General features: G+C 36.2%; 36 protein-coding genes and 1 pseudogene. 21 read left to right on the forward strand and 16 right to left on the reverse strand.

Annotated elements, in window-relative coordinates:
* Positions 1–55 precede the first annotated feature (55 nt).
* The 3 genes from hemG to pepT all read left to right on the forward strand — a co-directional run bounded on the left by hemG (position 56) and on the right by pepT (position 3,271).
* Positions 56–583 carry a menaquinone-dependent protoporphyrinogen IX dehydrogenase gene (gene hemG, locus B2145_RS09185; RefSeq protein WP_291101319.1) on the forward strand — a complete coding sequence of 176 codons (528 nt, stop codon included), beginning with the start codon at positions 56–58 and terminating at the stop codon, positions 581–583.
* Between the two features lie 118 nt (positions 584–701).
* Positions 702–1,796, forward strand: a complete 1,095-nt coding sequence (locus B2145_RS09190; RefSeq protein ID WP_291101322.1) for a PAS domain-containing sensor histidine kinase — start codon at positions 702–704, stop codon at positions 1,794–1,796.
* A 206-nt stretch (positions 1,797–2,002) separates the two neighbouring features.
* Positions 2,003–3,271 (forward strand): peptidase T, encoded by a 1,269-nt coding sequence (gene pepT / locus B2145_RS09195; protein ID WP_291101325.1) that lies wholly within the window; start codon positions 2,003–2,005, stop codon positions 3,269–3,271.
* 245 nt (positions 3,272–3,516) lie between these two features.
* Here the strand turns inward: pepT and yajC are convergent, their stop codons facing one another.
* Positions 3,517–3,789, reverse strand: a complete 273-nt coding sequence (gene yajC, locus B2145_RS09200; RefSeq protein ID WP_291101328.1) for a preprotein translocase subunit YajC — start codon at positions 3,787–3,789, stop codon at positions 3,517–3,519.
* A 32-nt stretch (positions 3,790–3,821) separates the two neighbouring features.
* Positions 3,822–4,733: a transcription antitermination factor NusB gene (nusB, locus tag B2145_RS09205; protein ID WP_291101417.1), complete on the reverse strand. Its 912-nt coding sequence runs from the start codon at positions 4,731–4,733 to the stop codon at positions 3,822–3,824.
* A gap of 268 nt (positions 4,734–5,001) precedes the next feature.
* Here nusB and B2145_RS09210 point away from each other — a divergent pair, with 268 nt between their 5' ends.
* The 4 genes from B2145_RS09210 to B2145_RS09225 all read left to right on the forward strand — a co-directional run bounded on the left by B2145_RS09210 (position 5,002) and on the right by B2145_RS09225 (position 11,528).
* Positions 5,002–6,762 (forward strand): ABC transporter ATP-binding protein, encoded by a 1,761-nt coding sequence (locus B2145_RS09210; RefSeq protein ID WP_291101331.1) that lies wholly within the window; start codon positions 5,002–5,004, stop codon positions 6,760–6,762.
* Positions 6,763–6,832: 70 nt separating this feature from the next.
* Entirely contained in the window at positions 6,833–7,210 is a 378-nt protein-coding gene (locus B2145_RS09215; RefSeq protein WP_291101333.1) for a PUR family DNA/RNA-binding protein, read from the forward strand.
* 272 nt (positions 7,211–7,482) lie between these two features.
* Positions 7,483–9,732: a beta-glucosidase BglX gene (bglX, locus tag B2145_RS09220; protein WP_291101336.1), complete on the forward strand. Its 2,250-nt coding sequence runs from the start codon at positions 7,483–7,485 to the stop codon at positions 9,730–9,732.
* Between the two features lie 392 nt (positions 9,733–10,124).
* Entirely contained in the window at positions 10,125–11,528 is a 1,404-nt protein-coding gene (locus B2145_RS09225) for an amidohydrolase family protein (protein WP_291101339.1), read from the forward strand.
* A gap of 72 nt (positions 11,529–11,600) precedes the next feature.
* Here the strand turns inward: B2145_RS09225 and B2145_RS09230 are convergent, their stop codons facing one another.
* From B2145_RS09230 to B2145_RS09245, 4 genes are all read right to left on the reverse strand, one after another.
* The gene (locus B2145_RS09230) at positions 11,601–12,059 is read right to left on the reverse strand and encodes a YbhB/YbcL family Raf kinase inhibitor-like protein (RefSeq protein WP_291101342.1); all 459 of its coding nucleotides are present in this window, start codon (positions 12,057–12,059) and stop codon (positions 11,601–11,603) included.
* A gap of 55 nt (positions 12,060–12,114) precedes the next feature.
* On the reverse strand, positions 12,115–12,330 hold the full coding sequence (locus B2145_RS09235; RefSeq protein WP_291101345.1) for a hypothetical protein: 216 nt from the start codon (positions 12,328–12,330) through the stop codon (positions 12,115–12,117).
* Positions 12,331–12,379: 49 nt separating this feature from the next.
* The gene (locus B2145_RS09240) at positions 12,380–12,691 is read right to left on the reverse strand and encodes a four-helix bundle copper-binding protein (RefSeq protein ID WP_291101348.1); all 312 of its coding nucleotides are present in this window, start codon (positions 12,689–12,691) and stop codon (positions 12,380–12,382) included.
* Between the two features lie 322 nt (positions 12,692–13,013).
* Positions 13,014–13,346, reverse strand: a complete 333-nt coding sequence (locus tag B2145_RS09245) for a tRNA-binding protein (protein ID WP_291101351.1) — start codon at positions 13,344–13,346, stop codon at positions 13,014–13,016.
* A gap of 139 nt (positions 13,347–13,485) precedes the next feature.
* Between B2145_RS09245 and B2145_RS09250 the strand changes: the two genes are divergently transcribed.
* Positions 13,486–14,043: a thioredoxin family protein gene (locus tag B2145_RS09250; protein WP_291101354.1), complete on the forward strand. Its 558-nt coding sequence runs from the start codon at positions 13,486–13,488 to the stop codon at positions 14,041–14,043.
* A gap of 297 nt (positions 14,044–14,340) precedes the next feature.
* Here the strand turns inward: B2145_RS09250 and B2145_RS09255 are convergent, their stop codons facing one another.
* From B2145_RS09255 to B2145_RS09270, 4 genes are all read right to left on the reverse strand, one after another.
* Positions 14,341–15,273 carry a peptidylprolyl isomerase gene (locus B2145_RS09255; RefSeq protein WP_291101356.1) on the reverse strand — a complete coding sequence of 311 codons (933 nt, stop codon included), beginning with the start codon at positions 15,271–15,273 and terminating at the stop codon, positions 14,341–14,343.
* A gap of 103 nt (positions 15,274–15,376) precedes the next feature.
* Complete coding sequence (locus B2145_RS09260) at positions 15,377–18,982, reverse strand: glycoside hydrolase family 2 TIM barrel-domain containing protein (RefSeq protein WP_291101359.1); 3,606 nt, start codon at positions 18,980–18,982, stop codon at positions 15,377–15,379.
* Between the two features lie 639 nt (positions 18,983–19,621).
* Positions 19,622–19,981: a cupin domain-containing protein gene (locus tag B2145_RS09265; RefSeq protein WP_291101362.1), complete on the reverse strand. Its 360-nt coding sequence runs from the start codon at positions 19,979–19,981 to the stop codon at positions 19,622–19,624.
* 285 nt (positions 19,982–20,266) lie between these two features.
* The gene (locus B2145_RS09270) at positions 20,267–22,393 is read right to left on the reverse strand and encodes a M3 family metallopeptidase (protein WP_291101365.1); all 2,127 of its coding nucleotides are present in this window, start codon (positions 22,391–22,393) and stop codon (positions 20,267–20,269) included.
* Between the two features lie 327 nt (positions 22,394–22,720).
* Between B2145_RS09270 and trmD the strand changes: the two genes are divergently transcribed.
* From trmD to uvrB, 9 genes are all read left to right on the forward strand, one after another.
* Positions 22,721–23,398 (forward strand): tRNA (guanosine(37)-N1)-methyltransferase TrmD, encoded by a 678-nt coding sequence (trmD, locus tag B2145_RS09275; RefSeq protein WP_291101368.1) that lies wholly within the window; start codon positions 22,721–22,723, stop codon positions 23,396–23,398.
* A 191-nt stretch (positions 23,399–23,589) separates the two neighbouring features.
* Complete coding sequence (gene rplS / locus B2145_RS09280; protein WP_291101370.1) at positions 23,590–23,940, forward strand: 50S ribosomal protein L19; 351 nt, start codon at positions 23,590–23,592, stop codon at positions 23,938–23,940.
* A 288-nt stretch (positions 23,941–24,228) separates the two neighbouring features.
* Complete coding sequence (locus tag B2145_RS09285; protein WP_291101373.1) at positions 24,229–26,451, forward strand: NADP-dependent isocitrate dehydrogenase; 2,223 nt, start codon at positions 24,229–24,231, stop codon at positions 26,449–26,451.
* Positions 26,452–26,593: 142 nt separating this feature from the next.
* A complete protein-coding gene (locus tag B2145_RS09290; RefSeq protein WP_291101376.1) occupies positions 26,594–28,975 on the forward strand; it encodes a TonB-dependent receptor in 2,382 nt (793 codons plus the stop codon).
* A gap of 4 nt (positions 28,976–28,979) precedes the next feature.
* Positions 28,980–29,801 (forward strand): DUF4249 domain-containing protein, encoded by an 822-nt coding sequence (locus B2145_RS09295; RefSeq protein WP_291101380.1) that lies wholly within the window; start codon positions 28,980–28,982, stop codon positions 29,799–29,801.
* Between the two features lie 226 nt (positions 29,802–30,027).
* Positions 30,028–30,690, forward strand: coding sequence for a thiamine diphosphokinase (locus B2145_RS09300; protein ID WP_291101382.1), 663 nt, complete (start codon positions 30,028–30,030; stop codon positions 30,688–30,690).
* 72 nt (positions 30,691–30,762) lie between these two features.
* The gene (gene rlmF, locus B2145_RS09305; RefSeq protein ID WP_349677749.1) at positions 30,763–31,788 is read left to right on the forward strand and encodes a 23S rRNA (adenine(1618)-N(6))-methyltransferase RlmF; all 1,026 of its coding nucleotides are present in this window, start codon (positions 30,763–30,765) and stop codon (positions 31,786–31,788) included.
* A 47-nt stretch (positions 31,789–31,835) separates the two neighbouring features.
* A complete protein-coding gene (locus tag B2145_RS09310) occupies positions 31,836–32,069 on the forward strand; it encodes a hypothetical protein (RefSeq protein ID WP_291101385.1) in 234 nt (77 codons plus the stop codon).
* An 82-nt stretch (positions 32,070–32,151) separates the two neighbouring features.
* Positions 32,152–34,140, forward strand: coding sequence for an excinuclease ABC subunit UvrB (gene uvrB, locus B2145_RS09315; RefSeq protein ID WP_291101388.1), 1,989 nt, complete (start codon positions 32,152–32,154; stop codon positions 34,138–34,140).
* Positions 34,141–34,460: 320 nt separating this feature from the next.
* Here uvrB and B2145_RS09320 read toward each other — a convergent pair.
* The 4 genes and pseudogenes from B2145_RS09320 to B2145_RS09335 form a co-directional block, all read right to left on the reverse strand.
* Positions 34,461–35,345 (reverse strand): annotated as a pseudogene (locus B2145_RS09320) (IS982 family transposase).
* A gap of 993 nt (positions 35,346–36,338) precedes the next feature.
* Entirely contained in the window at positions 36,339–36,740 is a 402-nt protein-coding gene (locus tag B2145_RS09325; protein ID WP_291101391.1) for a hypothetical protein, read from the reverse strand.
* Positions 36,741–36,939: 199 nt separating this feature from the next.
* Positions 36,940–37,980: an RluA family pseudouridine synthase gene (locus tag B2145_RS09330; RefSeq protein WP_291101394.1), complete on the reverse strand. Its 1,041-nt coding sequence runs from the start codon at positions 37,978–37,980 to the stop codon at positions 36,940–36,942.
* Positions 37,970–38,584, reverse strand: coding sequence for a PASTA domain-containing protein (locus B2145_RS09335; protein WP_291101397.1), 615 nt, complete (start codon positions 38,582–38,584; stop codon positions 37,970–37,972). The genes B2145_RS09330 and B2145_RS09335 overlap by 11 nt, the downstream gene beginning before the upstream one ends.
* A 256-nt stretch (positions 38,585–38,840) precedes the next feature.
* Between B2145_RS09335 and B2145_RS09340 the strand changes: the two genes are divergently transcribed.
* The 3 genes from B2145_RS09340 (at position 38,841) to B2145_RS09350 (ending at position 40,951) form a co-directional block, all read left to right on the forward strand.
* Positions 38,841–39,815: a D-alanine--D-alanine ligase gene (locus tag B2145_RS09340; protein WP_291101400.1), complete on the forward strand. Its 975-nt coding sequence runs from the start codon at positions 38,841–38,843 to the stop codon at positions 39,813–39,815.
* Between the two features lie 31 nt (positions 39,816–39,846).
* Complete coding sequence (gene coaD / locus B2145_RS09345; RefSeq protein WP_291101403.1) at positions 39,847–40,305, forward strand: pantetheine-phosphate adenylyltransferase; 459 nt, start codon at positions 39,847–39,849, stop codon at positions 40,303–40,305.
* Positions 40,306–40,372: 67 nt separating this feature from the next.
* Positions 40,373–40,951: a PhnA domain-containing protein gene (locus B2145_RS09350; protein ID WP_291101406.1), complete on the forward strand. Its 579-nt coding sequence runs from the start codon at positions 40,373–40,375 to the stop codon at positions 40,949–40,951.
* Between the two features lie 76 nt (positions 40,952–41,027).
* Here the strand turns inward: B2145_RS09350 and B2145_RS09355 are convergent, their stop codons facing one another.
* Both B2145_RS09355 and B2145_RS09360 read right to left on the reverse strand, forming a co-directional pair.
* Positions 41,028–42,563 (reverse strand): SulP family inorganic anion transporter, encoded by a 1,536-nt coding sequence (locus B2145_RS09355; protein WP_291101409.1) that lies wholly within the window; start codon positions 42,561–42,563, stop codon positions 41,028–41,030.
* A gap of 269 nt (positions 42,564–42,832) precedes the next feature.
* Complete coding sequence (locus tag B2145_RS09360) at positions 42,833–44,179, reverse strand: DEAD/DEAH box helicase (RefSeq protein ID WP_291101412.1); 1,347 nt, start codon at positions 44,177–44,179, stop codon at positions 42,833–42,835.
* Between the two features lie 136 nt (positions 44,180–44,315).
* On the opposite strand from B2145_RS09360, the gene B2145_RS09365 reads away from it, so the two are divergent.
* Entirely contained in the window at positions 44,316–46,049 is a 1,734-nt protein-coding gene (locus tag B2145_RS09365; protein ID WP_291101415.1) for a M14 family metallopeptidase, read from the forward strand.
* The last annotated feature ends 30 nt before the right edge of the window (positions 46,050–46,079 follow it).

A 46,079-nucleotide genomic window follows, 5' to 3' on the forward strand; every position in this document is an offset into this window, starting at 1 on the left:
ATTAAATTTTAACCATTACTTAGATAGGTGCGATTGCCCATAATTTTTAATAAAAATGAAAACTAAAATCGGAATGCTATACTCCACCGTAGATGGACAAACGCTAAAAATCTGCAACAAACTAAAAGAAGTTCTAGTCGAAAACGGCAACGAAGTTGAACTTTTCTCGATTGAGGATTTCGACAAGAAAGTAACTGATTTTGACAAGTTTGTGATGGGATCCAGCATTCGATACGGAAAACACAATTCGAAAATAATCGAATTCATCAACCAGCATAAACAAGAGTTGGATAATACCAAAAACGCCTTCTTTTCGGTCAATCTTGTGGCAAGAAAATCAGATAAAAACACGCCGGAAACCAATCCCTATTTCATCAAGTTCCTGAAAGAAATTAGTTGGATTCCTAAAAAATCAGCTGTTTTTGCCGGGAAACTTGATTATCAAAAATATTCTTTTACCGACAGATTGATGATTCGACTCATCATGTGGATGACAAAAGGACCAACCGACCCAAAAACTGAAATTGAATACACCGATTGGAATAAAGTCAAAAAATTTGGGATAGTACTGGACAATATGTAAATTTATCTTATAAAAAAATATTTTTTTAACACATTATCCAACTAAAGACACACTATCTTAGCCATTCTTTTCCATTATTGGTAAAACGATTAGAAAACAATAGTCTTAACAACAGAAAATGACAGGCAATCCTAATTTAAATCTCAATCCAAGAAGTGACTACATATTCGAACATTTTTTTGAACTATCGCCTGACTTGCTTTGTATTGCAGGGTTTGACGGGTTTTTTAAAAAAATAAATCCTGCTGTTTCTAAGTTATTGGGCTACACCAACGAGGAGTTATTTTCGAAACCTATTAGTGAATTTATATATAGTGATGACCGGGAAACTACCGCAAAATATCGAGAGGAACTTACAAAAAGCAGTCCACTATTGAATTTTGAAAATCGATATGTAACGAAAAGCGGTGAAATTATATGGCTTTCCTGGACTTCATTGCCGGTAGAAAGTGCCGATTTAGTTTATGCAATTGCTAAAAACGTCACCCATACCAAAAAATTGGAAGAAGAACGAAATTTACTGCTTACCAATTTTACAAAAATAAATGCCGATCTCAAGAAATTAACCTACACCAGTTCACATAATTTCAGATCGCCGGTAAATAATATGCTTTCCATATTTAGTCTTCTGGATGTTTCTAAAATTAGTGATCCGGAAACACTGTTATTCATTGAAATGCTAAAATCAACCAGTGAAAGTTTAAGGCAAGCTTTGAATGATTATGTGGATGTTTTAATTCTAAAAGATACCACAACGGCGCAAATTGAGGAAGTAAATTTAAATAAGGCTTTAAATATAGTGTTACGCTCCATCAATTCTTTAATACAAAATTCAAAAAGCACCATCAATGTCGACTTTTCGGAATTTAAAAAAATTCAATTCAATAAATCCTATCTGGAAAGCATATTTCTAAATTTAATAACAAATTCGATTAAATATGCCAAGCCTGGCAGTTTTCCAGCTATTTCTATTTATTCCAGGAAACTCAATGGAATTAACCAATTGGTTTTTTCTGATAACGGTCTGGGTTTTGATATGGATGTCGTAAAAGATAAAATTTTTGGTTTGAACCAAAAATTTCACAATCATATTGACAGCAAAGGGATCGGGCTCTATATAGTGCACAATCACATTACCAGTTTAGGAGGCACCATTTCTGTAGAGAGTAAAGTGAATGAAGGAGCAAAATTTATTATATCTTTTAAAGACTAAAAATCAAGCCCCCAGCTATTTCTCAATTCTATTCCTGCACATCGGAGAAAAGTCCAAGAAATTTGGGGTTTTACTGAACACTATGTGAAAATTTGCCAGAATATTTTAATTGTTTATGCTCACACATAAAAATTCCTCACTTTAGTAATAAATTGCCCTGAAAATCTCCTGAAAAATTGATTATATTTGCCTAAAACAAAGACAAAATGCAACATATCATTGACCGCTTTATAAGTTACGCAATTATTGACACTGAATCTGATTCACACTCAGAAACTACTCCAAGCACAAAAAAACAATGGGTTTTGGCCAATAAGTTGGTCGAAGAATTGAAATCCATAGGAATGCAGGACGTGACAATTGATAAAAATGCATACATAATGGCATCTTTACCCAGTAATGTGGACCATAATGTGCCAACAATTGGATTCATTTCTCACTTTGATACCTCTCCAGATTTTAGCGGTGCCAATGTAAAACCTCAAATTATTCCAAATTATGATGGGGGAGACATCATTTTAAATGCCGAACAAAATATAATATTGTCTCCAAATTATTTCAAGGATTTGTTAAAATACAAGGGACAAACTCTAATTACGACTGACGGAACCACGCTTCTGGGCGCAGATGATAAAGCCGGAATTACCGAAATTGTCACCGCAATGGAATTCCTGATAAAAAATCCAGAAATCAAACACGGAAAAATCAGGGTTGGGTTTACGCCAGACGAAGAAATAGGTCGTGGTGCTCATCATTTTGAGGTCGAAAAATTTGGTGCCGATTGGGCTTATACCATGGACGGAAGTCAAGTGGGCGAACTGGAATATGAAAATTTTAATGCGGCTGGGGCCAAAATCACTTTCAGGGGAAAAAGCGTTCATCCGGGTTATGCCATAGGAAAAATGATAAATTCAATGCTTATTGCCAATGAATTCATCAATGAATTACCCAAAGACGAAATACCGCAGGAAACCAAATGTTACGAAGGTTTTTTTCACGTACATCATCTAACAGGAAGTATAGAAGAAACGGTTTTGGAACTTATCATTCGGGATCACAGCAAGAGAAAATTTGAGAAACGCAAAGAATTGATTGAAAAAATCATCCGAAAAATCAACAAGAAATTTGCAAAACAATTTGGTGGGGATATCGTTTCAGCCGAAATAAAAGACCAATATTACAATATGAAAGAAAAGGTTTTGCCTGTAAAACACATTGTGGACATTGCAGAAAAAGCCATGATGCAATTGGGAATTAAACCACTCATAAAACCTATTCGAGGAGGAACTGATGGATGCCAATTATCCTATAAAGGATTGCCTTGCCCAAATATTTTTGCTGGTGGACATAACTTTCATGGAAAATACGAATATGTCCCCGTGGAGAGCATGCAAAAAGCAGTTGATGTAATTGTAAAAATCGCCGAATTAACAGCAATAAATGGTATCAATGAGGAAAAACCAAAAGTAAAATAATACCATTTTAGTTTTTAATTTACCGACAAAGACTAGCCCACTATTTGTCATTCCGACGCAGGAGGAATCTCAACAAATGTGAGCAACAAGAGGAGATTCCTCCTGCGTCGGAATGACAAAACTATACAAGGCATTCCAGTAAAATCCAAAGCAAAATGGTATAAAACACAAACTTCCCTGATTTCAGTTCATAAAAAATCCTCTCGAAGTTTCGAGAGGATTTTTTTATGGCTGCAAAAACAGAATTATTTTTTGTTCAATGATGCGCTCATTTCCATAGAAATTGCAGAACGTTCCATTTTTAATTTTCCGGCCATTGTTTCGATAACAACAGTTGTATCTGAAAGCTCGGAAACTTTTCCGTGAAGTCCACTTTTTGTGATGATTTTGTCACCCACTTTCAAAGTGCTTTCAAATTCTTTTTCGTTTTTGGCTCTTTTTTGTTGTGGTCTGATCATAAAAAAATAGATTACCACAAACATTAATAAAAACGGCGCAAATTGAGTTAATTGTCCCATAATTTTAATTCTTTTTTTGTTTATAAATTGTATTACATTAATCCACGACCAGCTTTAACTATTCTATTACTGGCTTGTAGTTCTTTTACTAAATTGTCTAAAATTCCGTTGATAAAAATACTACTTTTTGGAGTAGAATATTCTTTGGCAAGCTCTAAATATTCATTTAGGGTAACTTTGACAGGAATAGAAGGGAATTTCAAAAATTCGCAAATCGCCATTTTAAGAATAATCGTGTCAATTTCAGCAATTCTTTCACTGTCCCAGTTTGGCGTTTTATCTACATATTCTTTTGCCAATTGAGGTTCATTCAAGACTGTTTTTCTGAACAAATCCTTGACAAAATCTCTGTCTTCATTGTCTTTATATAATTTCGGAACCCTAAAATTGCCTTCTTCAACGGGTTTTATCGCTTTCAATTGCTTGATAATTTCAGTGTTTACCAATGGAATATCGTCAACCCAAGTCAATTTGTTGTCTTCCAGATATTCATACAATTTTTCATTTGGAACAATCACGTCCATAAACAAATCAACAATAAATTCCTTGTCTTCCTCGAATGTGTTTACGGCATTGCTCATGTATTTTGCATACAATTTGCTTTGTTTTATATTATTGAGAAGCAACAATATATAATCATCGTTTAACGTCCAATTATTGATTTTACGATTTTCCAAAGCGATGCTCAAAGAATTATTTTCGGCAAGAATTTGAAAAATACTGTTCTTGATAAACTTTTCGTTAGGTTTGCGTTCTTCGGGAGTTGCAAGGTGCTTTTGGCTTGATTTATGTAAAAATATGGTTTCTTTTTTACAGATTTCTATCAATGAAGAAAGCATTATAAGGTATAAATCTTGAATGGCGTCTATACTATAAAAAAGGAATTTTTCTTCTTTTTCCAAATCATCTGACCCATTTTGATGCATCGCATATATGGATTGCATAACCTTAACGCGAATATGTCTTCTATTTACCACCTTGTAAGAACTTTTATTAATTAGTTTGCAAAAATAAGAATTTCATTTTTTAAAACAGAAATAAAACATCAAAAATATTTTATTATCAACTAATTTTGCGTTTCCGGGAGAAAAGGTAAAAATCCAGATGGGACAGTTTCCTTATATTTATCTTTAAACCGTACATTTGGCATTTGCATACAATCAAAATAAACAGATTACAAAAATAAAACTTACAGATTCAACACCTAATAAAATGAAAGAATTACGCTATTTAAATAAATATTTCGTCAAATATAAATACAGCTTTTTGTTGGGTATCCTTATTACCATTGTAGCCCAGATATTTTCTTTGTTTACACCAAAATTGATCAGCAAATCATTTAAAGTAATTGAAGAATTTTCCAAGGACAAAACCGTAGCCAAATCCGTTATTCAGCAAGAGCTACTTACAAATATCTTACTGATAATCGCCACTACCATTATAGCGGGTTTCCTTACTTTTTTGATGAGACAAACCCTAATTGTCATGTCGCGCCACATTGAATTCGATTTAAAAAACGAAGTCTTTAGGCAATATGAAAACCTTTCCCATAATTTCTACAAGCAAAACCGTACGGGCGATTTGATGAACCGCATTAGCGAAGATGTTTCAAAAGTAAGAATGTATGTTGGTCCGGCCGTAATGTACACCATAAACACTATTATTCGCTTTGCAATCGTGATTGTATATATGTTTAATGTGTCGCCACGATTGACATTGTACACCTTGCTTCCGTTGCCCTTATTGTCGTATGCCATCTTTAAAATAAGTTCTGAAATCAATAAAAGAAGTACCATTTTCCAACAATATTTATCCAAAGTTTCCAGTTTTACACAAGAAATATTTTCGGGAATTCGAGTTATAAAAGCCTATTCATTGGAAGACCAACATCAAAAAAATCTTGAAAACTTGGCAGATGAAAGCAAAAGCAAAAGTTTGAGTTTGGCGAAAATACAAGCTTTATTTGGCCCTTTGATGCTCGCGCTTATTGGAATAAGCAACTTGGTGGTAATTTATTTTGGCGGGATAATGTATATCAATGGAACCATAAAAAGCATTGGAACCATCGCCGAATTTATCTTGTACGTAAATATGCTTACTTGGCCTGTGGCTTCGCTGGGTTGGGTTTCGTCCATGGTACAAGAAGCCGAAGCATCCCAAAAACGCATCAATGAGTTCTTGAAAATCGAACCAGAAATACAAAATATGAACCCTGACAAATCGGTAATTGAAGGCACAATTTCTTTCGAAAATGTGAGCTATACTTATGAAGACACCAATATAAAAGCATTACAGAATATATCTTTTACGGTACACAAAGGCGAAACTCTGGCAATTCTCGGAAAAACAGGTTCCGGAAAATCAACCATCGTTTCCTTGATATCTCGCTTATATGACGTAACCGAAGGGCGAATTACCATTGACGGGAACGAAATAAGCAAAGTAAACTTGTACGACTTGAGAAACAGCATCGGGATTGTGCCACAAGACGCTTTTTTGTTTTCGGACACTATCAAAAATAACATCAAGTTTGGCAAAGAAAACGCAACCGACGAGGAAGTGGAAGCCGCGGCAAAAAATGCCGAAGTACATAATAATATTATTGGTTTCAACAAACAATACGACACCATTTTAGGGGAAAGAGGCATTACGCTTTCTGGCGGTCAAAAACAACGGGTTTCCATAGCAAGAGCGATTATCAAAAATCCGAAGATTTTACTTTTTGACGATTGTTTATCGGCAGTTGATACCGAAACGGAAGAGGCAATATTGAATAATTTACAGAAAATTTGCAAGGACAAAACAACCATTATTGTGAGTCACAGAGTTTCATCCGCTAAAAATGCGGATAAAATCATAATACTCGACGAAGGAAAAATTATTGAACAAGGCTCTCATAATCAATTGATAAATCAAGGAGGCTATTATGCCGCCTTGTATTTGAAGCAACTTTCCGAAAAAGAAATGCAATAATTGTTGTGTAATACATATATTTTTTAGATTTTTGATTACTGCTTAACAACAATAAATTGACAGAAGGATTATGAGAGAAAATGACATGTTAGAAAAAGAAGAAATATTTTCTAAAGTATTACGAGCTGGAAGAAGAACGTATTTCTTTGATGTAAGAGCTACAAAAGCCAATGATTATTACATTACCATTACCGAAAGTAAAAAATTTACTGAAGTAGACGGCTCTTTTCACTTCAAAAAACACAAAATTTATTTGTACAAAGAAGATTTTGCCGCATTCACGGAAATTCTGGAAGAAATGACTTCTTATGTTTTGAACCACAAAGGCGAAGAAGTGATATCTGAAAGACATCAAAAAGATTTCAAAAAAGAATATGTTTTAGAAAAATCGGAAGAAGAAATACCACATTCATCCAGTTTCACCGATATTGATTTTGACGACATCTAATTTTCAGTCAAAAAAGTATAAAGTCCAAAAGTCGAAAGATTTTTGGACTTTTTTGTGTATATTTAGAAAATAATCGTCTAAAAATACTATTGATAACAGAAACAAAATTGTAAATAATAACCCACAACAAGTCGATACGTTTAGCTGTTTAAAATTCAGTGCAATACTCAAATGAATCGTGATAACAATAAATCATTTTGGGTATAGCTTTTTAAAATATTCAATAAAAATAACCGCTAATCACAATATCACAACTTTAAAAAACCAATAAAATGACCCTAGCCCACAAATTATTTTTCACTTCGATTTTCCTCATTTGCCTCTCAATTCCAGCCTTTAGCCAAAATAAAGAGGTTGAAATAAAAATAGAAAAAATACTAAAAGGTATGAGTATCGAAGAGAAAATTGGACAAGCGAGCTTGAAGGGCACTTCGAGCAGAGGCAAAGGATTGTCTGAGGAACTCAAGGCAGAAGTACGAAAAGGGTTAGTCAGTGCGATTATAAATCTCACAGATCCGATAAATGCTGCAGAAATTCAAAAAATTGCCGTTGAAGAAAGCCCCAATCATATTCCCTTATTATTTGGGCGCGATGTCATTCATGGTTATAAAACCATTTTCCCAATTCCGCTTGGGCTTGCCGCTTCATGGGATATGGATTTAGTGGAACGAACTTCTGAGGTTGCGGCTAATGAATCTTATTCAAAATGTATCAATTGGACTTATGCTCCCATGGTAGATATCTGTCGCGATGCCCGTTGGGGACGCATAGCAGAATCTCCAGGTGAAGACCCCTTATTGGCTTCCAGATTAGGAGCTGCTTATATCAAAGGATTTCAAGGCAATGATCCTTCCAAACCCGGGCGAATACTAGCTTGCGCTAAACACTTTGCTGCTTATGGAGCTACAGAAGGTGGTCGAGATTACAATACCGTAAACATCTCAGAATCTCTTTTAAGAAATGTTTATCTGAAACCGTTTGAAGCATCCGTGAAAGCAGGTGTTGCCACGTTTATGACCTCCTTCAATGACGTGAATGGCATTCCTGCTTCGGGAAATAAATTCCTCCTTAAAAAAGTATTGCGTGACGAATGGAAATTTAACGGCTTTGTAGTAAGCGATTGGAATTCAATTATAGAAATGGTTAATCACGGTTATTGCGTTGATGAAAAAGAGGCCGCTTTCAAAGCAGCTTCGGCAGGTCTCGATATGGAAATGACCAGTTTGTCTTATGCGACTCACTTGAAAAATTTAATCGCAGAAAAGAAAGTATCTGAAGAGGCATTAAACGAAATGGTGAGAAACATTCTACGAATAAAATTCCGTGCAGGAATTTTCGATAATCCCTATTTCAAAGGCAGGGAGAAATTCGCTTTGCTGGATTCAAATGCTTTGGCACTTGCTAAAAAAGCAGCCACCAAAAGTTGTGTGTTGTTGAAAAATGAAAAGGAGATTCTTCCGCTGGCTGCAAACAAAAAAATAGCAGTTATTGGTCCATTGGCAGATGCAGCCCGAGAACAACTGGGTACTTGGACATTTGACGGAAACAAAAATGATTCTCAAACACCTCTGAAAGCCTTACAACAAACTTACGGAACAACAACTATTTCCTATGCAGCCGGACTAAGCTATAGCCGTTCTGAATCCGAAGAAGGTTTTGCAGAAGCCATTGCCACGGCAAAAAAATCGGATGTCATTTTATTCTTTGCCGGAGAAGAAGCCATACTTTCTGGTGAAGCCCATTCCAGAGCCGATATCCGTTTGCCAGGGATTCAAGAGCAATTAATAGATGAATTATATAAAACAGGAAAACCAATTGTATTGGTAATTATGGCGGGAAGACCCATTACGATGGAGCATATTCTACCCAAAGTTTCGGCAGTATTGATGGCTTGGCATCCCGGTACTATGGCAGGACCGGCTATTGTAGATTTGTTGAGCGGTGTTGCGAATCCTTCTGGAAAACTCCCTGTAACCTGGCCTAAAGAAGTGGGGCAAATTCCAATCTATTACAACCATCCCAATACCGGAAGACCCGCTGATCCCAAAACATTTGTCGGCATTCGTGACATCCCAATCGAAGCTTGGCAGAGTTCCCTTGGCAATGCTTCACATTATCTTGATGCAGGTTTCGCACCACGTTATCCTTTTGGATTTGGACTTTCCTATACTAATTTTACGTACAGTGATTTAATTGTTGAAAAAACAACGCTCAACACGAAAGATAATTTGGTGGTAACCGCATCCATTACCAATACAGGCAAACGAAAAGGTACTGAAACAGTGCAACTTTATATACGGGATATAACAGGAAGTATTGTAAGACCGGTAAGAGAACTAAAAGATTTTTATCAAATCGAATTGAATCCTGGAGAAATGAAAAAAGTACGGTTTTCTATTCCTGTTTCTGATCTTGCATTTTATAATGATGAGATGGTATATCAAACTGAAGCGGGAGCCTTCAAAGTGTGGATAGCTTCTGATGCTGAAAGTGGATTGGAAGGTGATTTTGTAGTTGAATAATTATAAAATTTCAATGTCCTGACCGTAGGTATAATTATTAAAAACGTCAGTCCGAGGTTTAATTTTTTACAAAAAACATAATTCTAAAAAACCGGAAGAAGAAATACCACATTCATCCAGTTTTACCGATATTGATTTTGACGACATCTAATTTTCAGTCAAAAAAGTATAAAGTCCAAAATTCGAAAGCTTTTTGGACTTTTTTTTATCCAATTCTCAACCCATTTTCCATCTTAAAATCGGACACCAATAAAACCACGTCACCTTCTTCTCCACTGCTTTCGGCACCAAGCATTCACTCATAAATTTAGCATAATTTTTCATTTATATGATTAGTATATTTAGGATTTCACTAACTTTGTTAAGTTTAACTTACTGAAAATGAAATAATTATGAAAAATATTATTATTTTATCATTATTTACATTACTCTCTTTTTTATTCGGGTGCAAAAATTATTACACCAAAGAACTCATTAAAAAAAGCGACAATACTTTTCCAATTTTAATTACCGAAGTCAATATTTTTAATGGAAAGGACAGCACTTTAATCTTAAATAAAGATGTTGTTATTGAAAATGGATTCATTAAGGTAATTACGAATCATTTTATCCCCATAAAAAATAAATCGTACAAAATAATTAACGGAAAAGGCAAAACATTGATGCCCGGACTAATAGACGCACACGTTCACCTTTCCGGAAGCGGGTCTGTTCCTTGGAAGAATGTCAAGGCAAATGAAAAATACAATTTATCGGCTTATCTCTATGCTGGAATCACGACAGTTTATGATATGGGAGGAACAGCCTCAAGTATGGAGAAATTATCCGAAAAAGTGGAGAAAGGAACTCTTTTGGGACCAACAATTTACCACGCTCATATTCCCATCACCATAAAAAATAGCCATCCAATCCCACTTTCAAAAGAAATTCTTGGTTGGCCTTTAAAACTGTTTGTTGGCATTATCACTCCCACAATTAAAAATACCGGAGAGGCGAAAAAAATTATTGAAAAATACACTAACAAAAAAGTAGATTACGTAAAAATTATTTGTGACCAAATACCTCCGGATTCTCCGGAAATGCCATTCCCATTATTAAAGGCATTAATTGATGAATCCCACAAAAAAGGATATAAAGTATTTGTCCATATGGGCAGCCCAGAAGATGCCGTAAATGCTGTAAAAGCTGGAGCAGATGTTCTTGCTCACGGTATTTGGAGAGGAAAGCTAACTCCGGAACAAGCGGATGTAATTGCAAATTCAAAAGTTCCTGTCATTTATACATTGGCCGCTTTTCAAAATGTAAATTCCATCAATAAAGGAGAGTATATTCCCAATAAGTACGACACCTTGTTAGTTCCTAAAATTATTCTTGATCCGGTGACCAAATGGAATGGATTGGATATAAAAAATCAACCGGTAATGAGTGCTTTTTTCAATGATGTAACAAACAAGAGCCCTTATTGGCTGGACAACTTTAAGCTTCTTCATAATAGAAATGTGACAATAGTATTGGGGACAGATAGCTTACTTCCTGGAACTTATGCAGGAAGTACTTTTCTTCAAGAAATTGATGTTTTAAAGGAATATGGGATGACGAATTTTGAAATTCTAACTGGCTCTACTTATTTATCATCTAAACTTTTCCTCCAAAATCCTGATTTTGGTAGCGTAGAAGTAGGAAAAAAAGCGAACCTATTGTTAATTAACGGAAACCCTCTAGTAAATTTGAAACTTGTAAAAACTCCCGAAACCATACTAATGAATGGCACCATTATCCTGAAAATTAAATCCTAAAAAAGGTGAATTAGTTTTCCTTTCCAAAAACATTTTCCAATCTCTCAAGCCATTTTCTACTACAAAAACAGGTTACCTCTCATACAAACCTATTAAATCGCCTGAGAAAATAATATGCCCTTCCATAGCATCTAAAAGTCCTTTTCTATCAGTATTTGGAGATAGAGAACTAAGTTTTGTGTCTAAAGCATACACTTTAAAATGATAATGGTGTATGCCGCTTGGAGGACACGGACCGAAATACTTATTTTCGTGCATACTGTTTCTGCCTTGTATCCCAGGTTTACTGTTTTCTTTTATTATTTTGTTTCTTACCGGAATATCCCACATTACCCAATGGCAAAATATTCCATTGGGAGCATCTGGATCATCTACGATAATGGCAAGACTTTTTGCGTTCTCGGGAATATCGTTTATCATAAGATCTGGGTTTATATTTGCTCCATCGCAAGTATATTGCGAAGGAATAAATCCATTGTTCTTAAAAGCGAAACTTTTTATTGTCAAGGTGGTGCTTGTTATTGTTGCCATGATATATAGTATAATAAAGTTCATAATTGTGTTTATTAAATCGCATTCTTTTAAGTCATTTTTTAATTTTTAGCTTTTTTGGAAACATTTTCGTTATTAATCCGCGATTGTTTGCCCACGTTTTCGCATGACTTATTGCTGTGGCAATGATTCGCCCCTCCTCCATGTTTCCTTTTTTGAATAATGCATTGGCAATTTCAATGGCTTTATTGCGAACCACTCCGGGAAGATTCTTCAGAGAGTTTGGATAATCTGTTTTTGTCCAAGGCATGGCATTTTGTTTTACTTTTTTGTTTTTGAATCATAATAATGGCCTTTTCCTAATATGTCAATCCTTGTTCGTGAATCATTGCTGCACATTTTCGACATGCATCAGCACATTTTTGGCAATGTTCCATTTGTGGATATTTTTCACATTCAGTGGCACATCTTTCGCACATCACTAAACATACTTTTAAAAAAATATCTGCATTGTCAGAGTTTCGCTCCAACACTTGTGCTGTCAAACGGCATAAATCAGCACAATCCTGATCGTTTATCATACAGCTGGACATATCCATTTCTTTTTCTAAATGGCAAGCATCATAACAATGTGTGCATTGTGCGGCACAAAAATGCAATACGTCAATCATTTTTTTCTTTTCCATTTTTTATGTATAATTAAATTTATAATCTTGTTTTAAATCAATGAGCTGATTATCCATAATTTTTTTACATTGTTGCGCTTCCCTAACTTTTAGGAGATTCCACTAATAATTAGATTTCCCTTAATTATCTAAAGGATTACACTAATCAAACGACAAAGTCATTTGGAGTAAATAAAATAGACTCTTAATTAAGTATGAAGTAAATTTACGGATTATTTTTATTTAAACACCTTAAGAACAAGTTATTAACATTTTTATAACTGGAATTTTAATTGTAAATTCAGTTATTTTACAACTGTTTTTGAAGTCATCTGATTGGTAATCCATTTTCGATTTTGAAATCCGGCGCCAATAAAATCGCGTCGCCTTCCTCACCAACTGCGCCAAGAACCAAACACTCGCTCATAAATTTCCCGATCTGCTTTTTTGGAAAATTGACCACAGCAATAATTTGCCGATTAACTAAATCTTCTTTTCGGTAGCGTTTGGTGATTTGTGCGGAAGTTTTTCGAATCCCAATATTGGAACCAAAATCAATCGTGAATTGGTAAGCCGGTTTTCTGGCTTCAGGAAAATCATTGACTTCGAGAATTGTGCCAACTCGCATTTCCACTTTTTCGAATTCAGTCCAAGTTAACATAGATTTCTCTTTAAAGTTTTAGGATTTAAATTTACTGTTTTCACTCTAAAAAACAATCCTTTTTTATTAACTTTAAATTTTAAACCAACACACACTCCTCCCCATCCCAAGAGGGGAGTTTTAAAATCTCAAACAAAAAATGTCAAGAACTCCATCGAATATGTTGCCACTCGGAACTATTGCTCCTGAGTTTTATTTGAAAGACATGAATTCTGTCGATATGAATTTTTCTTTTGCAGATATAAAAGGCGAAAAAGGAACTTTGGTAATGTTCATCTGCAACCACTGTCCGTTTGTACATCATGCTATCGAAGAAATAGTGCGAATCGCCAATGATTATCGTGTGCAAGGCATTGGAGTTGTGGCAATTTCCAGCAATGATGTATCAAAATTTCCGCAGGATGCTCCCGAATTAATGACGGAGTTTGCTTTCGAAAATAACTTTGAATTCCCCTATCTGTATGATGAAACGCAGCAAGTGGCAAAAGCGTATGATGCTGCCTGCACACCCGATTTCTTTTTGTTTGACAATCAAAACAAGCTAGTTTATCGAGGTCAACTGGATGATAGCCGACCGGGAAACGGCATTCCGTTAAGTGGAAGCGATTTGCGTGGCGCGATTGACGGCGTGATTTACAACCGAATTATTAATCCCAATCAAAAACCAAGTTTAGGTTGTAATATTAAGTGGAAGTAAGATTTTATGAATTTGAACGTCACTTCGAGTGCTTTTTGGCTTAATAGACAGATCGTCACTTCGAGTAATTTTAAAAAATTGCGATTAGCTATTTTTTAAAATTGTATCGAGAAGCCTCTTTCACACAAAAGTTCTCGATACTTCGTAATGGTTTTCTGTCGCAAACCATTACTCAATCGAACTGACGAATAGAAAACCGAACTTACTGCATAAAAAAATCCCAAAACTCTCGCTTTGGGATTTCTGTTATTTGTCACAAAATTAAAACTTCGTATTTCTAACTTCGTAAATCGTAAATTACTTTACGTCCATCAATTCAACGTCGAAAATTAAAGTGGCGTTTGGTGGAATTGCTCCTCCAGCTCCTGCGGGTCCGTAACCCAAATCAGATGGAATTACAAAACGTGCTTTGTCCCCCACTTTCAACAAGGCAATTCCTTCGTCCCAGCCCTCGATAACTTGACCTTGTCCTAATTTGAATTCAATTGGTTTTTTTCTTGGATAGGAAGAATCAAAAACTTTTCCGTTTTCTAATGAACCTTCATAATGAACAGCTACTGTTTTTCCTTTTTCGGCTTGTTTCCCGTCTCCTTTTTGAATAAATTGGTAACGTAAACCGCTTTCTGTTTTTTCGAAACCAGCGGCCAATTTTTCCATTTTAGCTTCGGTTTCCGCTTTTAAAGCTGCAGCACGTTTCAAACGAGCACCTTTTAAACCAACAAAAGCTTCAATTGCATTCCAGTTTTTAGCTTCATCACCTACTCTAATAATTTCAAGAGTTTCTAATTTATCGCCTTGAGCAATTGCATCAACTACATCTTGACCTTCAATTACGTTTCCAAAAACCGTGTGTTTATCATCAAGCCATGGTGTTGCCACGTGCGTGATAAAAAATTGAGATCCGTTTGAACCTGGACCTGAGTTTGCCATAGACAAAACACCCGGCGCGTCGTGACGCAAATCTTGGTGAAATTCATCATCAAATTTGTATCCTGGATCACCTGTTCCTGTTCCAAGAGGACAACCACCTTGAACCATAAAATTAGGAATCACTCTATGAAAAGTTAAGCCATCATAAAATTTAACCCCTTGAGGTTTTACTTTATTTTCCATATTCCCTTCGGCAAGAGCTACAAAGTTCCCTACTGTTCCTGGAGTTAAATCGTGTGTTAGTTTTACTAAAATCGATCCTTTTGAGGTGTTGAATTTAGCGTATATTCCGTTTTCCATTTTTATTGTTTTTTATTGAAGTGCAAAATTACGAATTAAATAGAGAATTTGGAAATTTGATGATTTGAAAATTCCCATAATACCCTGCTAATATCATTACGATTTACCTTTTATATGGCTTTATCTCCATGGTAAAATTATAAACTTGGGGTAAAACCCTATATTGGTTGAGTACTGAAATAGCCGTACAACCCACTCCACTTGTCGCATAATCGAAGTTAAACGTGGTTCCGTCGAACGGTTGTACTTGATATGGGTATCTGGCCCGGGTCATATTGTCCGTATCAAATGGCTGGGTACTGAAATTAAACAGATCACTTCCTTTAAATTCCAATCCAACACCATCGGTAGTTTCTATGCGCACCCAGCGATTGTCGGTGCGCAAGCCATAATCCTGAGGAACGAGGTATTTCTCTGTCATTTCCTGTACAGAGGAGTTGTAAACGCCAATTTTGGCTCCAGTTTTGCGGTCAGGGTAGTTTTCGAAAGGACCTCTGCCATACCATGCAACCTGCTTCAAATCTTTGTTCATATTCCATTGAACACCTATTCTGGGTAACCATACAGGCATCAGTCCTTGCGGGGTTACGGTATGATTGATAGTAATTTCACCATTGCCATCAATGGTGTAAACGAAGTGATTGTCGAAGGCAGTACCATAATTTATCCCTTCGGCATGATTCATCACATCCACTTTTACTTTATTGTCCTTGGTTTTCGAAACTGATAATTTGTCTAGTTTGTAGGTTAAATGGTCTAGCCCAAGCGAACGCCAGTTGTTTGCCGGACCGTCTCCCATACCCGGATTATGATATGTCAAATGCGATTGCAAAAGAGCCCATTGGTCAAGTTCGTTGGCCAACGGAGCACGCCATACATTCAGTTTTGGCCCTTCATTTACCAGCGATATTCCCTGATATTTCATCGATTTTAACTCCCCCTTCGTTTTGTCAAACACATACTCGAAATCTTTTCCGGTAATGACAATGGCATCAGTGCTTTCGGTAAATAATGCATTGGAAGAGTTTTTTACTTGAATTGCTTCTTCTGCTTTTTTCCATGGCAACTCCAGTTGGCTCCAGGCAACTTCAAATCCTTCGGGAGCCCATGATTGGGCTTTTTTCAAGCTGAAGCTTACAAGAATCCTGTATTCTGTTCCGGCTTCCAGATCAGGTTTCTGATAGGGAATGGTTACGATTTGTTTTTGAAGCGGGTTTACCGACACATTTAATTCCCCTTTTTGAATCACTTTCCCGTTGGCTTGCAGCTGCCATGTTGTTTTCATTTCGCTGAGATTGGTAAAATGATACCGATTCCAAACTTGCACAGTACCCTCTTCGGGGTTTACCAACTCAACATTTGCAGGCTGAGCCGATTTCTTTACCTGCCAAAGCTCGGGTTGTGGTGTCCGGTCAGGCCAGATAAGTCCGTATGTGCGACCGCCAATACCCATACTGAAGGATGTTCCCTTGTCCTGGACTTCATCGAAATCGAGCCAGAGTTGCGCCTCGTCTTTGAGCGATGGCGTTGGGTTTAGCAATTGATCAATCGGTATGGCTTTATTGAAAATAGCCACCCTGTCGAACCGTGCATTGCTTGTTCTGCCAGCATATTCCTGACCTTCGATTTCGGCGTTTCGTCCAATGTTTACCGGGAATGGTTTATTGGTGATGCTTCCCGTGAACGGTTTGCTTCCGGCAAGTTTTCCGTCAACATAAATTGAAAGGGATTTTCCGTCGTAGATTCCGGCAAGATGATGCCAACTGTTTTCCCAGTTTTGCGGAATCGAAACGGATAAAGAAGTCCGGTTATCATCCGTAACATAAAACTCCAGCGAATCCCTGAGATTCTGGCGAAGGCCGAACTGATAGCTTCCTTTGGTAACGAAAGTGCCATCGGTATTCCAGTTTCGTGGAAAGACCCAAAGCGATAAAGTGAGCTGATTTCCGGTGATGTCAAGGGCTGGATCGCGATAAACATCTACCCACTGATCATTTCCGGTTAATTCAACGGCACTGCCAAATTTTCCCGGAACCAGCTTTCCACGGCCTTTTATAGCGGTGTTGATATGGTTTTTGGAAGCATCGGTGAGCAACTGGATTTTCTCTCGTATTCCCGGACTTACCCAATCCCACAATGCTCCCCCAATACAACGAGGATAGTTATAAATAATATCCCAATATTCGTCCAGACCACCCCCTCCGTTGCCTTCCACCGAGATGTATTCATCCATAAATGAAGGGCGTGGATCCTGGCTTTCGGGAACTTGGGCGATGCGTGTTTTCAGTTCGTATGGTGTTGGGTAGCGTGGGCCGATGATATCTTCGCAGGGAACTTCATTTTTCCAGCCCACATCATCGGTGTTGCCGCCATACATAAAAATACGGGAAGGATCGAGTCGTTTGCCTTCTTTAATTACTTCACAGATATTGTTTCCGGTGCCACTTTCGTTGCCGGCACTCCAGAAAATAATGGAAGGATGGTTCCTGTCGCGGAGTACCATTCCACGAACGCGATCCACATAGGCATCTCGCCATTCGGGACGTTCCGATATATATTCGGTAGCATGTGATTCGTCACCGGTTTCATCAACAATAAAGATTCCCATTTCGTCAGCAAGGTCCAGGTAATCGATGGTTGGAGGGTAATGCGAAGTACGAACGCAGTTGATGTTGAATTGCTTCATTAAGGTGAAATCCTTTCTGATGGTTTCCACATCCATTGTATGGCCCAAATCGGGATGCTGCATGTGACTGTTGGTTCCGTTCAGTTTTATCGGAACACCGTTTACATATAAAGCCTGATGTTTTACTTCCACCTTTTTAAAACCAATTCGACTAGAGAGTACCTCTTCTGTTTTTCCTTCTAAATTTAAAAGCTCGAGTGTTAAATAGTACAGATTAGGCTTTTCGCTTGACCATTTATCAGGGTTGGAAACGGACGCCGAGAGGTTTACTGTTTGGGTTTGTTTTCCGTCCACCGAAACCTGGTTTGAAACCATTTTTTGAACCACGGCTTTGTGATTTTTATCGAATAGGGTAGCCCGAACTGAATACCCCGATTGACTTATCTCTAAATAGTTGGAGATATCGGCAGCAATCGAAAGAGTAGCATCGCGGTAGTCTTTATCGAGATCGGTGGTGACATAAAAGTCGCGCAAATGTACCTTTGGAGTTGCCAGTAAATACACATCGCGAAAAATGCCAGATAAACGCCACATATCCTGATCTTCAAGATAAGTGCCTGCAGAATATTTGTACACATTTACGGCAATCAGATTCTTGCCGGGTTTCAGATATTTTGTAATGTTATATTCAGCAGGTTCGTTGGCACCTTCGTTAAAACCTACTTCTTTGCCATTAACCCAAACAAACGATGCTGAAGTAGCGGCTTCCAGACGCAGAAACACCTCTTTGTCCTTCCAGTTTGAAGGAACTGTTACCGTTTTGCGATACGATCCAACCGGATTGTAATCGTGCGGAATGAAAGGCGGGTTCGCATGAAAGGGTTGCGATACATTACGGAACACGGGGTCGCCATAGCCTTGCATCTCCCAATTGCTGGGCACATTGAGATTGTCCCATTTGGTATCGTTGAATTTTTCAGTATAGAAATCCTTGGGCGACACATCCGGGTTTTCTGACCATTTGAATTTCCATTGGCCGTTCAGGGAGAGAAACCCTCTGGATTTGTCCTTGTTGTTTTCCAAGGCTTCTTGAACCGTGGCAAAAGGAATGAGAGGAACACGGCCTGCTTCCTGGTTTAGGGAGAATTTACCGGGGTCTTCAATAAATTTATAAACGTTTTCGAGAAAGCCCCGCTGTTGGGCGTAAGCACAATGCAGGCTGAAGATACAGCATAAAATGCCAACAATAAGTTTGTTTTTCATCATTTGATTAGTTGATTAGTTGATTAGGGTTGTTTGCCAAATGTGGAGAATAGTTTTAACATCAGTTTGTCCAAAAAACCCAAAATAGTATTAAATGCACTTAATTTCAAGTAAATATATACGATTTAACCGATATGAAAAAACACTTTGTTTGGAAAAAGTAGTATTTCAACTCTTGGAATCGAATTGCTATAAAAAGAGTTTAAAAAAGCCTTTAGAAACAAAAAATAATGCGGCAGTGTTTTTGGTCACTGTTTTATAAGATTATTGTCCATCAAATTAAAAATCCGATGCAAGTTAAAGTTGAATACTACGAAGATCAATCCGACTTATGGGCATATTTGATGGCTCTTTATTAAAGTGCAAAATCACGAATTAAATAGTAACTCCCGATGCAAATAAATGAAGACTCTATTTAAATTTTCACCCCTTTGTTCCGCAAATACTAAACAAACAATTTCAATATGTTTTATTAAGCATAAAATCTTCACGAATTGGGCTAAAAACATCCGTCAACAAACCACTTTCCAGGCAAACGACACCGTGTAGCACGTGAGGTGGAATATAAAAACAATCGCCTCCCTTCATAATTTTTATTTCTTTGTCAATAGTAACTTCAAACGCGCCACTTCCTACATAAGTTACTTGCGAATGGTAATGTTCGTGTATGCTGCCAATTGCCCCTTTCTCAAAATAAACGTTTACTAACATTATTTTGTCATCATACCCCATTATTTTGCGCTTGATGCCTTCACCAACAATTTCCCAATCAATTTCTTCTCCTTTTATAAATTCTTTGCTTGCTCCAAAACTTTGCATTCTATTTTGATTTTATGGGGGTTATTATTATTTAAAACTCGCCGTTCCTCGAAGTCATCTTGATATGATGCACAAAGTCTCCCAGCTCATGTCTTTGTAAAAGTAATCATTTAATAAACAAACAAAAATGTAAATTAATCCCACTAAATCCTAGCCCAGATTGAAACGGCATCCTTTCCTTGCTTTCTTTAAGCAAGGAAAGATATAGTGAATAGCTGGAAATAGCTCCTAAAAAAAATGACATCCTTTAGAGATGCCATTTTAATAAATTGATTTGAAAAAATATTATTTTTCTAAAAGTCCTGCGTTTTTTAAATAAGGTTCGATTTCCATTTTATGACCTACTAGGTTTTCGAAGGCTTTGTTTAAATCGACGCTATTGCCCACGGATAGGATTTCTTTTCGGAATTTATCGCAATTTTGACGCGTTAATCCACCGTTTTTCATCATCCAGTCAAACACGTTGTAATCTAAAGTTTTAGACCAAGTGTAGGCGTAATAGCCTGCAGAATAGCCTCCGCCCCATACGTGTGCGAAATAAGGCGTATGGTATCTTGGCGGTACTTCATTGACTAATAAACCATACTTTTCTAGAGCTTCTTTTTCGAATTGTAAAGTGGGTTTAAAATCGGATTCCTTTTCTACAGTATGCCAAGCCATATCAAGAGTTGCTGCGGCCAAAAGTTCAGTTACATCGTATCCTTTATTGAATGTTTCGGCTTTTTTAAATTTGTCTACTAAGGCCTGAGGAATAGGTTGTTTGGTTTGATAATGCACGGCATAATTTTTCAGAATAGCGGGATCTAATGCGGCGTGTTCGTTGATTTGAGATGGAAACTCTACATAATCTCTAGGAACGGATGTTCCAGAAATTGAGGTGTATTTTTGATTGGCAAATAAACCATGTAGCGTGTGTCCAAATTCGTGAAACATGGTAATTACGTCGTCTGAACTTACTAAAGACGGGTTTCCGTTTGCTGGTTTAGAGAAATTAAAAACATTGACAATTACTGGTTTTTGCTTTAAGAAATGGGATTGCTCTACAAAATTACTCATCCAAGCTCCTCCATTTTTATTGTCGCGTGCGTAGAAATCTAAATAATAAATGGCTATCGATTTGCCATCAAAATCGAATACTTCATAGACTTTTACATCTGGGTTGTACACCGGTAGATCCGTGCGTGGCTTGAAAGTGATGCCATACATTTGTTCGGCTGCATAGAAAACTCCCTTTTCAAGAACGCTTGTTACTTCAAAATATGGTTTTAATTCGCTTTGATCTAAATCGTATTTTTGTTTACGTACTTGCTCAGAATAAAAGTTCCAATCCCAAGGTTCTAATTTGAAACCTCCGTTTTGAGCATCGATTAAATCTTGAATTTCCTTGGCTTCAATTTTGGCTTTTGCAACAGCTGGAGTTGCAATTTTGGCTAATAAATCCATTGCAAGAATAGGCGATTTTGCCATTTGGTCTTGCAATTTCAATTCGGCAAAATTTTTCTTGCCCATCAATTGTGCTTTTTGCAAACGCAATCGGGCTGTTTTTTCAAGAATTTCGCGAGTATCTCCTTCGTCCCCTTTTTCGGCTCTATACCAAGAAGCTTTGTATATTTTTTCTCGGCTTGCTCTATTTTTTAAATCTTGTAATACGGGTTGTTGTGTGGTGTTTATTATATTGATTAAATACTTTCCGTCTTGTCCAGCTTCGGTTGCGCTTTTTTTGGCAGCAGCAATGTCGGCGGCACTTAGCCCATCTAAATCGGATAAATTATCAAATAGAACGGCTCCATTTTTTCGAGCTAGCAAGAGTTTATTGGTATATGATGTACTTAATACGGCTAGTTCCCCGTTAATTTTTTTCATTTTATCTTTATCAGCAACCGATAAATTAGCTCCTGCTAATTCAAATTTTTGCAAATAATATTCGGTTAACGCTTTGTCATCTCCTTTTAAAGTTTTTAATTCCAAAGCTTTAAAACGATTATACAACTTACTGTTTAGGTACATCTTGTCCTCGTGAGCAGCAAATATTGGAGCATATTCTTTTTCGATAGCCTGCAAAGTAGGGTTGGTATTCGAACCTGTTAGATTTTCGAAAATCATTCTGGCTCTTTTAAAATCTTCTCCAGAGATTTCGATTGCCAAAACAGTGTTCTCGAATGTTGGTTTTACAGCGTTATTTGCAATTTTGTCAATTTCTTGATCATGAACTTTAATACCATATTCGAAGGCTGGTTTAAAGTCTGAATCTTTTATTAAATTAAATTGTGGCGCTTGATACTGCAATTTACTTTTTTGCAAAAGTGGATTTGTCATTTTAACGGTATTGTTTTGTGCAGAAAGTGTTTGAACTTGCAATGAAGCAAACAAAAAAACGGAACTTGCCACAATTATCTTTGAAAAAATTTTCATAATGATTTTGTTTTTTTAGGGCATAAAAGTAATGGAAAAAAAAGGAATCCGAAAACGATGTAGCAACTAAATTATAAAAATCATTTTCATTAAAACACCAATGCAAAACAAGGGTTGGAATAAAATACTGATATTCTTCGGATTAGACCTGACAGGTTTTAAAAACCTGTTAGGTCTCTACATTGAAAACCAACGAAGTTATAGATTCAACCCTTGATTCGCATTACCAATTATGCATTATTGAAAAATTAGAAATAGCTTCTATAGAATTCATTCTTTGGCTATTGCACAAATAACTTTGTACCTTTGTAACCTAGAAAATAAAATATGCGCATTGATATTATTACCGTTCTCCCAGAATTGCTGCGAAGTCCGTTTGAGGCTTCGATGATGAAACGTGCCATCGACAAAGGAATTGTCGAAGTTCACATTCATAATTTACGGGATTACACAACCAACAAGCAGAAGAGCGTCGATGATTATCCTTTTGGCGGCGGAGCTGGAATGGTGATGACCGTACAACCCATTGATGCCTGCATCACGCATTTGAAAAGCGAAAGAACCTACGACGAAATCATTTATATGTCGCCTGACGGAGAAACCCTGAACCAGAAAATGGCGAACACAATGTCGATGTATGAAAACATCATCATTCTTTGCGGTCACTACAAAGGCGTCGATCAGCGGGTTCGCGACCATTTTATCACCAGGGAAATTTCGATTGGTGATTATGTTTTGAGTGGTGGAGAATTGGGAGCTTTGGTTTTATGCGATACTTTAATTCGGTTAATTCCCGGAGTTTTAAGCGACGAAACCTCGGCATTGACGGATAGTTTTCAGGATAATTTATTGTCGGGGCCAATATATACAAGGCCTGCCGATTACAAAGGCTGGAAAGTTCCCGAAGTTTTAACCAGCGGAAATTTTGCCAAAATCGACAAATGGCGCGAAGACATGGCGTATGAACATACCAAAAATCGACGACCGGATTTGTTAGAAGATTAATTAATATATTAAAGTGAAGTTTTTTTACAAAGTAAAGTGAAGTTTTTCACCAAGGAATGTGATTTTTTTCACATTCTTTCGACTTTCGACTTGTGACTTTCGATTTTTTTTGTAAATTTGCGCCCACATTAGACCAACCTCTGGCGAAATCCGTGAATGTTGCTCTTTTTAAAACCATAATAAAAAATAAAATGGCAGATTTAATGAAATTCGTTCAAGACGAATTCGTAACAAGAAAAGATTTCCCTGTATTCGGAGCTGGTGATACTATCACGGTTTTCTATGAAATTAAAGAGGGTGAAAAAACAAGAACACAGTTTTTTAAAGGTGTTGTAATTCAAAGAAGAGGTTCTGGAAACACAGAAACTTTTACCATTCGTAAAATGTCAGGTGCAATTGGTGTAGAGCGTATCTTCCCAGTAAACTTACCAGCTTTACAAAAAATTGAAATCAACAAAAAAGGTCACGTTCGTAGAGCTAGAATTTTCTACTTTAGAGAACTTACCGGTAAAAAAGCCAAGATTAGAGACAAAAGAAGATAGTCAACTATCTTTTTATTATAAAACTCCCGAAATTTTCGGGAGTTTTTTTTGGAACAATAGGTCCGCTTTTTAAATAAAACCCCTATTTGATTTTCGCTGAAGGCCTTATATTTTCATTTCGATAAAAAAAAGACACAATTTTAAACAATTCGCTATTAGAAAATTAAATAATCCTAATTTCATAATTTTTTAAACTAAACCAAACATAATTAGTGTGTATTCCCATTTACGAAAACGTTTTTGTTACATTTGTAAACCAAATAAATATTAAAAATAATTTTTATTAAAATGTCAACTAAATCCAAAATTTTTTACACGCTCACAGATGAAGCGCCTTTATTAGCCACTTATTCATTTTTACCAATTGTTCAAGCTTTTACGGCAACTTCCGATATTGAAATTGAACCTCGAGATATTTCTCTTGCCGGAAGAATTTTAGCCAACTTCCCGGAGTTTTTGAAGGAAGACCAGAAGGCAGAAGATGCCCTATTGGAACTTGGAAAATTAGCAACCACTCCAGAAGCAAATATTGTAAAATTACCAAATGTTTCTGCATCGGTGCCACAATTAAAAACGGCTATCGCAGAATTACAATCTCACGGTTACGCATTACCCAATTTTCCTGAAGAACCAAAAAATGACGAAGAAGCAGCAATCAAAGCCAAATATTCTAAAATTTTAGGCTCTGCAGTAAATCCAGTTTTACGTGAAGGAAACTCTGATCGTAGAGCACCAAAAGCCGTTAAAAACTTCGCGAAAGCAAACCCACATTCAATGGGCGCTTGGTCATCTGACTCAAAAACACAAGTAGCTTCTATGGAAAGTGGTGATTTTTACGGAAGTGAAAAATCAATCACCGTTGCCGATGCCACAGACGTGAAAATCGAATTTGTGGGCAAAGATGGATCAACTACTGTCTTGAAAGCGAGCACTCCTCTAAAAGCAGGCGAAATTATTGACAGTTCAGTAATAAACCTTAATGCTTTAAAGAGTTTTGTTGCCAAAACAATCAAAGAAGCCAAGGAACAAAATGTTTTACTTTCGGTTCACCTGAAAGCTACAATGATGAAAGTATCGGATCCAATTATTTTTGGTGCCATTGTGGAAGTTTATTTCGCAGCTGTTTTCGAAAAATACGCCGCCTTATTCAATGAATTGAGCGTTGATACCCGAAACGGTTTAGGAGATGTATATGCTAAAATTGCAGGACATCCAATGGAAGCCGAAGTGAAAGCCGCAATAGACCAAGCTATCGAAAACGGACCAGCATTGGCAATGGTAAATTCAGAAAAAGGAATTACCAATCTCCAAGTTCCTTCGGACGTAATTGTGGATGCTTCTATGCCGGCCATGATTCGTACTTCGGGACAAATGTATAACAAGGAAGGAAAGCTACAAGATACCATTGCAATTATCCCGGACAGATGTTATGCCGGAATTTATTCTGCTACCATAGATTTTTGTAAAAAACATGGTGCTTTTGACCCAACTACTATGGGAAGTGTGCCAAACGTAGGTTTGATGGCGCAAAAAGCGGAAGAGTATGGTTCCCATGACAAAACTTTCCAAGTGAATGCAGACGGAATTGTTCGGGTTGTTGACACTAATGGCAACGTTGTAATGGAACAAGCTGTTGAGGCAAAAGATATTTTCAGAATGTGTCAGGCAAAAGATGCCCCGATACAAGACTGGGTAAAATTAGCCGTAAACAGAGCTCGTTTATCAAATACTCCTGCCGTATTTTGGTTGGACGAAAACAGGGCACATGATCGAGAAATAACTGAAAAAGTAAAAAAATATTTAAAAGATCACGACACAACCGGTTTGGATATTCAAATCCTTAATCCTATTGAAGCCACTAATTTCACATTAGAAAGAATAATCAAAGGATTAGACACCATTTCTGTAACAGGAAACGTACTACGTGATTATTTAACTGACTTATTCCCTATTTTGGAAGTAGGAACTTCAGCTAAAATGTTATCTATTGTTCCTTTGATGAATGGCGGAGGATTGTTCGAAACAGGAGCAGGTGGATCTGCCCCAAAACATGTAGAACAATTTCTACAAGAAGGCTATTTGCGTTGGGATTCATTAGGTGAATTTCTTGCTTTAGGAGCTTCATTAGAACATTTAGGACAAACTTTAAACAATTCAAAAGCGATTGTTTTAGCGGAAGCACTTGATGTAGCAACTGAAAAATTCTTGGAAAACAATAGATCTCCAGCACGCAAAGTGGGTCAAATTGACAATCGTGGCTCTCACTTTTATTTAGCTATGTATTGGGCTGAAGCACTTTCAAAACAAGATAAAAACGCTGAATTAAAAGCTATATTTACTCCTATTGCAACTGCGTTTATTGAGAATGAAGCTAAAATCAACGCTGAATTAATTGGAGCGCAAGGAAAACCACAAAATATTGGCGGTTATTACCAACCGAATCCGGAATTAGCCAGCAAAGCAATGCGACCAAGCGAAACATTCAATGCTATATTGGCAAAAATCGCATAATCATTTTTTTTTAAATTAATTACCACTATTAAAAAGACGACTGGAAACAATCGTCTTTTTTTTATATTTACGACACTTTAATACTTGATAACTCACAATTTAGATTTAAATTAGCGGAATTTGCATCTCCAACATTTCATCAATGATTTCAAAGAAAATTGTTCCCTTATTTTTTGCTTTATTATCTAGTCTACACTCTTTTTCCCAAGAAAAATTTACGCTAAGTGGAACTGTTACTGATGCTAATAGCAACGAAACCCTGATAGGCGTAAACGTCACAATTCCCGAATTAAAAACAGGCGTTCCCACAAATGAATATGGGTTTTATTCCCTTACTCTTCCAAAAGGGATTTATAAAGTCCGCACAACCTCTTTGGGCTATCAAAACATTGAAGAAACGATAAACTTGAACCAAAACACAAAAAATAATTTTAAACTTATTAGCAATGAAACCGTTTTACAAGAGGTTGTGATTCTTGATAATAAAAACGCCGCCGTGATCCGAAAACCAGAAATGAGTGTAAATAAACTCTCTATTTCGACTATCAAAAAAATGCCGGTTGTTCTGGGTGAAGTTGATGTTTTTAAATCTATTTTGTTACTTCCGGGTGTTACCAATGCTGGAGAAGGCGCTTCAGGTTTTAATGTTCGTGGCGGAAGTGCCGACCAGAATTTAATTTTGCTGGACGAAGCTACTATCTTTAATTCTTCCCACGTTTTTGGATTATTCTCCGTTTTTAATCCCGATGCCATCAAAGATTTAAAATTATATAAAGGCGGAATTCCAGCGCGGCTTGGAGGCAGAGCCTCCTCTGTGTTAGATGTCTACCAAAAAGACGGCAGCAGCAAAGAATTTCACGTCAATGGCGGAATTGGATTAATCTCCAGCAGGATTTTGGCCGAAGGACCAATAGTCAAAGACAAAAGTTCATTCCTCATAGCCGCCAGACGTTCGTATGCTGATTTGTTCCTGAAATTATCGGAAAAACAGAAAAACAATGCCGCCTATTTTTATGATTTGAACACCAAATTAAGTTATAAACTCAACCCGAACAACAATCTGTATTTGTCGGGATATTTTGGTCAAGACGTTTTTTCTTTGAACAAAAGCTTCACTAACACCTATGGAAATTCTACCTTAAACCTGAGATGGAATCATTTGTTTTCCGGTAAATTGTTTTCGAACCTGTCACTCATTTACAGTGATTATTATTATGGATTGGACTTGGATTTTGTTGGTTTCAAATGGGATTCAGGCATCAAGAATTACAATATTAAATACGATTTCAAGAACTACATTTCCAATACATTTAAATTAAATTACGGAATAAATGTTATTTATTATGACTTTAATCCAGGAGTAATTCAACCATCGAATGCAAATTCCGGGATCAATTATCAGCAATTGGATAAAAAATATGCATTTGAACCTGCTTTATATATCAATGCAGAGCAAGATATTTCTAAAAAAATAACACTTTCTTATGGGCTTCGGTACAGTATTTTTTATCGTTTAGGAGAATCTACAGTAAATATTTATGCCGATAATAATCCCGTGACTTTCAATTCAGCAATGCAAATTTATGAAAAAGCAACTCCCATAGGAACAAAATTTTGTGGCAAAAATCAAGTAATTCAAAACTATAATAATCTGGAACCACGATTTTCAATTGGCTATCAACTCAATGATAATCAATCCCTAAAAGCAAGTTATAATCGAATGGTTCAATATTTACAACTGATTTCGAACACCTCATCCCCTACACCATTGGATGTTTGGACACCAAGCGATAATTTTATCAAACCACAAATTGCCGATCAAGTGGCTTTGGGTTACTTTAGGAATTTCAAGGAAAATAGGTATTCACTTGAAGTGGAAACCTATTATAAAAAAGTGCAAAATCGATTGAATTATATTGACGGAGCTAATTTGGTTGCCAATAACGCCATTGAGCAAGTCATTTTAAACGGCCAATTGCGTTCCTATGGACTTGAATTTATGTTTCGGAAAAATGAAGGAAAATTGAATGGTTGGATTTCTTATACCCTTTCAAAATCCGAACAGCAAACTCCTGGAAGAACGTCTGGTGAAGCTGGAATCAATAATGGAAATTGGTACAATTCCGTTTATGACAAAACGCATAATGTTGCCGTCACCGGTTCTTATAATTTGAACAAGAAATGGTCTTTTGGATCCAATTTTATCTTTCAAACGGGTCAACCCGTAACTTATCCAAATGGACAATACGAATATTTGGGAATAGCCATCCCAAGTTATGGATTGAGAAATAAAAACCGACTTCCTTCCTACAATCATTTAGACGTTTCGGCAACTTTGACACCGCATAAAAATGACAAAAGAAGTTGGAAAAGCGAATGGGTTTTCAGCATTTACAATCTCTATAATCGAAAAAATGCTGCTTCCATCAATTTCAGGGAAAATTATGATACTGGAAATAATGAGGCCATAAGAACTTCTATTTTTGGGATAGTTCCGGCGGTGAGTTATAATTTTAAATTTTAAACAAATGAAAAAAACAACTCTATTTTTCGTGGTTTTAATTGCAATTTTACTCAACAGTTGTGAAGATGTTGTCAAAGTGGATTTGAATACTGCTCCGCCCAAACTAGTTATAGAAGCATCAATAAACTGGTTAAAAGGAACTCCTGGCAATAATCAAATAATAAGATTATCTACAACTACTGATTATTACAGCAATGTAATTCCAAAAGTTTCGGGAGCAACTGTATTTATAACCAATAGCTCTAATGCTGTTTTTAATTTTGTTGAAAAGCCTGATTCTGGCGAATATATTTGTAGTGATTTTATTCCCATAATTAATGAAACTTATATTTTAACCGTTATTAGCAATAATCAAACCTATACTGCAACCGAAATCTTAAAATCAGTGGCGCCTATTACAAAAATCGTTCAAAATAATCAAGGTGGATTTACTGGGAATAGCATTGAAATCAAGTCTTTTTTCAATGACCCAGCTAATGAAGATAATTATTATTTATATCGGTATATTTATTCGAGCCAATTAAAGTCTAATTATTATGTAGATGAAGACACCTTTTTTCAAGGCAATGAATTCTTTAGTATTTCACAAAATGAGGATCTAAAAGCTGGCGATAAAATACAAATAAGCCATTTCGGAATTTCTAAAGAGTATTACAACTATATGGGTGTTTTAATAAGCATCGCAGGAAATAAAAATGGCAGCCCCTTTCAATCTCCTCCTGCAACAGTAAGGGGTAACATTGTAAACACAACAAATTTCGATAATTATCCCTTGGGCTATTTTTCGATAAGTAAGGTTGACACCCAAAATTATGTGATACAATAAGAAGCTATTTCCAGCTCTTCATTACAAAAAAACAGTGTTAAAAACAGTTTTGCAAAGCTTTCAAGGAACTTCCGTTGGTCGTTCTTAAAACCTGACAAAACTAAAGTTTTTAACACTGTTTTGTTTTTCATTGCTACCTGGGCTAAAAAATCTGGAATTACAAATTACGAATTATGAATCACTATCTTTGCACTCGTAATTTTCAATTCGTAATTCATAATTAACTATGTCCTCATACCACATCATTCGCGACGACCAAGAACCAGCATTAATCATTGCCAATGGCGCTTCCTGTAACATAGAATTATTGGGACAATTGCTCGAATGGTCTCCTTTAGTGATCGTCCTTGACTCTGCAATGGAACGGGTTTTGGAATTGGGCATAAAAGTCGATGTATTGCTTGGCGATTTCGACCGAGGTTTTGATCCGGAATATTATAGGGAAAAACAATTCCCTTTAGAAATCGTCCACACGCCAGACCAAAACAAAACCGATTTGGAAAAAGCATTCGATTATTTAATAGAAAGAAAAATTCCGGCAGCAAACGTGGTTTGGGCAACTGGAAAACGTGCCGATCATACCATTACGAACATAACAAATATCACTCGATACAGGGATTTATTGAAGATTGTTGTTTTGGATGACCATTCGAAAATATTTTTGTTGCCAAAAAAATTCGAGAAATGGTACCCTGCAAATACGCCTATTTCCTTGATTCCCATTGGACACGTAACAGGAATTCATTCCAATAATTTGTTTTATCCTTTAGAAAACGACACTTTAACCATTGGTTACAGAACCGGAAGTAGTAATTATGTGAGAGAAGATGGATTGGTAGTTATAGAACACGATGGCGGTGATTTATTGTTAATGGAATGTTGGGATTGATTATTAAAAACTAAATCTACTGCACTTAATATCTTATTTTAACAAAAATGGATTCCCTATCTTTGCATCGAAATGGAAAAAATAAAACCCAAAACGATTACCGAAAAAACCAATTTACATCCCAGAAATCTACATCGATTGGGTTATAATTTTGAGCAATTAATTGTAAATTATCCTGAACTCCAGCACTTTGTTGCCACCAACGAACACAACATTGACTCGAGTCCCGCTAGTTTGCGGGACGAACAGGCGAAGCAAACCGTTGATTTCAGTAATCCCGAAGCGGTAAAAGCTCTGAATAAAGCCTTATTAATCACCTATTACGACATCCAGAATTGGGACATTCCAGAAAACTATCTTTGTCCGCCCATTCCCGGTCGAGTTGATTATATCCACTATGTCGCAGATTTATTGGCTTCAAACAACAATGGAATTATTCCGGAAGGTGAAAACGTCCAAGTTTTAGATATTGGCATCGGAGCCAATTGCATTTATCCAATACTGGGGAATTCCATTTATGGCTGGTCTTTTGTAGGCACAGAAATTGATGAAAAGGCCATTCAAAATTGCAAAAAAATCATTGAAGCCAATCCTCGATTAATTGACGCGATAAGTTTACAACTACAAACTGAATCGCGTTTTATATTCAAAAACATAATTACATCTGAGGATAAATTTGCTCTCACGATATGCAATCCCCCATTCCATTCATCCGAAGCGGAAGCAACAAAAAGCACGATCAGAAAAATCAATAATTTACAAAATACAAAAACGACAACCCGAGGCAGAGCCGAACAGAGCGAAGCTAAACCAATTTTGAATTTTGGTGGACAAAATGCCGAATTATGGTGTGATGGAGGAGAATTGGGCTTCATAACAGAAATGATTTACGAAAGTGCCAAATACCCGATGCAATGCCTTTGGTTTACCACTTTGGTTTCCAAAAAAGAGAATCTTTCCAGTTTATATAAAACTTTAAACAAAGTAAATGTTGTCGAAGTAAAAACCATTGATATGGCTCAAGGCCAAAAAACCAGCCGCATCTTGGCTTGGACTTTTTTGAGTGAAGCCCAACAGAAAAATTGGAAGTTTGAGTAAAATAAATAGAATCCCTTTTTTTTGTAACTTCGTAAAAATATTTAATTATGAATATTGCCGAATTAAAACAACGTTTGAAATCTAAAATTGACATTATTAATGATGATGCTTTTTTGAAAGCTCTTACCGTACTGGTTGAATCAAAAACGGAACATATAATTATGCTTTCAGAGGAACAAAAATTGGCAATAAAAAACTCTCAGAAAGAATATTTGGAAGGAAATTATTTTGACAATGATTCCGTAAATAAAGAGATGGAAAAATGGTTGCGAGAAGAATAGTTTGGACAGGGAAATTTTAAGTTTTTCTAAACTTTTTTTTCTTAAATTCCTCTGTATCTTTGCATTTCCCAATCTTTATTAAATGAAATTCCAAGTTGTATCCGATTATCAGCCAAAAGGCGACCAACCACAAGCCATTGAAAAACTAACCCAAGGTATTGAGGCAGGCGAAAAATTCCAAACTTTACTTGGTGTTACCGGTTCAGGAAAGACTTTTACGGTGGCCAATGTCATTCAGGAAGTGCAACGTCCCACTTTGATTTTGGCACATAACAAAACCTTGGCGGCGCAATTGTACTCGGAATTCAAGCAGTTTTTCCCGAATAATGCCGTGGAATATTTCGTTTCTTACTACGATTATTACCAGCCCGAAGCATTTATGCCCGTTACCGGCGTTTTCATCGAAAAGGATTTATCCATTAACGAAGAACTGGAAAAAATGCGTTTGAGCACTACCTCTTCCCTACTTTCGGGACGAAGAGACATCATAGTCGTAGCTTCGGTTTCCTGCATTTACGGTATTGGAAATCCCGTGGAATTCCAGAAGAATGTCATTACCATCGAGAAAAACCAAATTATTTCCCGCACCAAATTATTACACAGTTTAGTTCAAAGTTTATATTCCAGAACCGAAGCTGATTTCAATCCGGGAAACTTCAGAATCAAAGGCGACACGCTCGAAGTTTATCCGAGTTATGCCGATGATGCCTTCCGAATTCATTTTTTTGGCGATGAAATCGAAGAAATTGAAGCTTTTGACGTCAAGACTTCACGAGTGATTGAAAGACACGAAAAACTTACCATTTATCCAGCGAATATGTTTGTGACTTCGCCCGATGTTTTGCAAAATGCAATTTGGGAAATCCAACAGGATTTGGTCAAACAAGTCGATTATTTCAAGGAAACTGGCAAACATCTCGAGGCCAAAAGATTAGAAGAAAGAACCAATTTCGATTTAGAAATGATTCGCGAACTGGGTTATTGCTCCGGAATTGAAAACTATTCCCGTTATCTCGACGGAAGACAAGCCGGCACAAGACCCTTTTGTTTATTGGATTATTTTCCAAAAGATTTCTTGATGGTCGTTGACGAAAGTCACGTCACGCTTTCGCAAGTTCACGCGATGTATGGCGGCGACAGAAGCAGGAAAGAAAACTTGGTGGAATATGGTTTCCGACTTCCTGCCGCGATGGACAATCGCCCGTTGAAGTTTGAGGAATTCGAAGCGATGCAAAACCAGGTCATTTATGTTTCGGCGACACCTGCCGATTATGAATTACAAAAAACCGACGGTGTTTATATCGAACAGGTAATTCGACCAACTGGATTGTTGGATCCAATTATTGAAATTCGTCCAAGCCTGAATCAAATTGATGATTTGATAGAAGAAATTCAATCGCGAGCCGAAATTGACGAACGCGTTTTGGTTACCACGTTGACCAAAAGAATGGCGGAAGAATTGGCCAAATACTTGACGAAAGTTTCCATCCGTTGCCGCTATATTCATTCGGATGTGGATACTTTGGAACGCATCGAGATTATGCAAGATTTGCGAAAAGGAATTTTTGATGTTCTGATTGGCGTGAATTTATTGCGTGAAGGATTGGATTTACCCGAAGTTTCTTTGGTTGCCATTCTAGATGCCGACAAAGAAGGATTTCTGCGAAGCCATCGTTCGCTTACCCAAACCATTGGCCGTGCAGCGCGAAACCTCAACGGAATGGCAATTATGTATGCCGACAAGATTACGGCTAGTATGCAAAAAACTATTGACGAAACCAATTACCGTAGAACGAAACAAATTAATTTCAACATTGAAAACAATCAAGTTCCCCAAGCTTTAAATAAGAAAATAGAAAGTGCCTTTACCAAAAATCCTTTGGTAGATTATGAATTAGGATACAATGCTTCTATTGCTGCAGAACCCAAAACGGAATATCTTTCGAAACCCGAAATCGAAAAACGCATTCGTGAAAAACGAAAATCTATGGAGAAAGCGGCAAAAGATTTGGATTTTATGCAAGCCGCAAAACTGCGTGACGACATCAAAGCCTTGCAGGTGCAGCTATAAAAACATTGCTTCGGCAGTTCGTCCCTATAAATATCGGGACTCTCGTCTTATAAAAATTTAAAGGAGGTGTTAAAAGTCCTTTTGATGATTTGTAAAGCTTTTTTTATATATTAGCTAAACAAATAACAGTACCTTTTATGACTGGTATATACTAGTTAGCGGTCAGTTTAAAAAAACAATAAAAACTTGAAAAACAGAAGATTAATAATAACGACAATTGTTTTCTTTATCTTAATTAATACATCGTACTATTGGAAAGTTGAACTTGAAATTTTCGCAATAATTGCGTTTCTAATATTACTATTACCCGTTGGGTGTAATTAAATTATTTGTGTTTTAATATTATTTATTGGTCTATCAAAGATGAATTTATTAATAAATTGAACCAAAGTTAATGCTGTTATTTTAGCTAAAATTCTTGTTTTAAAACCTTGAAAAGATTTAGCATAATTTCGCCTAATCATAAATTGGTCACACAATTGAGAGAATAATGTTTCTATTCTTTTCCTTGATTTTCTAAAAATATAGGGTTGTTTTTTATACCCAATTTGATTGATCCTCATAGGAGTTTCCAATTTTATATTTGCTGTTTCAAACAAATCTAATTGTAAGGTTGAAGATAAATAACCTCTATCTCCAAGCAACACACAATCAGACATTTAATATTTTAAATCTTTTAATAAATGTACATCGTGGACACTCGCTTTTGTAATATCTATTGATTGAAAAACTCCAGAAATAGTACAAACCCCGTGAAGTTTGTAACCATAAAACCAAGTGTTTTGTGATGCACAAAAACCTTTATCTGGAGCAGTTTGAAAATCATTTTTGCAAATTTTAATTCTATTATGACGAGCCATTTTACAAATCTCAAGCGGCATACTATCAATGACAAAATAGTTCTCAAATTCTGTGAATTTCGAATATAAATGTTGTCTGATTTGCTCAGCAAAATAGAATGATTTTTTTCTTCGTTTATTATACTGACTTCGCTCAATTAGATTAGTAATTTGTCCATTTTGCAACTGATTGAAAAATGAATTTTCGCTATCAATAGACATATATTCAGAGGTTAAACTTAATGCAACTATCTCTAAATCAGACATTTTTAATCTTCTTCCAGCTCGGGTTTCTGTATTTAAAACAATATTCAAAGAACTTATAACTTCTAAAATTTTAAAATAATTTTTTACTATATTTGACATAAATATTGGTTGTTTAGCGACTTCAAGATACTGAATTTCAGTATCTTGACCAATATTTATAACACTTTCTTTAAACTAAATAATTGCACCCAACGGGTTACTAATTATCTTTATTGGACTTGGAGTAGCATTATTGCAACAACTATTTTATGCATTTAAAGAAAGATTCAAAGACAAACAGAGATTGATTTCAATTGGCTTAATATTGATAGTTTTATGCTTGACAATTTACAGACCGTTTGGGCTTATTAACTATGAAAAATTTGAAGGAAATGACATTTTAATTGCGGAAAGAGAGGGTATTGCGAACTGTATGACTTATATTAAATTAAAGGAAAATAATAATTTTACAAATCGTGAATTTTGTTTCGGTGAGACGGAAATCAAAGGTGAATACAAAATAAAAAACGATACAATTTATTTTGATAATGTAAAATTTGGCAGAAGTGAAAATCATTTTTTTAAATTTGCGCTTATTAGACCTTCAAAATTTTACAAAGACAATAAACATTTTGATTTGGTTTTGTTTAAAAACATAAAAGATACAATGGGTTACGACCTTAGGATAACAAAAAATGAATTAGAAAAACTAACCCAAAAAAAGCCGAACCGCTAAACCTCGCTAGTGCAAGCGTCTCGTTCGCACCTAAAAAAAATATAACCCACAAAAAAAGCCCCAATCGGGCTTTTCATATTTTATTCCTCTTCATCAACCAAATGTGATTTCGAATAATTCCCACAATATTTATAGGATTTTAATTATCTTTAATCCAGTCGTATAAAAACTGAAGAGTTAATCCCATAGTTTTTAAATTAGTTTGAAGGTGTAATGCTGGAATTTCTTTATCTTGACTTCTATGTGTGATTGTTCTAAAACATCCTGGGCATTTCCAGTGCTCGTGTGAAGTTCCTTTATGCCTTTTTTGTGAACATCCTTGAGATTTTAAAAAGCGTTCCCAATCGCTAGTTTTAACTGGTCGATTATTTCCCAAACTATGCTGCTTCTAAAATGGATTTCTTTACTTTTTCAGGATGGTCAAAATTTTGTAACACACCATTTTCATCAACATAAGTTTTAGAAAATATTTTCCTAAAAAATTTATTCGCAACCCATCCAAGTTTGCTTAACTCTATTTTTCTTTGAACTTCATCTATTTGGAATAAATCATCACATAGAGTTGTGACATTAATGTGTAAATCTTTAATTGAATCTTCTTCTGTTTGTCCATATCCAGAAACATTTAGTGAAGGAATAAGACTAACCCAAAATTCTCCCTGTTCACCCGTATAACACTTAAGATTACCAGTAAGTCCATTATGGGTCAAACGGATTTTTTCCTCAAACGTATTGTAATTCTGCTTATCTGAAGAAACTTTAATATTAATGTAAGACATACTTTATTGATTTAAAACGTGTACAAATAAACATAAAAAAAATTAACCGTATACACAATTTGTGAAATTATTATATAAAGCTACAAAAAATATGTCTCATAATCAGTAAACTATCAAACATAATCACTACACGAGCAAAATGCTTGCGCCAGCAACAAAATCATACCCACAAAAAAAGCCCCATCAGGGCTTTTATATTTTATTCCTCTTCATCAACCAAATGGGATTTCGAATAGCCTCGCCATTTTTCAATACAATCCTGAAAATCCTGTGGCAATTCCGTGTCAAAACGCATCATTTCGCCCGTTGTAGGATGCACAAAACCAAGCGTTTTTGCGTGCAAAGCCTGTCTTGGCAATGCCTTGAAACAATTATCGATAAATTGTTTGTATTTCGTAAACGTGGTTCCTTTCAAAATCAAATGACCGCCATAACGCTCGTCATTAAAAATAGGATGACCAATGTGTTTCATATGAACCCGGATTTGGTGCGTTCTTCCAGTTTCAAGAATACAGGAAACCAAAGTCACATAACCAAAACGTTCCAACACTTTGTAATGCGTCACGGCCGGTTTCCCAATTTCGGGATCGGCAAAAACCGCCATTTGCATGCGGTCTTTTACGTGGCGTGCAATGTTGCCTTCAATTGTTCCTTCATCGGCAACTACATTTCCCCAAACCAAGGCGATATATTCTCTTTCGGAAGTTTTGGCTTCAAATTGCTTGGCGAGATGCGTCATTGCGGCTTCGGTTTTGGCAATCACCAAAAGTCCCGAAGTGTCTTTGTCAATTCGATGCACCAGTCCCGGACGTTCGCTGCTGTTCATTGGCAAATTCTCAAAATGAAACGCCAAGGCATTCACCAGAGTTCCCGTATAATTCCCGTGACCTGGATGAACCACAAAATTGGGCGGTTTGTTCACCAGCAAAAGTGCGTCATCTTCATAAACAATATCCAGCGGAATATCTTCGGGGTCTACCCTATTTTCAAACGGCGGATGCGACAACATAATGCGCACCACGTCAAAGGGTTTTACTTTATAATTCGATTTTACGGCGAGGTCATTCACATAAATATCGCCGGCAGTTGCAGCATTCTGGATTTTATTTCGAGTAGCATTCGGAATCATATTCATCAAATATTTATCGATTCGCAAAAGCAATTGCCCTTTGGGAATGTCAAATCTATAATGCTCGAATAATTCGTCTTCTAAATCTGTAGTTTCAATATTATTTAACATTTGCAGGTATTTCTTCTTTTGGTATTGCTGAACTATCCACTGGCTCGGCATAACTTTCTTTTCCGTCTCCCAGCACCAAATCTATTTTGGAGGCTTTCAAAACTCTGTCGCCCACTTTCAGGTTTCGTCCTTTGAAACGCATTTCAAGCACCATGTCTTTTCCAAGATTCGGAATATAAGTTATGGTTCCTTCTTCAAGACCCAATGATTTCAACGTTGGCACCGCTTCCCGATAGGTTTTTTGTATTAAATCCGGAATTTTCACTGACGAAAAACCCGAAGCATTTATTTTGATATATACTTTTCTTCCCACTTTTACTTTGGCATCGGGCAAAGGATCTTGCTCCACCACGCTGAACTTCGGAAAATTTTTATTGTAATCCACGCTATCCAAAAGCACATAATCCAGGTCCAATGCATCCAGTTTTTCTTCCACTTGTTCTTCGCTCAATTTGGCTAAATTAGGCACCGTGATTTCGTGACCGTGATCCGTCGTGAAAGTCAACCAATGCATAAACAAATAACCCAAAACAAAAATGATGGCAAGTGCAGCTAATGCCTGTGTAAAAAAGACACGGCTGGTAAGATATTTACGTACGCTCATATAATTTATTTTTATAAGTCGCAAAGATAAAGCTATTTCGTTCGAAAAAAAATTCTAATTTTGTTTATAGTTTCTGGGAGCTTTTTCCTGCTGTATGCTGTATCCACGCTAAAAAGCGTGGGATGCCGCTTCCATCAGGGCTAGGGCATCCGTTTAAAAACAACATTTAATTTAAAAACAGAACACCTATTTCAATTGACATTTACGATTTAAAAAATTCGTGAAATTCATGAAATTCGTGGCAAAAAAAATAATTATGAAAAACATTGCCATCATTATGGGCGGATATTCAAGCGAATATAAAATTTCCTTAATCAGCGGAAACGTCGTCTATCAATTTCTTGACAAAACCAAATTCAAGGGTTTTCGCATCCATATTTTCAAGGAAAAATGGGTGTATGTCGACGACAAAGACGCTGAATTTCCCATTGACAAAAATGATTTTTCGGTAATGGCGAACGGAACTAAAATCACTTTCGACTGTGTTTTCAACGCTATTCACGGCACGCCGGGCGAAGACGGATTGATGCAGGCCTATTTTGAATTAATAGGAATGCCGCAAACTTCCTGCGATTATTATCAGGCGGCACTAACCTTTAACAAACGCGATTTATTGTCGGTTTTGAAACCTTACGGCATAAAAACCGCCACTTCTTATTACATGAACAAAGGCGAACATATCGATACCGCCGCAATCGTGAAAACCGTGGGCTTGCCTTGTTTTGTAAAACCAAATAAATCGGGTTCCAGTTTTGGAATATCCAAAGTAAAAACCGCCAACGAATTGCCCATTGCCATCGAAATCGCTTACAAAGAAGACAATGAAATCATCATTGAAAGTTTCCTCGACGGCACCGAAGTTTCCGTTGGAGTAATCAATTATAAAGGAAAAGTAACCGTTTTGCCCATCACCGAAATTGTTTCTGGTAATGACTTTTTCGATTATGAAGCCAAATACCACGGAAAATCACAGGAAATCACGCCTGCCAGAATCTCCGACGAAATGGCACAAAAAGTAAGCGAAATTGCAAAACATGCCTACGAAATCCTAAAAATGAAAGGTTTTTCAAGAAGCGAATTCATATTTGTAAACGGAGAACCTTATATGCTGGAAATGAACACCATTCCTGGCCTCACCACCGAAAGTTTGATTCCGCAACAAGCCAAGGCAGCAGGAATTTCACTGGAGGATTTGTTTACCAATGCCATAGAATTGGCTTCGCCTGAATAACTGATTATTTTAAATAAACTCAACTAAAAAAATGAGAAAAGCCATATTTCCGGGATCGTTTGACCCTATAACCTTGGGCCACGAAGATATTATCAGAAGAGGAATTCCGCTATTTGACGAAATTGTAATTGCCATTGGCGTCAATGCCGAGAAAAAATATATGTTTTCAATTGAAGACAGGAAACGATTCATCGAAGAAACTTTCAAAGACGAGCCAAAGGTTTCTATCATAGTTTATGAAGGTCTAACGATTGATTTATGTCACAAAATAAACGCTAATTTTATTCTCCGTGGATTGCGCAATCCTGCCGATTTCGAGTTCGAAAAAGCCATAGCGCACACCAATAGACGCCTATCAAAAATAGAAACCGTGTTTTTATTGACCGCTTCAAAAACATCCTATATAAGTTCCAGCATCGTTAGAGACGTTATCCGCAACGGTGGTGAATATGAATTGTTGGTTCCTGAAGCCGTGAGAGTGAAAAAATAGTATTCAGCATAAACTTGTAAAAGGCAGTATTTAGCCTTATTTTCGCAGAATTAAAACATATCAAATAATGAATATAGAAAAAGAATTAAATAAACGCAGCGGATCTAAATGTGAACTATGTGCAGCCACTGAAAACTTAAAAGTATATGAAGTTCTGCCTACAAGAAAAGGAGGAATCGACGAAAGTATATTGGCTTGCAGTACGTGTATAGACCAAATTGAGAATCCGGAAAATGTAGATTTAAACCATTGGAGATGTTTGAATGACAGCATGTGGAGCGAACATACTCCAGTACAAGTGGTTGTTTGGAGAATGTTAAGTCGCCTGCGTGCAGCAGGTTGGCCTCAAGAATTACTAGATCAGATGTATTTAGATGAAGATACTTTGGCTTGGGCCCAAGCAACTGGTGAAGGCGAAGAAGACGAAAATAAAGTTATACACCGTGACGTAAATGGAGTAATTCTTGAATCCGGAGATTCAGTAGTTTTGGTAAAAGATTTGAAAGTAAAAGGTTCCAGTATGGTCACTAAACAGGGAACTGCAGTGCGTAACATTAGGCTAGACTATGAAAATGCCGAATATATTGAAGGAAAAGTGGATGGTCAGCAAATCGTAATCATCACAAAATACGTGAAGAAAATATAACATAAAGTATTATTTTTAAACTACTTGTGCTTCAAAAAAAAGGCATTACGAAAATCGTAATGCCTTTTTTAATTCCTTAAATTTTATCAACCACCATATATATTGGATCTTCCATAATATTCACATCAATAATGGCTTCTGCATTATTGAGTAATTGTATGCAATCTTTGCTCAAATGTCGCAAGTGTACTTTCTTGCCAATCTTACTATAACGTTGGGTAACGACATTCAATGCTTCGATGGCGGACATATCGGCAATTCGGCTTTCTCTGAAATCAATAATTACTTCGTTTGGATCATTGGAAACATCGAATTTTTCTGCAAATGCAGTAGTTGAAGCAAAAAATAATGGACCATATATTTCATAGTGCTTCACCCCATTTTCATCAATGTATTTTTTAGCTCGAATTCTTTTGGCACTTTCCCAAGCAAAAACCAAAGCAGAAATGATGACACCAATCAAAACTGCCAAAGCCAAATTATGCAATAAAACCGTGATTAAAGCCACTATTACCACAAGAAAAACATCCTGTTTTGGCATTTTATTGAATATTTTTAAACTCGCCCATTCAAAAGTTCCAATGGCAACCATAATCATTACTCCGACTAAAGCAGCCATCGGTAATTGCTCAATAATTGGCGCACCAAATAAAATAATTATAAGAATAGTCAACGAAGCAACGATTCCAGACAAACGAGCTCTTGAACCCGCAGAAAGATTCACCAATGTTTGGGCTATCATGGGACAGCCACCCATACCAAAGAAAAATCCATTCAATATATTGGAACTTCCTTGCGCAATACATTCACGATTTCCATTTCCCTTTGTTTCTGTCATCTCATCGACTAAGTTTAAAGTCAGCAATCCTTCAGTTAATCCAACCGCAGCCATAATCAAGGCATAAGGAAAAATCAATTTTAGAGTATCCAAATTGATTGGAATATTCGGAATATGAAATGGTGGAAAACCACCACTTATGGAGGCAATATCTTTAACTGTTTTGGTTTCAATTCCCAAGAAAAAAACCAACATAAAAACAACAATAATAGCCACTAATGAAGCTGGAACCGCTTTGGTTAATTTTGGCACAAACACTACAATCCCAATAGTCAAAGCAACTAAAGAAGCCATAATATACATTGGACTTCCAGAAAGCCAAACACTTTCATTATTTAAAATTGTTTTAAACTGCTCCAATTGAGCCATAAATATTATAATCGCCAATCCATTTACAAATCCAAACATTACGGGATGTGGCACCAAACGTATAAATTTTCCAAGTTTAAAAACACCTACCAAAATTTGCAAAACCCCTGCTAAAGCAACTGCCGCAAAAACGTATTCCAAACCATTCGATTTCATTAAAGCTATCAACACAATCACCGTTGCTCCTGCTCCTCCCGAAACCATTCCGGGTCTTCCTCCAAATATTGCAGTTACAAGACCTGCTATAAAAGCGGCATACAAACCCATCAACGGTGGAAAACCTGCTAATATAGCAAACGACAGCGATTCAGGAATCATGGTCATGGCAACAGTAAGACCTGCCAAAACTTCTGTTTTGTAATTTACCTTTTGTGAGAAATCAAATAAGTTAAATATTTTTTTCATATAATAATAAAATAGTTTGTGATACTATTTCATACAATGAAATAGTATCACAAAAATTTAGATAAAATGTTTTTGGAAGTAATCCCTCGATTTAAAGACTATAGATCAAGGAGGAGTAACAACGATAAAATGAGTAGTATTTTCCATAATATGATGCAAAATTAAACTTTTTAAGCAAAAAACAAAAACCAATTTTAAAAATACGAAAAACCAAAAAAATAGTTTTTGGTAAAAGTTAAATAAATAAAAAATAGATTACTGGCTACTAATTAATCCTCCTCTTTCTTGATAACCTTTCGGGCAACTTCGATTTTAAACTTCTTACCTTTCATTTTTTCATCCTTGATGTTATGAAGCAAGTCCTTGACCTTGTTGAATTTGACGGCGGCAAATGAAATAAAATCCTTTACTTCGATTAATCCCAAATCGCCTTTTTCGAGTTTTCCTTTTTGGGAAAAGAAACCCACAATATCAATTTTATTTAATTTATTTTTCTTTCCGCCACTAATGTAAACGGTTTGAAATTCTGGCGGTTTTGGTAAGGTTGTGCAGTTGTCCACTTTCAGGACTTCCATCCCGTAATCAATATAATCCATCTTTTTCTCGCTTTCGTGAACGATAATATACGCCGTTCCTGACGCTAACATTCTCGCCGTCCTACCGTTTCTGTGCGTAAATTCGTCTTCCTTGGAAGGCAAATGATAATGGATTACGTTTTTCATTTCAGGAATATCGAGTCCGCGCGCGGCCAAATCCGTAGTAATCAAATAACTCACACTTCCGTTTCTGAACTGGATTAAAGCGCGTTCCCGCTCGTCCTGATCCGTTCCGCCGTGATAATAAGTAGCATAAATTCCTTTTTCGTTCAAGGTGTCGCTAATACGTTCTGCGGCATCACGATGATTGCAAAACACTAATGCTGATTGTGATTTTAACGAACAAATCAGGTTGAACAAACTCCCGATTTTATCTTTCTCTTTCGAAACGACCATTTTCATGGCAAGGTTGGTTGCTTCTTCTTCGCTTGGAATAAAATCCAAAATCGTTGGATTGACAACTCTCGTGTATTTTGGAATCTCGATATCAGAAGTTGCCGAAACCAAAACGCGTTTGTTCAGTTTAGATAATTTTCCAATGATGAACGACATTTGTTCGTGAAAACCCAACTGCAAGGACTTGTCAAATTCGTCAAGAATCAAGGTTTCTATTTTGTCCAGACGAAAAGTGCCTCGGTCAATATGATCGGCAATTCGACCTGGAGTTCCAATTAAAACTGCCGGAGGATTGCTCAAATTCTTGATTTCGGTATCGATGGAATGCCCACCATAACAAACATTTACTTTATAATCTGTCCCCATTTTTTTCCAAACTTGCTCAATTTGCAAACCTAATTCTCTTGAAGGGACCAGAATCAAACATTGAACAGAAAGAATTTCGGGTTTCAACATTTCGAAAATGGGCAACAAAAAAGCCAGTGTTTTCCCCGAACCTGTTGGCGAAAGCAGTAAAACATTGTTGTCGCTCAAAATGGTTTCTTGGGCGGCAATTTGCATTGCGTTTAGGCTTTCGATGCCTAAATTGAGGAGTATATTGTTGGAATGGTGTTTTTTATTCATTTTGCAAAGGTAAAATGAATTATGGTTTTTAAGTTACGAATTGTGATTTTTGTGGAAAGCTTCATTTTATTGCAAACAGAAAACGAAAACTATTTAAAAATAATTACATTTGAATTCTATTCATAAAATCTTAAATATGAAATTCATTACTGTAATTTTTTTATTAATTTCATTGACTATTTCTTCTCAAAACACTAATAAATACGACACTCTTTTTGAAAAAGGTAATGGTAATCAATCAGCTACATACCCAGAAACTATCCGCTATTATGCACTTTTGGCAAAAAATTTTTCAACCATAAAAATGCAAGAAATGGGATTAACTGATTGTGGAGAACCATTGCATATCGTAATTTTTAATCCCGAGAAGGAGTTTGATTTTGAAAATATTAAAAAAAATAAGGCTATACTATTGGTTAATAATGGTATTCATGCAGGGGAACCAGATGGAATAGATGCCACTATGCAATTGTTAAGAGATTTAGCTTTAGGTAAAATTAAAATTCCAAAAAACACCGTTATAGTAACTATCCCGGTTTATAATATAGGAGGTGCTTTAAATAGAAATTCAACAACTAGGGTTAATCAAGATGGACCAGAATTATATGGTTTTCGCGGAAATGGAAGGAATTATGATTTGAATCGAGATTTCATCAAATCGGACACAAGAAATACAAAAAGTTTTGCAGAAATATTTTATAAAATCAATCCTGATGTTTTTATTGATAATCATGTGAGTGATGGAGCCGATTATCAGTATAAACTAACCTACATTATGACTCAAAAAAACAAATTAGGGTCTTTATTAGGAAACTATATGGATTCTAAAATGGTGCCTAGCCTAGTCCTTGCTCTAAAAAAGAAGAATATTGAAGTTACCCCTTATGTAAATGCTTTTAACGAAACACCTGATAATGGTTTTTCCCAGTTTTTTGATAGTCCACGATACTCTACAGGATACACTTCTTTATTCAACACTATTGGATTCGTTGTAGAAACGCACATGTTAAAAAAATATGCTGAACGTGTGAAGGCAACTTATGAATTCATGGATGCTGCAATTTATTTTACAGATTCTAATTATCAAAAGATAAAAGAGATGCGATTGAAAAATGAAGAACAATATGCTCCTGAAAAATCTTACACTTTAAAATGGGAACTTGACACTACAAAAGTGACAAAATTTTCCTTTTTAGGTTTTGAAGCAAAGCACAAAAAAAGTGAAGTTACCACAGGAAATAGATTGTATTATGATAGAACAAAACCATACGAAAAAGATATTCCCTACCAAAAGGAATTCAAATCATCAAAAGAAATCATAATTCCGGATGCCTATCTTGTTCCAAAATCATTTTGGAATATTATAGAATTGCTTAAAAATAATCATATTTCTTTCACTCAACTAAAACAAGATACCCTAATTGAAGTGGAAAGTTATAGAATTTCAGATTACAAAACTTCAAATTCGGCTTATGAAGGGCATTATTTACACAAAGACACCAAGACAATTTCCAAGATGGAAAAAATTGCATTTTCTAAAGGAGATTTTATTTTTTCAACCAAACAAAAAGGAGTAAAATATTTAATAGAAACCTTAGAACCCGAAGGAATTGATTCGTTTTTCAACTGGAATTTTTTCGACACTATGCTTCAACAAAAAGAAGGCTATTCTGACTATGTTTTTGAAGACACGGCAACCAAATTTTTGAAAGAAAACCCTAAAATCCTGGCTGAATTGGAACAAAAAAAATTAGATGATCCTGTTTTTAGAGAAAATCCTGACGCACAATTAGACTGGGTTTACAAACATTCTGTCTATTATGAAAAAGCACATTTGCAATATCCTATTTATCGTATATTGCATTATTAAAAAAAAACCGTTGGGTGTAATTAGTTTTTG

The organism is Flavobacterium sp. UBA5153 (assembly GCA_002413745.1).
Lineage (GTDB): Bacteria > Bacteroidota > Bacteroidia > Flavobacteriales > Flavobacteriaceae > Flavobacterium.

Excerpts from the sequence above, each read along its gene's own strand:
- B2145_RS09360 (WP_291101412.1), bottom strand. The coding sequence starts at position 44,179 with ATGAATAAAAAACACCATTCCAACAATATACTCCTCAATTTAGGCATC.
- bglX (WP_291101336.1), top strand. The coding sequence starts at position 7,483 with ATGACCCTAGCCCACAAATTATTTTTCACTTCGATTTTCCTCATTTGC.
- B2145_RS09325 (WP_291101391.1), bottom strand. The coding sequence starts at position 36,740 with ATGTCTTACATTAATATTAAAGTTTCTTCAGATAAGCAGAATTACAAT.
- B2145_RS09215 (WP_291101333.1), top strand. The coding sequence starts at position 6,833 with ATGAGAGAAAATGACATGTTAGAAAAAGAAGAAATATTTTCTAAAGTA.
- B2145_RS09230 (WP_291101342.1), bottom strand. The coding sequence starts at position 12,059 with ATGGCAACAATAACAAGCACCACCTTGACAATAAAAAGTTTCGCTTTT.
- B2145_RS09350 (WP_291101406.1), top strand. The coding sequence starts at position 40,373 with ATGAATATAGAAAAAGAATTAAATAAACGCAGCGGATCTAAATGTGAA.
- B2145_RS09335 (WP_291101397.1), bottom strand. The coding sequence starts at position 38,584 with ATGAGCGTACGTAAATATCTTACCAGCCGTGTCTTTTTTACACAGGCA.
- B2145_RS09365 (WP_291101415.1), top strand. The coding sequence starts at position 44,316 with ATGAAATTCATTACTGTAATTTTTTTATTAATTTCATTGACTATTTCT.
- rlmF (WP_349677749.1), top strand. The coding sequence starts at position 30,763 with ATGGAAAAAATAAAACCCAAAACGATTACCGAAAAAACCAATTTACAT.
- B2145_RS09240 (WP_291101348.1), bottom strand. The coding sequence starts at position 12,691 with ATGATTGACGTATTGCATTTTTGTGCCGCACAATGCACACATTGTTAT.
- B2145_RS09310 (WP_291101385.1), top strand. The coding sequence starts at position 31,836 with ATGAATATTGCCGAATTAAAACAACGTTTGAAATCTAAAATTGACATT.
- B2145_RS09265 (WP_291101362.1), bottom strand. The coding sequence starts at position 19,981 with ATGCAAAGTTTTGGAGCAAGCAAAGAATTTATAAAAGGAGAAGAAATT.
- B2145_RS09225 (WP_291101339.1), top strand. The coding sequence starts at position 10,125 with ATGAAAAATATTATTATTTTATCATTATTTACATTACTCTCTTTTTTA.
- B2145_RS09245 (WP_291101351.1), bottom strand. The coding sequence starts at position 13,346 with ATGTTAACTTGGACTGAATTCGAAAAAGTGGAAATGCGAGTTGGCACA.
- B2145_RS09235 (WP_291101345.1), bottom strand. The coding sequence starts at position 12,330 with ATGCCTTGGACAAAAACAGATTATCCAAACTCTCTGAAGAATCTTCCC.
- pepT (WP_291101325.1), top strand. The coding sequence starts at position 2,003 with ATGCAACATATCATTGACCGCTTTATAAGTTACGCAATTATTGACACT.
- B2145_RS09250 (WP_291101354.1), top strand. The coding sequence starts at position 13,486 with ATGTCAAGAACTCCATCGAATATGTTGCCACTCGGAACTATTGCTCCT.
- B2145_RS09285 (WP_291101373.1), top strand. The coding sequence starts at position 24,229 with ATGTCAACTAAATCCAAAATTTTTTACACGCTCACAGATGAAGCGCCT.
- B2145_RS09210 (WP_291101331.1), top strand. The coding sequence starts at position 5,002 with ATGAAAGAATTACGCTATTTAAATAAATATTTCGTCAAATATAAATAC.
- nusB (WP_291101417.1), bottom strand. The coding sequence starts at position 4,733 with ATGCAATCCATATATGCGATGCATCAAAATGGGTCAGATGATTTGGAA.
- B2145_RS09290 (WP_291101376.1), top strand. The coding sequence starts at position 26,594 with ATGATTTCAAAGAAAATTGTTCCCTTATTTTTTGCTTTATTATCTAGT.
- B2145_RS09300 (WP_291101382.1), top strand. The coding sequence starts at position 30,028 with ATGTCCTCATACCACATCATTCGCGACGACCAAGAACCAGCATTAATC.
- coaD (WP_291101403.1), top strand. The coding sequence starts at position 39,847 with ATGAGAAAAGCCATATTTCCGGGATCGTTTGACCCTATAACCTTGGGC.
- B2145_RS09190 (WP_291101322.1), top strand. The coding sequence starts at position 702 with ATGACAGGCAATCCTAATTTAAATCTCAATCCAAGAAGTGACTACATA.
- B2145_RS09270 (WP_291101365.1), bottom strand. The coding sequence starts at position 22,393 with ATGAAAATTTTTTCAAAGATAATTGTGGCAAGTTCCGTTTTTTTGTTT.
- trmD (WP_291101368.1), top strand. The coding sequence starts at position 22,721 with ATGCGCATTGATATTATTACCGTTCTCCCAGAATTGCTGCGAAGTCCG.
- B2145_RS09340 (WP_291101400.1), top strand. The coding sequence starts at position 38,841 with ATGAAAAACATTGCCATCATTATGGGCGGATATTCAAGCGAATATAAA.
- B2145_RS09355 (WP_291101409.1), bottom strand. The coding sequence starts at position 42,563 with ATGAAAAAAATATTTAACTTATTTGATTTCTCACAAAAGGTAAATTAC.
- uvrB (WP_291101388.1), top strand. The coding sequence starts at position 32,152 with ATGAAATTCCAAGTTGTATCCGATTATCAGCCAAAAGGCGACCAACCA.
- B2145_RS09295 (WP_291101380.1), top strand. The coding sequence starts at position 28,980 with ATGAAAAAAACAACTCTATTTTTCGTGGTTTTAATTGCAATTTTACTC.
- B2145_RS09330 (WP_291101394.1), bottom strand. The coding sequence starts at position 37,980 with ATGTTAAATAATATTGAAACTACAGATTTAGAAGACGAATTATTCGAG.
- hemG (WP_291101319.1), top strand. The coding sequence starts at position 56 with ATGAAAACTAAAATCGGAATGCTATACTCCACCGTAGATGGACAAACG.
- rplS (WP_291101370.1), top strand. The coding sequence starts at position 23,590 with ATGGCAGATTTAATGAAATTCGTTCAAGACGAATTCGTAACAAGAAAA.
- yajC (WP_291101328.1), bottom strand. The coding sequence starts at position 3,789 with ATGGGACAATTAACTCAATTTGCGCCGTTTTTATTAATGTTTGTGGTA.
- B2145_RS09255 (WP_291101356.1), bottom strand. The coding sequence starts at position 15,273 with ATGGAAAACGGAATATACGCTAAATTCAACACCTCAAAAGGATCGATT.